Annotated in this window: 21 protein-coding genes; 12 read left to right on the top strand and 9 right to left on the bottom strand. The window is 72.3% G+C overall.

Features of this window, described 5'->3' with window-relative positions; all coding sequences use genetic code 11:
• Positions 1–9: 9 nt before the first annotated feature.
• The gene (locus ACH4FX_RS40360) at positions 10–3,732 is read left to right on the top strand and encodes a type I polyketide synthase (protein WP_398486562.1); all 3,723 of its coding nucleotides are present in this window, start codon (positions 10–12) and stop codon (positions 3,730–3,732) included.
• Between the two features lie 65 nt (positions 3,733–3,797).
• Here the strand turns inward: ACH4FX_RS40360 and ACH4FX_RS40355 are convergent, their stop codons facing one another.
• Entirely contained in the window at positions 3,798–4,988 is a 1,191-nt protein-coding gene (locus tag ACH4FX_RS40355) for a cytochrome P450 (protein ID WP_398486556.1), read from the bottom strand.
• Positions 4,989–5,250: 262 nt separating this feature from the next.
• Here ACH4FX_RS40355 and ACH4FX_RS40350 point away from each other — a divergent pair, with 262 nt between their 5' ends.
• On the top strand, positions 5,251–25,596 hold the full coding sequence (locus ACH4FX_RS40350) for a type I polyketide synthase (protein WP_398486554.1): 20,346 nt from the start codon (positions 5,251–5,253) through the stop codon (positions 25,594–25,596).
• Between the two features lie 213 nt (positions 25,597–25,809).
• Here the strand turns inward: ACH4FX_RS40350 and ACH4FX_RS40345 are convergent, their stop codons facing one another.
• Positions 25,810–26,931 carry a tyrosine-protein phosphatase gene (locus ACH4FX_RS40345; protein ID WP_398486552.1) on the bottom strand — a complete coding sequence of 374 codons (1,122 nt, stop codon included), beginning with the start codon at positions 26,929–26,931 and terminating at the stop codon, positions 25,810–25,812.
• Positions 26,932–27,238: 307 nt separating this feature from the next.
• Between ACH4FX_RS40345 and ACH4FX_RS40340 the strand changes: the two genes are divergently transcribed.
• The 7 genes from ACH4FX_RS40340 (at position 27,239) to ACH4FX_RS40310 (ending at position 39,706) form a co-directional block, all read left to right on the top strand.
• Positions 27,239–28,819 (top strand): GMC oxidoreductase, encoded by a 1,581-nt coding sequence (locus ACH4FX_RS40340; RefSeq protein WP_398486560.1) that lies wholly within the window; start codon positions 27,239–27,241, stop codon positions 28,817–28,819.
• Positions 28,820–29,087: 268 nt separating this feature from the next.
• Positions 29,088–30,488, top strand: coding sequence for a glycosyltransferase (locus tag ACH4FX_RS40335; RefSeq protein WP_398486550.1), 1,401 nt, complete (start codon positions 29,088–29,090; stop codon positions 30,486–30,488).
• Positions 30,489–30,532: 44 nt separating this feature from the next.
• Positions 30,533–31,591: a DegT/DnrJ/EryC1/StrS family aminotransferase gene (locus tag ACH4FX_RS40330; RefSeq protein WP_398486548.1), complete on the top strand. Its 1,059-nt coding sequence runs from the start codon at positions 30,533–30,535 to the stop codon at positions 31,589–31,591.
• A 30-nt stretch (positions 31,592–31,621) separates the two neighbouring features.
• On the top strand, positions 31,622–32,797 hold the full coding sequence (locus ACH4FX_RS40325; protein WP_398486546.1) for a cytochrome P450: 1,176 nt from the start codon (positions 31,622–31,624) through the stop codon (positions 32,795–32,797).
• 93 nt (positions 32,798–32,890) lie between these two features.
• Positions 32,891–33,082: a ferredoxin gene (locus tag ACH4FX_RS40320; protein ID WP_398486544.1), complete on the top strand. Its 192-nt coding sequence runs from the start codon at positions 32,891–32,893 to the stop codon at positions 33,080–33,082.
• Positions 33,083–33,148: 66 nt separating this feature from the next.
• Positions 33,149–38,326 (top strand): beta-ketoacyl synthase N-terminal-like domain-containing protein, encoded by a 5,178-nt coding sequence (locus ACH4FX_RS40315; protein ID WP_398486542.1) that lies wholly within the window; start codon positions 33,149–33,151, stop codon positions 38,324–38,326.
• Between the two features lie 246 nt (positions 38,327–38,572).
• Complete coding sequence (locus ACH4FX_RS40310; RefSeq protein WP_398486540.1) at positions 38,573–39,706, top strand: FAD-dependent oxidoreductase; 1,134 nt, start codon at positions 38,573–38,575, stop codon at positions 39,704–39,706.
• Between the two features lie 19 nt (positions 39,707–39,725).
• Here ACH4FX_RS40310 and ACH4FX_RS40305 read toward each other — a convergent pair whose 3' ends face one another.
• Entirely contained in the window at positions 39,726–40,124 is a 399-nt protein-coding gene (locus ACH4FX_RS40305) for a hypothetical protein (protein ID WP_398486538.1), read from the bottom strand.
• Positions 40,125–40,297: 173 nt separating this feature from the next.
• Positions 40,298–41,098, bottom strand: a complete 801-nt coding sequence (locus ACH4FX_RS40300) for an ANTAR domain-containing protein (RefSeq protein ID WP_398486536.1) — start codon at positions 41,096–41,098, stop codon at positions 40,298–40,300.
• A gap of 469 nt (positions 41,099–41,567) precedes the next feature.
• Here ACH4FX_RS40300 and ACH4FX_RS40295 point away from each other — a divergent pair, with 469 nt between their 5' ends.
• A complete protein-coding gene (locus ACH4FX_RS40295; protein ID WP_398486534.1) occupies positions 41,568–42,455 on the top strand; it encodes a hypothetical protein in 888 nt (295 codons plus the stop codon).
• Between the two features lie 60 nt (positions 42,456–42,515).
• Here ACH4FX_RS40295 and ACH4FX_RS40290 read toward each other — a convergent pair whose 3' ends face one another.
• The 3 genes from ACH4FX_RS40290 to ACH4FX_RS40280 form a co-directional block, all read right to left on the bottom strand.
• Entirely contained in the window at positions 42,516–43,316 is an 801-nt protein-coding gene (locus tag ACH4FX_RS40290; protein WP_398486532.1) for a GNAT family N-acetyltransferase, read from the bottom strand.
• A gap of 109 nt (positions 43,317–43,425) precedes the next feature.
• The gene (locus ACH4FX_RS40285; RefSeq protein WP_398486530.1) at positions 43,426–44,955 is read right to left on the bottom strand and encodes an amino acid permease; all 1,530 of its coding nucleotides are present in this window, start codon (positions 44,953–44,955) and stop codon (positions 43,426–43,428) included.
• Positions 44,956–45,067: 112 nt separating this feature from the next.
• Positions 45,068–46,090 carry a hypothetical protein gene (locus ACH4FX_RS40280; RefSeq protein WP_398486528.1) on the bottom strand — a complete coding sequence of 341 codons (1,023 nt, stop codon included), beginning with the start codon at positions 46,088–46,090 and terminating at the stop codon, positions 45,068–45,070.
• Positions 46,091–46,754: 664 nt separating this feature from the next.
• Here ACH4FX_RS40280 and ACH4FX_RS40275 point away from each other — a divergent pair.
• A complete protein-coding gene (locus ACH4FX_RS40275) occupies positions 46,755–47,030 on the top strand; it encodes a hypothetical protein (protein WP_398486526.1) in 276 nt (91 codons plus the stop codon).
• Between the two features lie 50 nt (positions 47,031–47,080).
• Positions 47,081–47,272 (top strand): hypothetical protein, encoded by a 192-nt coding sequence (locus tag ACH4FX_RS40270; RefSeq protein ID WP_398486558.1) that lies wholly within the window; start codon positions 47,081–47,083, stop codon positions 47,270–47,272.
• Between the two features lie 154 nt (positions 47,273–47,426).
• On the opposite strand, the gene ACH4FX_RS40265 is transcribed toward ACH4FX_RS40270, so the two are convergent.
• Both ACH4FX_RS40265 and ACH4FX_RS40260 read right to left on the bottom strand, forming a co-directional pair.
• Complete coding sequence (locus ACH4FX_RS40265) at positions 47,427–48,317, bottom strand: RNA polymerase sigma-70 factor (protein ID WP_398486524.1); 891 nt, start codon at positions 48,315–48,317, stop codon at positions 47,427–47,429.
• Positions 48,314–49,453: an NAD(P)/FAD-dependent oxidoreductase gene (locus ACH4FX_RS40260; protein ID WP_398486523.1), complete on the bottom strand. Its 1,140-nt coding sequence runs from the start codon at positions 49,451–49,453 to the stop codon at positions 48,314–48,316. The genes ACH4FX_RS40265 and ACH4FX_RS40260 overlap by 4 nt, the downstream gene beginning before the upstream one ends.
• Positions 49,454–49,662 lie beyond the last annotated feature (209 nt).

Raw genomic sequence — 49,662 nt, 5'->3', positions numbered from 1 at the left:
GAGTACTGGGTGCGGCATGTGCGGGAGACGGTGCGTTTCGCGGACGGTGTGCGCGCCCTGGCTGACGAAGGTGCCTCCGTGTTCCTGGAGTTGGGGCCGGACGGTGTGCTGACGGCGATGGCCCAGCACACCCTGGACGAGACGGCCGTGGCCGTCCCGGCGCTGCGCAAGGACCGGCCCGAAGAGACAGCTCTGCTGACCGCGCTGGCGCGGCTGCACGTCACCGGTGTGGCGGTGGACTGGTCCGGAGTCTTCGACGGTACCGGCGCCCGCCGCGTGGACCTGCCCACCTATCCTTTCCAGCACCGGCGGTACTGGCCCAGGCCCGCGGCGTCGGCCGGTGACGCGACCGGCATGGGCCTGCTTCCGGCGCAGCACCCTCTGCTGGGCGCGACGCTCACCCTCGCGGACTCCGGTGAGGTGCTGTTCACCGGCAGGCTCTCGTTGCAGACGTACCCCTGGCTGACCGACCACGCCATCGGCGACGACGTCCTCTTCCCGGGCGCCGGCTTCCTGGAACTGGCCGTGCGCGCCGGGGACCAGGTCGGCTGCGACCGGGTCGAGGAGTTCGTCCTGCTCGCCCCGCTGGTGCTCACACAGGAGAGCGCCGCGCAGGTCCAGGTGCTGGTCGGCGCCCCCGACGAGACGGGTGCCCGGACGGTGTCGGTGCACTCGCGCTCCGACGGCGCCCCCGGCCAGGAGTGGATTCAGCACGCCAACGGCACCCTGACCACCGGGGAGCGGATCGCCGACTTCGGTTCCCAGGAGTGGCCGCCGCGGGACGCGGAGGCCGTGGACCTGGAGGGCTTCTACGACGGGACCGGGTACGGCCCCGCCTTCCAGGGCCTGCGCGCGGTGTGGCGGCGCGCGGACGAGGCATTCGTCGAGGTCGCCCTGCCGGGCCAGGTCGCGGAGGAGGCGGAGTCCTTCGGCATCCACCCGGCGCTGCTGGACGCGGTGCTGCAGACCCACCGGATGGCCGGCGTCGGCGGTGACGAGGACCAGCTCATCCCGTTCGTCTGGCAGGGCGTGTCCCTGCACGCGGGCGGCGCCTCGGTCCTGCGGGCCCATGTCGTCAAGACCGGCGACGACTCGGTGTCCATCGCGGCCGTCGACGTCGAAGGCGCACCCGTACTGTCCGCCGAAGCGCTGGTGCTGCGCGGCCGGCTGGCCGGTGCGGCATCCCCGGCCACGCGGCGCGACGCGCTGCTGACACTGGACTGGGTGGCCGCCCCCGAGGTCCAGCCCGCCGGTGCCCACTGCGTGTCGCTGGGCGCGGACGAACTCGGCGTGGGCGCGTCGGTCGCCTCCCTGGCGGACCTCACCGGCGACGAGGAGCTCGTCGTGGTCCCCGTGTCCGGTACGGGCGACGACGTGCCCGCCGCGGCGCACCGGCTCACCACTCGGGTCCTGGGCCTGCTCCACGAGTGGGAGGAACGGCCGGCATCCGGCACCGCGCGCCTGGTGTTCGTCACCCGTGGCGCCGTCTCCGCCCGCGAGGGCGAGCCCGCGCAGGACCTGGCCGGGGCCGCGGTGTGGGGCCTGGTGCGCTCGGCGCAGTCGGAGAACCCGGGACGCCTCGCCCTCCTGGACCTGGAAACCGGGGACGGGGGACTCGCCGCGGTGCTCCCGGACCTGCCCGGCCTGCTGGCCAGCGGGGACGAGCAGTTCGTGGTGCGGGCGGGCACCGTCCGGGTGGGCCGGCTGGCTCTCCTGGGCGGTGACGAGGGACTGCCGCCGCGCGCCTGGGCGCCGGACGGCACCGTACTGATCACCGGCGGTACCGGCGGCCTGGGCCGCGAACTCGCCCGGCATCTGGTGACCGAGCGCGGCGTACGCCATCTGCTGCTGGTCAGCCGCAGCGGCCCGGACGCCCCCGGAGCAGCGGAACTGCGCGGCGAACTGGCCGGCCACGGCGCCGAGGCCACCCTCCTCGCCTGCGACGTGGCCGACCGCGAGGCGGTCGCCGCGGCCGTGGCGTCGGTGCCCGCCGCCCACCCGCTGACCGCCGTGGTCCACACGGCTGGCGTTCTCGACGACGGTGTGGTGACCTCGCTGACCCCCGAGCGGCTGTCCGCCGTGCTGCGCCCGAAGGCGGACGCCGCCTGGCACCTGCACGAGGCCACCAAGGATCTCGACCTGGCCGCGTTCGTGCTGTACTCCTCCATCGCGGGCGTGACCGGCGCCCCCGGCCAGGGCAACTACGCCGCGGGCAACGTCTTCCTCGACGCGCTCGCCCGGCACCGCGCGGCGCACGGCCTGCCCGCGCAGTCCATCGCGTGGGGCGCGTGGGCCCAGAGCGCCGGCATGACCGCCGGACTGTCCGAGGCGGACCTCCAGCGGAGCGCCGCGTACGGCGCCACGCCCCTGACCGTCCAGCAGGGCCTGGCGCTGTTCGACGCGGCCGTGGCGTGCGACGCGGCCCACCTCGTCGCGCTCGCCCGGACCTCGGGCCCGGCGCGTCTCGACGGCCCGGTGCCCCCCGTACTGCGCGGCCTGTTCACCTCCCGCCGCCGCGCCGCCGGGGCCACCACCGGCGCCGATACGGCCGGCGGGCTCGCCCGGCGGGTCGCGGGACTGGACGAGGACGAGCGGATCGCCGTCCTGGTGGACCTCGTACGGACCGAGGCCGCCGCCGTGCTCGGGCACGCCTCGGCCCAGGGCGTCGAGACCCACCGGGAATTCCTGGAGATGGGCTTCGACTCACTGACCTCCGTCGAGCTCCGCAACCGGCTCGGCGCGGCCACCGGGCTGCAACTGCCCGCGACCGTGGTCTTCGAGAACAAGTCCCCCGAAAAGCTCGCCACCTGGCTGAGCGGTGAACTCGTGGCACGTCCGGGCGCGGGCGCCACCGCGTCCGGGGCCCGGCTTACCGGCGCGGCCGACGGCGAGCAGGTCGACTGGCTGGAGCAGCGCTTCCTCACCGCCATCAGGGAGGACAAGATCCCGGAAGCCATGCGGCTGGTGTCGGCCATGGGCGGCGTCGGCGGCCCGTCCTTCGAGAACACCGCCGAGCTGGAGGACCTGCCGCTGCCGACCACACTCGCCGAGGGTCCCGGCTCGCCGCGGCTGATCTGCATCAGCACGCCCACCGCCAACGGGGGCGTCCAGGAGTACGCCAGGTTCGCCGCCCGCTTCCGGGGGAAGCGCAAGGTCAGCGCCCTGCCGCTGGTCGGCTTCGCCCCGGGCGATCCGCAGCCGGCCACGGCCGAGGTCGCCGCCAGGACCATCGCGGAAAGCGCGCTGCGGGCGAGCGACGGCGAGCCCTTCATCCTGGTCGGCCACTCCTCCGCCGGATCGTACTCCTACGCGGCGGCGGGCCTGCTGGAGAGCACCTGGGGGATCAAGCCCGCGGGCCTGGTGCTGCTGGACACCCTCAGCATCCGGCACGAGGCGCACGAGGAGATCGACTACGGCGGCCTGCTGCGGGCGAACTTCCTCGCCGCGGAGGCCTCCCAGGTGCGTATCACCAACGCCAAACTGTCCTCGATGGGGCGGTGGATGCGCCTGCTGAACAGCATCGACGTCCAGCAGATGACCGCCCCCGTGCTGAGCGTCCAGGCGACGCGGCTGTACCCCGGCATCGAGGCCGACGGCGAGGGACTGAGCGAGAAGATCCCGACGGCGGAGATCGTCAAGCTGGACGCGGACCACCTCTCCATCGTCCGGTCGGACGCCCCGGCGGCCGCGGAGATCGTGGACGACTGGCTCGGCCGGGTCTTCGGAGCGTGACCGCGGCACCCTGACCCACGCCCCGGCGGGCGGCTTCCGAAGCCGCCCGCCGGGGTGCTGCTGTGCTACCAGACCACCGGCAGCTCGGTGAGGCCGCCGGACAGCCGGCCGTCCACCTCCCGCAGTTCGTCCGCCGGGAGCGCCAGGCGCAGACCGGGCAGCCGGGTGTACAGCCGGGTGAAGACCGTCTTCAGCTCGATCCGCGCCAGGGGCGCGCCGATGCAGTGCCAGATGCCGTGGGCGAAGGTCAGGTGCGGGTTGGGCGCCCGGGTGATGTCGAACCGTTCCGGTTCGTCGAAGGCCCGCCCGTCGAAGTTGGGGAGGCTGAAGTCGAACAGGACCAGGTCCCCGGACCGTATCGACGCCCCGCCGAACTCGATGTCCTCGGAGGCGTACCGCGGCAGGACCGATCCGCCGGCCTTGGCCGCCCGTAGTACTTCCTCCACGGCGTGTGCCATCTGACCGGGGTCCGCCAGCGCCGCCGCGCGCTGCTCTGGGTGGGCGTCCAGGAGCACCACCCCCTGGTCCATGACGGTGACGACGCTGTCCAGCCCGGCGAACAGCAGACCCACCGACAGCGTCGCCACGCGCTCGTCGGACAGCCCGCCCTCGGACAGCCGGGTGATGATGTCGGCGCCGGGCTCGGCCCGCTTCTGCGCGATCAGCTCCGCGGCGAACGCGAAGAGACCGCTCTGCGCGCGCTGCACGCTCTCGCGGTCGTTCAGCTGGGCCATCCGGGACAGCAGCGTCGCCAGCTGCTCGCGGCTCTGCGGAGGCACACCGATGATGTCGCAGAGCACCGTCAGCGCAACCGGCATGGAGACGCCGTCGTGCAGGTCGGCGGGCGGCCCCTGGGCGATGAACCGGTCGAGTACGCCGTCCACGACCGCCGCCACCCGCGGTTCCATCTCGCGCACCCGCCGGGCGGAGAACATCGGGGTGAGCAGGCGGCGGGTCTCGGTGTGGGTCCGGCGTCCGACCTCGGCGTCGGTGTCGGTGATCATCAGGTCGAGGAACGGATTGCGTACGTACTGCGGCGCGTTCGCCGGGTCGGGGTGCGAGTGGCCGATCCTTTCGTCGTGGAGGAGCTGCTTGAGCTCGGCGTGGCGCGTCACCAGCCACCCTTCGTCCCCGGCGGGCGTACGTACCCGGCGGATCGGCCCTTCCTCCTGCAGTCGGCGCAGCAGCGGGCTCACCTTCAATAAGGCGGGCGGTTCGAGGTCGAGAGCGGGCAGGTCGCGGTGGGAAGCGGACATGAGGTCCTTTCACGTGTGTTTGCGTCGCGCTGCGCACCGTGCGCATGCGCGCAGGGCAAGTGGACGACGCTAGCGACGCCGGCACCCGGAATCCCTTAGTCCTTTTGCGCCGCGCCACCGGACGCGTACCTCCGCCGGGGAACCGAGTACTAGGGAAACCCGCAGTACACCCTGGATGAGGATGGCCCGTGGAAAGTGGGTCAGACGTGAGTGTCGACGCTCTGGGCCCCAGAACCGGCATTCCACGAGGGGTTGGCATCCGATGTCGAACGAGGCGAAGCTGCGCGAGTACCTCAAGCGCGCGATCGCGGACCTCCACGAGACTCGCCAGCAACTGGACGAGACGGAGCACAAGCAGCGCGAGCCCATCGCGATCGTGTCCATGGCCTGCCGCTTCCCCGGCGGCGTCCGCTCGCCGGAAGAGCTGTGGGAACTGCTGCGGGGAGGTGTCGACGCGATGTCCGCCTTCCCCGGCAACCGCGGCTGGGACCTCGACGGGCTCTACGACCCCGACCCGGCGCACCAGGGCACCACCTACGCCCGCGAGGGCGGCTTCCTGCACGACGCGGGCGAGTTCGACCCGGGCTTCTTCGGGATCTCCCCGCGCGAGGCCCTGGCCATGGACCCCCAGCAGCGGCTGCTGCTGGAGACCGCGTGGGAAGCCGTCGAACGGGCCGGCATCGACCCGGAGACCCTCGCGGGCAGCCGCACCGGCACGTTCGTCGGCACCGGCCACGGCGGGTACGACACGGACGGCGCACGGCGCACGGAGGAGACCGGCGGGCACCTGCTGACCGGCAACCTCATCAGCATCGCCTCCGGCCGGATCTCCTACGTCCTCGGCCTCGAAGGCCCCGCCCTGACCGTGGACACGGCGTGCTCGTCGTCCCTGGTCGCCCTGCACCTGGCGGCACAGGCGCTGCGGCGCGGCGAGTGCGAACTGGCCCTCGTGGGCGGCGCGACCGTGATGTCCACCCCGCAGATGTTCGTGGACTTCGCCCGCCAGCGCGGACTGGCCCCCGACAGCCGCTGCAAGCCGTTCGCGGCGGGCGCCGACGGCACCGCCTGGGGCGAAGGCGTCGGCCTGCTGCTGGTCGAACGGCTCTCCGACGCGGTGCGCAACGGCCACCCCGTACTCGCCGTACTGAAGGGCTCGGCCGTCAACCAGGACGGCGCGTCCAACGGACTGACCGCGCCCAACGGCCCGTCCCAGCAGCGCGTCATCCGCCAGGCGCTGGCCGACGCCGCCCTCGGCACCGCCGACGTCGACGCGGTGGAGGCGCACGGCACCGGCACCCGGCTCGGCGACCCCATCGAGGCCCAGGCCCTGCTCGCCACGTACGGACAGCAGCGCACCGCCGACCGGCCCGTGCTGATCGGCTCCATGAAGTCCAACATCGGGCACACCCAGTCCGCCGCCGGCATCGCCGGCGTCATCAAGATGGTCCTGGCGATGCGGCACGGCGAGCTGCCCCGGACCCTGCACCTGGACGAGCCCACCCCGCACGCCGACTGGAGCGAGGGCCACGCCAGGCTCCTCGCGGAGACCGAGCCGTGGCCCACGGCGGACCGCCCGCGCCGCGCGGCCGTCTCCTCCTTCGGCATCAGCGGCACCAACGCCCACGTCATCCTGGAACAGGCGCCCCCGTCCGAGGCGCCACCGGCGCCCGAACCGGCCGCCCGGCCCGGCGTGCTGCCCTGGATCCTGTCCGCGCGGACCGGCGAGGCACTGCGGGCCCAGGCCGCGTCGCTCGGCCGCCACGTCCGCGCCCGCGCGGACCTCGAACCGGCCGACGTCGCGCACTCCCTGGTGACCACCAGGGCCCTGATGGAGCACCGCGCCGCCGTCGTCGCGGGCGACCGGGACGCCTTCCTGCGCGGCCTGGACGCCCTCGCCGAGGGCCGGACCGCGGCCGGCCTGGTGACCGGCGTCGCCGCCAAGGCGCCCGCCGCGTTCCTCTTCACCGGACAGGGCCCCCAGCACCTGGGCATGGGGCGCGAACTGTACGCGGCCCACCCCGTTTTCGCCGAGGCCTTCGACGCGGCGTGCGCCGAGTGCGACCAGTACCTGGAAAGGCCGCTGCGCGACATCGTCTTCGCCGAGGAGGGCACGGACGAGGCCGCCCTGCTCGACCGGACCGACTACACCCAGACCGCGCTCTTCGCCTTCGCGACCGCGCTGTTTCGGCTCGTCGAGTCCTGGGGCGTCACCCCGCAGTACGTCACCGGCCACTCCGTCGGCGAGATCACCGCCGCCCATGTCTCCGGCGTCCTCTCCCTGGAGGACGCCGCCCGCCTGGTCTCGGCCCGTGGCACCCTCATGCAGGCACTGCCCGAAGGCGGCGCCATGGCGGCGATCGAGGCAACCGAGGACGAGATCCGCGCCTCCCTCGCCGGCCACGAGGACCGCGCCACCCTCGCCGCGGTCAACGGGCCGCGGGCCCAGGTCGTTTCCGGCGACGAGGAGATCGTCTCCCAGGTCACCGCCCACTGGGAGGCCCAGGGCCGCCGCGTCAAGCGGATCCGGGTGAGCATCGCCTCCCACTGCCCGCGCATGGACGGCATGCTGGAGGACTTCCGGCGCGTCGCCGAGACCCTGGAGTACCACGCCCCGCGCATCCCGGTGGTGTCCACGCTCACCGGGGAACTCGCCGCCGGCGACGACCTGCGCACACCCGACTACTGGGTACGGGAGATCCGCGAGGGCGTCCGCTTCTGCACCGCCGTGCGCACCCTCGAAGCCGAGGGCGTCACCGCGTTCGTGGAACTCGCCCCCAGCAGCGTGCTCACCCCGATCATCCAGGACTCCCTGACCACCCTCGAAGACCCCCTCCTGCTGTCCCTCCTGCGCACCGGCCACTCCGAGACCCAGGCCCTCGCCGAAGGCCTCGCCACCGCGTCCGCCCACGGCGTCCACGTCGACTGGAACGCCTTCCTCGGCAGGTCCGGCACCACCCGCGTCGAGCTGCCGACCTACGCCTTCCAGCGCCGGCGGTACTGGCTGGAGGCGACCGGGACGGACGACGGCGGACCGGGCGCCGAAGAGGCCGGCGAAGCCGGATTCTGGGAAGCCGTCGAACGCGAGGACCTGGAAGGGCTGTCGGCCGTCCTGGCCATCGACGGCACCGAGGCCGACTCGCTCGGCAGCCTCCTGCCCACGCTCTCGGCATGGCGCAGGCAGCGCAGGGCCCAGGCAGCGGCGGACCGCTGGAGCTACCGGGCGCGCTGGTCCCCCCTCACCGCCCCCACCGGCATCGCCGCGACCGGGAACTGGCTCGTCGCGCTGCCCGAGAGCACCGTCGGGGACCCGTGGACCACCCGGCTCCTCGACGGGCTGCGTGACCAGGGCCTGCGTACCGAACTGCTCGTGCTGCCCGACGGCGGCGACCCGGCCGGGACCGTCACCTGGCCCGACGGCCCCGTCGACGGCGTGCTCTCGCTGCTGGCCCTGGACGAACGGCCGCACCCGCAGCTGACCTCCCTGCCGCGCGGCCTGGCCGCCACCACCGCCCTGCTGCGCGCCCTGGAGGCATCCGGCAACCAGATACCGCTGTGGTGCGTGACCCGCGGCGCCGTCGCCGTCGACGACCGGGACGCGCTGACCAATCCCGTACAGGCACAGGTGTGGGGGTGCGGACGCGTCGCCGCGCTGGAGTACCCGCGGCTCTGGGGCGGACTCGTCGACCTCCCCGAGGCCCCGGACACCCGGGCCGTCTCCGCGCTCCTCGGCGTGCTCGCCGGGCGCGAGGACCAGGTCGCGATCCGCCCCGCCGGAACCTTCGCCCGCCGCCTGGCACGGATCACCCCCGGCGGCGACACCGGCGAGGGGTGGACCGCGCACGGCACGGTCCTGATCACCGGCGGCACCGGCGCGCTCGGCGCGCAGCTGGCGTACTGGCTCGCCGACGCCGGGGCGGAGCACCTGGTGCTCACCAGCCGCCGGGGCCTCGACGCCCCGGGCGCGCCGGAACTCGCGGCGGCACTCACCGAACGCGGCACCCGGGTCACCGTCGCCGCCTGCGACGCCGCCGACCGGGACGCCCTGGCGGCCGTCCTCGCGGACATCCCGGCGGAGACGCCGCTGACCGGCGTCGTGCACGCCGCGGGCGTCATGGACGCCGGCATGCTGGACACGCTCACCCCCGAACGCTTCGAGGCCGTACTGCGCCCCAAGGTCACCGCCGCCCGGAACCTGCACGACCTCACCCGGGACCTCGACCTGGAGATGTTCGTGCTGTTCTCCTCGGTCGCCGGGTCCCTGGGCAACGCCGGCCAGGCCAACTACGCCGCCGCCAACGTGTTCCTCGACGCCTTCGCCGAACACCGCCGCGCGCAGGGGTTGCCGGCCACTTCGGCCGCCTGGGGCCCCTGGGCCGGCCTCGGCATGGCCACGGACGGCGGCGTGGCGGACCGGGTGAGCCGCGACGGCCTGCTCCCCATGGCCCCGGCCCCCGCACTCGCCGCGCTCCGCCAGGCCCTCGCCCAGGGCCTGACGACCGTGACCGTGGCCGACGTGGACTGGACGGCGTACGCCCCCGCCCTGACCGCCGTCCGCCCCAGCCCCTTCCTCGCCGACCTGCCCGAGGCACGCCAGGTCCTCGCCGCGACCGACGACGCTCCGCGGGAGGAACGCTCCCCGCTGGGCAGCCGGATCAGCGCACTGCCCCCCGCCGAGCAGGAGCACCTGCTGCTCCGGACGGTCCAGGAGGAGGCCGCGAAGACCCTCGGCCTCGACGCACCGGACGCCGTCGAGGCCCAGCGCGCCTTCCGCGACGTGGGCTTCGACTCGCTGATGGCGGTCGAACTGCGCAACCGCCTGTCCACCGCGACGGGCCTGCGCCTGCCCGCCACCCTGCTGTTCGACCACCCCACGCCCGCCGCGGTCGCCGGACTCCTGCGTTCCGAGTTCACGGGGACGACCGGGCCGGCGGCCGTCGTGGAACGCACCGCCGCCGTCCTCGACGAGCCGGTGGCGATCGTGGGCATGGCCTGCCGCCTCCCCGGCGGGGTGAACTCGCCGGAAGCCCTCTGGGCCCTGCTGGCCGAGGGCGGGGACGCGATCTCCCCCCTGCCCGACGACCGGGGCTGGGACCTCGGCCGCCTCTACCACCCCGACCCCGACCACCTGGGCACGAGCTACGCGCGCGGGGGCGGCTTCCTCGACGAGGCGGCAGGCTTCGACGCGGACTTCTTCGGCATCTCGCCGCGCGAGGCCCTCGCCATGGACCCGCAGCAGCGGCTGCTGCTGGAGACCTCCTGGGAGGTCCTCGAACGGGCCGGCATCGACCCGGAATCCCTGCGCGGCAGCAGCACCGGTGTCTTCGCCGGCGCCAACACCCACGACTACCGCACGGTCCTCGAAGCGGCCCGGGACGACGTCGCCGGCCACTCGCTCACCGGCAACTCGATGAGCGTGGTCTCCGGCCGGCTGTCGTACACCTACGGCTTCGAGGGACCGGCCGTCACGGTGGACACGGCGTGTTCGTCGTCGCTGGTGGCCCTGCACATGGCGGTGCAGTCGCTGCGCCAGGGCGAGTGCTCGCTGGCGCTCGCCGGCGGTGTGACGGTGATGTCGACCCCCGCGACGTTCGTGGAGTTCTCGCGGCAGCGGGGACTGTCGGCGGACGGCCGCTGCAAGCCGTTCGCGGCGGCCGCCGACGGCACCGGCTGGAGCGAAGGCGTCGGACTGCTGCTCGTCGAGCGGCTCTCGGACGCCCGGCGCAACGGGCACCGGGTGCTCGCCGTCATCCGCGGTTCGGCGGTCAACCAGGACGGCGCGTCCAACGGCATCAGCGCGCCCAACGGCCCCTCGCAGCAGCGCGTCATCCGCCAGGCCCTCGCCAACGCCGGGGTGGCCGCGTCCGACGTCGACGCCGTCGAGGCGCACGGTACGGGCACGACGCTGGGCGACCCCATCGAGGCCCAGGCGCTGCTGGCCACGTACGGCCAGGACCGCCCGGAGGACCGGCCGCTGCGGCTGGGCACGCTGAAGTCCAACATCGGGCACACCCAGGCCGCCGCCGGTGTGGCCGGTGTGATGAAGATGGTCCTGGCCATGCGGCACGGCACGCTGCCGCGCACCCTGCACGTGGACGAGCCCACCCCGCACGTCGACTGGACCGCCGGTGCGGTCGAACTGCTCACCGAGCCGGCCGACTGGCCCGGGACGGACCGCCCGCGGCGTGCCGCCGTCTCCGCGTTCGGGGTCAGCGGCACCAACGCGCACCTCATCCTGGAGGAGGCCGAGCCCACCGAACCCGAGGCGCCGGCCGTCGCCCCCGTGCCGGCGGTACCCCTGCTGCTGTCCGGCAAGAGCGACGCCGCCCTGAGGGACCAGGCGGCCCGGCTGCTGTCCCGTCTCGACCACGGGAGCGGACCGCGGCTCGCGGACGTCGCGTACACGCTGGCGACACGTACGGCCTTCACCCACCGCGCGGCCGTCGCGGCCGACAGCCACGACACCGCGGTCCGTGCCCTGGCCGCCCTCGCCACGGGCGACGCCGACGCCGCCCTGACCACGGGCACCGCACACGACGGCGGGGACGCCGTCCTCTTCTCCGGCCAGGGCTCGCAGCGACTCGGCATGGGCCGGGAACTACACACCCAGTACCCCGTGTTCGCGGACGCGTTCGACGCGGTGTGCGCGGGGCTGGACCAGCACCTGGACCGTCCGCTGCGCGGCGTCGTCTGGGGCCAGGACGCGGCGCTGCTGAACCAGACCGCGTACGCCCAGGCCGCGCTGTTCGCGGTCGAAGTCGCCCTGTACCGGCTGGTCGAGTCGTGGGGCGTGCGGCCGGAGTACGTGGCCGGGCACTCGGTCGGGGAGATCGCCGCAGCGCATGTGGCCGGCGTGTTCTCGCTGGACGACGCCTGCGCGTTGGTGGCGGCACGCGGCCGGCTCATGCAGGCCCTGCCGTCCGGTGGGGCGATGGTGGCGGTCCGGGCGTCGGAGGACGAGGTGCTTCCCCACTTGGTGGAGGGTGTCTCGATCGCGGCTGTGAACGGGCCGTCGGCGGTGGTGATCTCCGGGGTCGAGGATGCGGTACTCGGGATCGCGCAGCACTTCGAGGGCGAGGGGCGCAGGACCAGCCGGCTGCGGGTCTCGCACGCCTTCCACTCACCGCTCATGGAACCGATGCTCGCCGACTTCCGCACCGTCGCCGAGGGCCTGACGTACGGCGAGCCGGAACTGACCGTCGTCTCGAACGTGACCGGCGGCCCGGCCGCACCGGACCAGCTGTGCACGCCCGAGTACTGGGCCACCCACGTCCGCGAAGCCGTACGGTTCGCCGACGGGATACGCGCCCTGCACACCGAAGGCGTGACACGCTTCCTGGAGCTGGGCCCCGACGGCACCCTCTCGGCCATGGCCCGTGAGTCGCTGCCGGACGAGACCGTACTCGTCCCCGCTCTGCGCAAGGACCGCCCGGAGGAGACGACGCTCCTCGCCGCCCTGGCCCAGTTGCACGCGCACGGCACCGCGATCGACTGGACCGCGTTCTTCACCGGCACCGACGCCCGCCTCGTCGACCTGCCGACGTACGCCTTCCAACACCGGCGGTACTGGCCCACCCCCGGCCCCGCCGGTACCGGGGACCTCGGCGCGGCCGGCCTCGAAGCGGCCGGACACCCGCTGCTGAGCGCCGCCGTGGAACTGTCCGACGGCGACGGCCTGCTCCTCACCTCCCGTCTGTCGTTGCAGACGCACCCCTGGCTGGCCGACCACCGGGTCCTGGGCTCGGTGCTGCTGCCGGGCACCGCGTTCGTCGAACTCGCCGTCCGCGCGGCCGACGAAGCGGGCTGCGACCGGATCGACGAACTGGCCCTGGCCGCCCCGCTCGTCCTGCCCGAACACGGCGGTGTGCAGCTGCAACTGCACGTCGGCCCGGCCGACGAGGCCGGCAGCCGGCCCCTCGGCATCCGTTCCCGCCCGGAGGGCGACGGCGACCGGCCGTGGGTCCAGCACGCCACCGGCGTGCTCGTCACGGACGAACGGACCGCCGAGCCGGGCCACGACTTCCACGCGGAGTCCTGGCCGCCCGCCGGCGCCGAGCCTGCCGACCTGACCGGCCTCTACCCGGACCTGGCCGCGCGCGGATTCGACTACGGACCGCACTTCCAGGGCCTGCGGGCGGTGTGGCGCCGGGGCGACGAGGTGTTCGCCGAGGTCGCCCTGCCCGATGTCGCCGAAGACGACGCGCCCGCGTACGGCCTGCACCCGGCCCTGCTCGACGCGGTCCTGCACGCCGCCGCCTTCGACGGCCTGGACCAGGGCGTCCTGCCCTTCTCCTGGGAGAACGTCGCGCTGTACGCCTCCGGCGCCTCGGCCGTACGGGCCCGGATCGTCCAGCACAGCGGCGACACCCTGACCGTCGACGTCGCCGACACCACGGGCGAGCCGGTGGCCTCCGTCGGGACCCTGGTCCTGCGGGCGGTCTCCGCCGACCAGGTGGCGGGCGGCGCGAGCCCGGCCGGGCGCGACGCGCTGTTCCGCGTGCAGTGGAACCCCGTACGCCTGCCCGCGGCCGGGGCCGCGGAGTCCGTGGCGACGCTCGGCTCCCTCACCGGCACGCCGTTCGACACCTACCCCGACCTGGCGGCCCTGGCCGGGGCCGACCGCCTGCCGGACGCGGTACTCGTACCGGTGGAAGCCGGTACCGGCGACGTGGTGGAGTCGGCGCACGCCACCGCCGCCCGGGCGCTGGAGCTGTCCCAGGCCTGGCTGGCGGACGAGCGGTTCGCGGACGCGCGCCTGGTGTTCGTCACGCGCGGCGCGGTGGACGGTACGGACCTCACCGGTGCCACCGTGTGGGGCCTGGTGCGGTCGGCGCAGTCCGAGAACCCGGGCCGCTTCGGCCTGGTGGACCTGGACGGCGACGCCGAGATGACCGTGCTGCCCCGGGCCCTGGCCTCCGACGAGCCGCAGTTGCTGCTGCGCGGCGGCGAGGTGCTGGCGGCACGGCTGGACCGGGCCCAGGCACCGGCACGGAGCACCACTGCCTGGGACGGAACCGGCACGGTCCTGATCACCGGTGGTACAGGCGGTCTGGGGCGTGTCCTGGCCCGGCACCTGGTGACGGAACACGGGGTGCGGAGTCTGCTGCTGGTCAGCCGCAGTGGTCCGGCCGCCGAGGGTGCCGATGAGCTGGTGGCCGAGCTCTCGGAGCACGGTGCACAGGCCGTGGTCGAGGCGTGCGACGTGACCGACGCCTCCGCTGTGACGGAGTTGGTCTCCCGGCACCGGATCGGCGCCGTCGTGCATACGGCGGGTGTTCTCGATGACGGTGTGGTGGAGTCGTTGACGGCGGAGCGGCTGTCGGCGGTGCTGCGTCCGAAGGTCGACGCGGCCTGGAACCTGCACCAGGCCACCCAAGATCTGGACCTCGGCGCGTTCGTCGTCTTCTCCTCGGCCTCGGGCATCCTGGGCAGCGCCGGGCAGGGCAACTACGCGGCCGGCAACACCTTCCTGGACGCGCTGGCGCACCACCGCCGCGCCCAGGGGCTTCCGGCCACGTCGCTGGCGTGGGGCCCCTGGTCCCAGGACGGCGGCATGACCGGCACCCTGTCGGACACCGACCTCCGACGGATCGCCCGCGCGGGCATGCCCGAACTCACCCCGGCCGAGGGAGTAGCCCTCTTCGACGCCGCGCTGGCCGCCGACGCGGCACTGGTCCTTCCCGTCCGCCTCGACCTGGCCGCACTGCGCGAACAGGACGACGTACCCGCGCTGCTGCGCGGACTGATCAGGACCCGCGCCCGGCGCTCGGTGGTGGCCGGCTCGGCCGCGGTCGCCGGCCTGGCGAACCGCCTGTCCGGGCTGGGGACGGCGGAGCGGCGCGAGGCGCTGCTCGATGTCGTACGCGGCCAGATCTCGCTGGTCCTGGGCCACGCGAGCCCGGAGACGGTCGACCCGGACCGGGCCTTCCAGGACCTCGGATTCGACTCCCTGACCGCGGTCGAACTGCGCAACCGGCTCAACAAGGCGACGGGCATGCGTCTCCCGGCCACCGCCGTGTTCGACTACCCCACGGCAGGCTCCCTCGTCGACTTCCTCCTGGACGAGCTGTTCAGCGCGGGGGCGGTGGCGGAAGAGGCGGCGCCGGCCCGGCTGCCGTCGGCCGCGGCCGACGATCCGGTGGTGATCGTCGGAATGAGCTGCCGCTATCCGGGTGGCGTCGCCTCGCCCGAGGAGCTGTGGCACGTGGTGTCCGAAGGGGTGGACGCGGTCTCGGACTTCCCCGCCGACCGCGGCTGGGACGTGGAGTCGCTCTACAACCCCGACCCCGAAGCGCTCGGCACCTCGTACACCCGCTCCGGTGGATTCCTGCACGAAGCGGGGGACTTCGACCCGGAGTTCTTCGGGATGAGCCCCCGGGAGGCCCTGGCGACGGACTCGCAGCAGCGGCTGCTGCTGGAGACGACGTGGGAGGCGCTGGAGCGCGCGGGGATGGACCCGGCCGCTCTGCGGGGCAGCCGTACGGGCGTCTTCGCGGGCGTGATGTACTCCGACTACAGCGAGATCATGGTCGGCGACCAGTACGAGGGCTACCGGAGCAACGGCAGCGCGGCCAGCATCGCTTCCGGCCGGGTGTCGTACACCTTCGGTTTCGAGGGCCCCGCGGTCACGGTGGACACGGCGTGCTCGTCGTCGCTGGTCTCCCTGCACCTGGCGGCGCAGGCCCTGCGGTCCGGTGAGTGCTCGCTGGCGCTCGCGGGCGGTGTGACGGTGATGTCGACACCCACGACGTTCGTGGACTTCTCGCGGCAGCGGGGCTTGTCTGCGGACGGGCGCTGCAAGGCGTTCGCCGACGCGGCCGACGGTGTCGGCTGGGGCGAGGGCGTCGGCATGCTGGTGCTGGAGCGCCTGTCGGACGCGCGCCGCAACGGGCATCGCGTGCTCGCCGTGGTGCGTGGTTCCGCGGTGAACCAGGACGGTGCCTCCAACGGTCTGACGGCGCCGAACGGTCCGTCGCAGCAGCGGGTGATCCGGCAGGCGCTGGCGAGTGCGGGCCTGTCCGCGGCCGATGTGGACGCGGTGGAGGGGCACGGTACGGGCACGACGCTGGGTGACCCGATCGAGGCGCAGGCGCTGCTGGCCACGTACGGCCAGGACCGCCCGGAGGACCGGCCGCTGTGGCTGGGTTCGGTGAAGTCCAACATCGGTCATGCGCAGGCGGCTGCGGGCGTTGCGGGCGTCATCAAGATGGTGCTGGCGATGCGGCACGGTGTGCTGCCGCGGACGCTGCACGTCGATGCGCCCTCGACCCACGTGGACTGGGGCACAGGCGCCGTCGAACTGCTGACCTCCGAGGTCGCATGGCCGCAGGGGGACGGGCCGCGCCGGGCGGGCGTCTCCTCCTTCGGCGTCAGCGGGACGAACGCGCACGTGATCCTGGAGGAGCCCGAGCCGGTCGCGGCCGACGCCGCACCGGACACCCCGGAGACCGAGCCCGGCGCACTGGCCTGGGTGCTGTCCGGCCGGAACCAGGCCGCACTGCGCGGCCAGGCGGCACGCCTGCTCCCGCTGGTCGCCGGCCAGGACGCGCTGTCCGCCCGGGATGTCGGCCACTCGCTGGCAACAGGACGCTCCACGTTCGCCCACCGCGCGGTGGTGTGGGGCGAGGACCGCGCCGCACTGGTGCGGGCCCTGTCCGCCCTCGCGGTCGGCGAGACCGACCCCGGCCTGACGGAGGGCTCGGCCGGCACGGGGAAGACGTCGTTCCTGTTCTCGGGCCAGGGCTCGCAGCGCTTGGGCATGGGTCTGGAGCTGTACGGCCGGTACCCGGTCTTCGCGGAGGCGTTCGACGCGGTGTGCGCCGCCTTGGACGAGCATCTGGAACACCCGCTGCGGGGCGTCGTCTGGGGCGAGGAGGCGGAGCTGCTGAACCAGACCGCGTACGCCCAGGCCGGACTGTTCGCGGTCGAGGTGGCCCTGTTCCGGCTGGTCGAGTCGTGGGGCGTGCGCGCCGACTTCGTGGCGGGACACTCGATCGGAGAGGTCGCCGCGGCACATGTGGCGGGTGTCTTCTCCCTCCCGGACGCCTGTGCGTTGGTGGCGGCCCGGGGCCGGCTGATGCAGCAGCTGCCGTCCGGTGGGGCGATGGTCGCGGTCCGGGCGACGGAGGACGAAATCCTTCCGCACCTGGTGGAGGGTGTCTCGATCGCGGCCGTGAACGGTCCGTCGTCGGTGGTGATTTCCGGCGTCGAGGAGGCGGTGCTCGGGATTGCGCAGCACTTCGAGGCGGAGGGGCGCAAGACCAGCCGGTTGCGGGTCTCGCACGCCTTCCACTCACCGCTCATGGAACCGATGCTGGACGCATTCCGTGCGGTGGTGGCACGGCTGGCGTTCGGGACGCCGGCGATCCCCGTCGTGTCCAATCTGACGGGCCGGCTCGCCGAGCCCGAACAGCTCGCCGACGCCGACTACTGGGTGCGGCACGTCCGCGAGGCGGTCCGTTTCGCGGACGGGACGCGGGCCCTGCGGGCGGAAGGCGCGACACGGTTCCTGGAACTCGGTCCGGACGGTGTGCTGTCGGCGATGGCCCGCGAGTCGGTGCCGGACGACACCGTACTCGTTCCCGTACTGCGCAAGGACCGGCCGGAGGGGACAACGCTGCTCGCCGCCCTGGCACAGCTGTACGTCCGGGGCACGGGCGTGGACTGGGCGGCACAGTTCACCGGTTCGGGAGCGCGGTGGGTGGATCTGCCGACGTACGCGTTCCAGCACGAGCGGTTCTGGCCGTCGGGCGGTGCGGTGCGCGCGGGCGATGTGCGGTTCGCGGGTCTGGGCTCTGCGGGGCACCCGTTGCTGGGTGCGGCGGTGGAGCTGGCGGGCTCGGGTGGCCTGCTGTTCACCGGCCGGCTGTCGGCGTCCTCCCACCCGTGGCTGGTCGATCACATCGTCCAGGGGGCCGTACTGGTACCCGGTACGGCGCTCGTGGAACTGGTGCTGCGGGCGGCCGACGAGGTCGGCTGCGACCTGGTGGAGGAGCTGACGCTCGCCGCGCCCCTGGTGCTGCCCGCCTCGGGCGGTGCGGTCCAGGTGCAGGTATGGGTGGGTGAGCCCGAGGACGGGGCCCGCCGGCCGGTGTCGGTGCACGCGCGGGAGGGAGAAGACCCGTGGACACTGCACGCCGAAGGCGCGGTGACCACCGGGGCCGCGGCGGCTCCGTTCGATGCCGCCGTGTGGCCACCGAAGGGCGCGACGCCCGTGGACGTGACGGGCTGCTACGACGATCTCGCCGACGCCGGGCTCACCTACGGCCCGGCTTTCCGGGGCCTGCGGGCGGCCTGGCAGGCGGGCGGGGACATCTTCGCCGAGGTGGCGCTTCCCGAGGGCACCGACGGCGACGCCTTCGGCCTGCACCCGGCCCTCTTCGACGCCGCCCTGCACGCGGCGGCACTGGGCGGCGCTGGAGCCGGTGGTGACCGAGCGGGCGGCGTCCCGTTCTCCTGGGCCGGAGTGTCCCTGCACGCCTCCGGCGCCTCGCACCTGCGCGTCCGCATCCGCGACACGGGCAGCGCACTGTCGGTCGCGATCGCGGACACGTCCGGTGCGCCGGTCGCCTCCGTGGACGCGCTGGTGGTACGGCCGCTCTCGGCCGGACAGGTGCAGACCGCCGGCCGTGACGCCCTCTACCAGGTCGACTGGGCCCCCGTCCCGCTCACGGACGCGCGCGTCGAACTCGGTACGGGCCCGGAGGGCGAGCCGCTGCGGACGTACGCGGATCTGGACTCTCTGACGGGCGCGGCGGCCGTGCCCGGAACCGTCCTGGTCACGCCGCCCACCGGCACTTCCACGGCGGTGGAATCCGTACACGTCGCCGCAGCCTGGGCACTGGACGTGATCCAGTCGTGGTTGGCGGATGAGCGGTTCGCGGATGCGCGTCTGGTGTTCGTGACGCGTGGCGCGGTGTCCGGTGCGGATCTTGCGGGTGCGGCGGTGTGGGGTCTGGTGCGGTCGGCGCAGTCGGAGCATCCGGGCCGGTTCGGGCTGGTGGACCTGGAGGGTGATGCCGATGTGACGGTGTTGCCGCAGGGGCTGGCGTCCGATGAGCCGCAGCTGCTGGTACGCGGTGATGAGGTGCTGGCGGCGCGGCTGGCCCGGTCGCAGCCGCGGGCCACGATGACCTGGCACGGAACCGGCACGGTCCTGATCACCGGCGGTACGGGCGGCTTGGGCCGCATGGTGGCCCGGCACCTGGTGACCGAGCACGGGGTGCGGAGTCTGCTGCTGGTCAGCCGCAGCGGTCCGGAGGCCGCGGGCGTACAGGAGCTGGTGGCCGAGCTCGCGGAGTACGGTGCACAGGCCGTGGTCGAGGCGTGCGACGTGACCGATGCCTCCGCTGTGACGGAGCTGGTCTCCCGGCACCGGATCGGCGCCGTCGTGCATACGGCGGGTGTTCTCGATGACGGTGTGGTGGAGTCGTTGACGGCGGATCGGCTGTCGGCGGTGCTGCGTCCGAAGGTCGATGCGGCCTGGCACCTGCACGAGGCGACCAAGGGCCTGGACCTCGCCGCGTTCGTGGTGTTCTCGTCGGTGGCGGGCACGGTCGGCAGTGCCGGGCAGGCCAATTACGCGGCGGGCAACGCCTTCCTGGACGCCCTGGCATCCCACCGCCGGGCGCAGGGTCTCCCGGCGACATCGCTGGCATGGGGCCCGTGGTCGCAGGGCAGCGGGATGACCGGCACCTTGACCGATGCCGATCTGGAGCGGATGACGCGTTCGGGTATGCCACCGCTGAGCGCTGAGGAGGGCCTGGCCCTGTTCGACGCGGCGCTGGGCGGCGCCGAGCCCGTGACGCTCCCGGTCCGCCTGGACCTGGCGGCGCTACGCCGACAGGGCGAACCACAGCCTCTCCTGCGCGGCCTGATCCGCACGAGGACCCGCCGGGCCGGCACCACCGCGGCATCCGGCCTGGTGGAGCGCCTGTCCGGGTTGTCCACGGCGGAGCGGCGCGAGGCGCTGCTCGAAGTCGTACGCGGCCAGATCGCCGCGGTCCTGAACCACGCGAGCCCGGAGACGATCGACCCGGACCGCGCCTTCCAGGATCTCGGCTTCGACTCCCTGACCGCGATCGAACTCCGCAACGTCCTGGGCAGGGCCACCGGACTGCGGCTCCCGGCGACCGCCGTGTTCGACTACCCGACGGCCGGCGCCCTGGCGGGCCACTTCCTCGACGAGCTGTTCGGCACGGAGACCGGGACACCGCTCCCGGTGTCCGCCCTCCCGTCCCCGACGGACGACCCGGTCGTGATCGTCGGGATGAGCTGCCGCTTCCCCGGCGGCGTCGCCTCGCCCGAGGACCTGTGGCACCTGGTGTCCGAAGGGGTGGACGCGGTCTCGGACTTCCCCGCCGACCGCGGCTGGGAGATCGACGACACCTACGACCCCGACCGCGAGGGCGCCATCGCCACCCGCTCCGGTGGCTTCCTCTACGACGCGGCGCAGTTCGACCCCGAGTTCTTCGGCATGAGCCCCCGCGAGGCCCTGACCACCGACGCCCAGCAGCGGCTGCTGCTGGAGACGACGTGGGAGGCGCTGGAGCGCGCGGGGATGGACCCGGCCGCTCTGCGGGGCAGCCGTACGGGCGTCTTCGCTGGCGTGATGTACCACGACTACTCGACGCTGCTCTCCGGGCGCGAGTTCGAGGGCTACCAGGGCAGCGGGAGCGCGGGCAGTGTCGCCTCGGGCCGGGTGTCGTACACCTTCGGTTTCGAGGGCCCCGCGGTCACGGTGGACACGGCGTGCTCGTCGTCGCTGGTCTCCCTGCACCTGGCGGCGCAGGCCCTGCGGTCCGGTGAGTGCTCCCTGGCGCTCGCGGGCGGTGTGACGGTGATGTCCACACCGTTGACGCTCGTGGAGTTCTCCCGCCAGGGCGGGCTCGCCCCGGACGGGCGCTGCAAGGCGTTCGCCGATACGGCCGACGGTGTCGGCTGGGCCGAAGGCGCCGGAATCCTGGTGCTGGAACGCCTGTCGGACGCGCGCCGCAACGGGCATCAGGTGCTGGCGGTGGTGCGTGGTTCCGCGGTGAACCAGGACGGTGCCTCCAACGGTCTGACGGCGCCGAACGGTCCGTCGCAGCAGCGGGTGATCCGGCAGGCGCTGGCGAGTGCGGGCCTGTCGGCGGCCGATGTGGACGCGGTGGAGGCACACGGTACGGGCACGACGCTGGGTGACCCGATCGAGGCGCAGGCGCTGCTGGCCACGTACGGCCGGGAGCGCGCACAGGACCGTCCGTTGCTGCTGGGTTCGGTGAAGTCCAACATCGGCCATGCGCAGGCGGCTGCGGGCGTTGCGGGCGTCATCAAGATGGTGCTGGCGATGCGGCACGGTGTGCTGCCGCGGACGCTGCACGTCGATGCGCCCTCGACCCACGTGGACTGGGGTACAGGCGCCGTCGAACTGCTGACCTCCGAGGTCGCATGGCCGCAAGGGGAGGGACCGCGCCGCGCAGGCGTCTCCTCCTTCGGAATCAGCGGAACGAACGCGCACGTGATCCTGGAACAGCCCGAGCCGGTCATGGCCGATGCCGAACCGGACGCGCCCGAACACGAGGCGACCGGACCCGAAACGCCGTTGCCGGTCCTGCTGTCGGGCCGGAGCGAGGTCGCACTGCGGTCCCAGGCCGCACGGCTGCTGTCCCACCTCGACGGCGAACCGGGGACGCGGGTACCGGATGTCGCCCACTCGCTGGCCACGGGCCGCTCGACCTTCCAGCACCGTGCCGTGATCTTGGCCGCCGACCGGGAAGACCTGCTGCACTCGTTGTCCGCCCTGGCCGAGGGCCGCGACGAGACGGCCCTCGTAGCGCAGGGCCGGGCCCGCACGGGCAAGCTGGCGTTCCTGTTCTCGGGCCAGGGCTCGCAGCGTCTGGGCATGGGTCTGGAGCTGTACGGCCGGTACCCGGTCTTCGCGGAGGCGTTCGACGCGGTGTGCGCCGCCTTGGACGAGCACCTGGACCGGCCCCTCCGCACCGTCATGTGGGGCGAGGACGCGGAACTGCTGAACCAGACCGCGTACACACAAGCGTCCCTGTTCGCGATCGAGGTGGCACTCTTCCGCCTGCTGGAGTCCTGGGACGTGTGCCCGGACCAGTTGCTGGGGCACTCCGTCGGGGAGATCGCCGCCGCGCATGTGGCCGGCGTGTTCTCGCTGGACGACGCCTGTGCGCTGGTGGCGGCACGCGGCCGGCTCATGCAGGCCCTGCCCGCCGGCGGTGCGATGGTGGCGGTCCGGGCGACGGAGGACGAGGTCCTTCCGCACCTGGTGGAGGGTGTCTCGATCGCGGCCGTGAACGGTCCATCGTCGGTGGTGATTTCCGGCATCGAAGACGCCGTGACCGGGATCGCTGAGCACTTCGAGCGAGAGGGGCGCAAGACCAGCCGGCTGCGGGTCTCGCACGCCTTCCACTCACCGCTCATGGAACCGATGCTCGCCGACTTCCGCACCGTCGCCGACGGCATGACCTACGGCGCGGCGCGCATCCCCGTGGTCTCCAACGTCACGGGCGAGTCGGCCACCGCGGAACAGCTGTGCTCCGCTGAGTACTGGGTCAGCCATGTCCGCGAGGCCGTACGGTTCGCCGACGGGGTCGGCGCGCTGCACGCACAGGGCGTCGTGGCGCTCCTGGAACTCGGCCCCGACGGTGCCCTCTCCGCGCTCGCCGCGGAGTCCGCCGCGGACGAGTCGGTGGTGGCGCCCGTACTGCGCAAGGACCGGCCCGAGGCCCCGGCACTGCTGACGGCCCTGGCACGACTGCACGCCCACGGCGTGCCGGTCAACTGGCCCGCGGTCCTGGCCGGTTCGGGTGGGCGGTGGGTGGATCTGCCGACGTACGCGTTCCAGCACGAGCGGTTCTGGCCGTCGGGCGGTGCGGTGCGCGCGGGCGATGTGCGGTTTGCGGGTCTGGGCTCTGCGGGGCACCCGTTGCTGGGTGCGGCGGTGGAGCTGGCGGGCTCGGGTGGCCTGCTGTTCACCGGCCGGCTCTCGACGACCTCGCACCCGTGGCTGGCGGACCATGTCGTCCTGGGATCCGTCCTGGTGCCCGGTACGGCGCTCATGGAACTGGTGCTGCGGGCCGCCGACGAGGTCGGCTGCGACCTGGTGGAGGAACTGACGCTCGCCGCGCCCCTGGTGCTGCCCGCCTCGGGCGGCGCCGTCCAGGTGCAGGTGACGGTGGGCGAGCCCGAAGACGAGGGCCGCCGGCCGGTGTCGGTGCACGCCCGTGAAGGAGAGGGCCCGTGGACGCTGCACGCCGGCGGTGCTCTGAGCCCGGCCGCCGCCGAAGCGGTGCCGTTCGATGCCACGGTGTGGCCCCCGCAGGGCGCCGAGCCGCTTGAGGTGGCGGACTGCTACGCGCGGTTCGCGGATGCCGGGTTCGAGTACGGTCCGGTGTTCCAGGGCCTGCGGGCGGCCTGGCAGGCGGGCGAGGACGTCTACGCCGAGGTGGCACTTCCCGAGGGCACCGACGGCGACGCCTACGGCCTGCACCCCGCCCTCTTCGACGCCGCGCTGCACGCGGTGCTGGTGAGCGACGGGGGAGCGGACGAGGGATCCGTCCCCTTCTCCTGGAGCGGCGTGACCCTCCACGCCACCGGCGCCTCCCAGGTGAGGGTACGTATCCGTCCCACCGGGAACGGCACGTCGATCGCCATCGCGGACCCGGCCGGAGCGCCGGTGGCCTCGGTGGCGTCCCTGACCGCGCGTCCGATCACCGCCGGGCAGCTGCGGACGGGCGACCGCGATTCCCTCTTCACGGTCGACTGGACCGGCATCCGGCTCACCGGCGGACCCGCGGGCTCCCTCGCCCTGCTCGGCAAGGACACCGAGGGCCTCCTCGACGGACTCTCACTCCGGCCCCACACGGATCTCGACGACCTCGCGGAGGCCGGCGGCCACGACATCGTGCTCGTCCCGCCGACGATCGAGGCCGCCGGAACGGTGCCGTCCGTCCACACCGCGACGGCGGCGGCACTGGACGTGATCCAGTCGTGGCTGGCGGATGAGCGGTTCGCGGATGCGCGTCTGGTGTTCGTGACGCGTGGCGCGGTGTCCGGTGCGGATCTTGCGGGTGCGGCGGTGTGGGGTCTGGTGCGGTCGGCGCAGTCGGAGCATCCGGGCCGGTTCGGGCTGGTGGACCTGGAGGGTGATGCCGATGTGACGGTGTTGCCGCAGGGGCTGGCGTCCGATGAGCCGCAGCTGCTGGTACGCGGTGATGAGGTGCTGGCGGCGCGGCTGGCCCGCGCGCAGTCGCAGCAGGCCGTCACCTGGGACACCTCCGGCACGGTCCTGATCACCGGCGGTACCGGTGGCTTGGGCCGCATGGTGGCCCGGCACCTGGTGACCGAGCACGGGGTGCGGAGTCTGCTGCTGGTCAGCCGCAGCGGTCCGGATGCCGCGGGCGTACAGGATCTGGTGGCCGAACTCCGGGCCGAGGGCGCCGAAGCAGTGGTCGAGGCGTGCGATGTGACCGACGCGGCGGCCGTGTCCGACTTGATCGGCCGTCACGTGCCGAGGTCCGTGGTGCATACGGCGGGTGTTCTCGATGACGGTGTGGTGGAGTCGTTGACGGCGGATCGGCTGTCGGCGGTGCTGCGTCCGAAGGTGGACGCGGCGTGGCATCTGCACGAGGCGACCAAGGGCCTGGACCTCGCCGCGTTCGTGGTGTTCTCGTCGGTGGCGGGCACGGTCGGCAGTGCCGGGCAGGCCAATTACGCGGCGGGCAACGCCTTCCTGGACGCCCTGGCAACCCACCGCCGGGCGCAGGGTCTCCCGGCGACATCGCTGGCATGGGGCCCGTGGTCGCAGGACAGCGGGATGACCGGCAGCCTGACCGAAGCCGACCTCCAGCGCATGGCCCGTTCGGGCATGCCGCCGCTGAGTGCCGAAGAGGGCCTGGCCCTGTTCGACGCGGCACTGGGCGGCGCCGAGCCCGTGACGCTCCCGGTCCGCCTGGACCTGGTGGCGCTACGCCGACAGGGCGACCCCCAGCCCCTGCTGCGCGGCCTGATCCGCACCCCGGGCCGGCGTACGGCGGCTGCCGCGTCGGACGCCGACGCCTCGGCCGCCTTCGCCCAGCGCCTGGCCGGCCTGTCGGCGGCGGAGGGACGCGAGGTCGTACTCGACGCCGTACGCGGCCAGGTCGCGGCCGTCCTCGGACACACCGCAGGCACGGAGATCGACCAGGACAGTGCTTTCCTGGACCTCGGTTTCGACTCCCTGACCGCGGTCGAACTCCGCAACCGCCTGAGCGCCCTGACCGGCGTCCGCCTGCCGGCCACCCTGCTCTTCGACTACCCGACGCCCGCGGAACTCATCGACCATCTCCACGCCCGGCTCGCTCCCGCGCCGTCCACCGGACCGGCGGCACTCCTGGACGAACTCGAAAAGCTGGAGAAGAGCTTCGGCGGCCTCGACATCACGGAGGAGGTCCACGAACAGATAGCCGGCCGGCTGGAAGTCCTTCAGGCGAAGTGGCACGCCCTGCGGGACGAAGCATCGGCAACCGGGTACGACAGGTCCCGGACCGAGAAGGACTTCGACTTCGAGTCCGCCTCCGACGAAGAGGTCTTCGACCTCCTCGACAACGAACTCGGACTGTCCTGACCCGACGAAACGGCCGGTACCGGTGACGCCGGTACGCTCGCGGCCGATACGAGTACCACCACGGTGCGCCGCCGAACCATTCGGCGGCGCACCGCGCTGTGCGGCACGAGACGGCCCCGGGACACCACAGCCGCACCACACGCCCCGGAACGCGACGACGGCCTGTACGCCCCAACGGGGTCGTACAGGCCGTCGCGTCGGCCGGCGGACCGGTCAGTCGGTGAGCAGCGCTTCCCGCAGCCGCGCCAGGTCCCGCGCGCTCAGGCCCAGTCCGTCCCGCAGATAGCCGTCGAAGCTGCCGAAGCGGGCCTTGACCTCGTCGAAGGCCGCGTTCAGATACTCGGCCCTGGTGTCCAGGATCGGCTTGAGGCGGGCGGCGACCTCGGGCGGCTGCTCGGCGAGCTTGGCCGCGTTGTCCGCGGCGAGGTAGTCGTTGCTGGCCAGGTAGTCGCGCATGACCGTGTCGCGGTCCACGCCGAGGGCCGTGAGCAGGGCGGCGCTGGCCCAGCCCGTACGGTCCTTGCCGGACTCGCAGTGGTAGGCCAGCCCGTAGGAGCCGGGGTCGGCCGCGTAGCCGAACAGCGCGTGGTACGCCGAGATCGCGGAGGGCCTGGAGACGACCCAGCGGTAGCCTTCGAGCTGCTTCTGTACGGAGGCTTCGGGGGTGGGGGGAAGTTCACCGGGGTCGTTCTGGCCGATCACGTCGGCAACGACATAGCGCGCGCCCGCGGGCACGCGGTCCGGGTTCTTGGCGCGCTCACCCGGCGTGCGCAGGTCGAAATCCGTACGGATGCCGAGGCGCTGGAGCTTGCCCAGATCGGCGTCGGTGAGCGCGTGCAGGCTGTTGGTGCGGTACAGCACGCCCATCTTCACCCACCGGCCGTCGGTGGTGCGGTAGCCACCCGCGTCACGGAAGTTGGCGGCGCCCTCCAGGTGCAGCGAGCGGTCGGCGAGGGTGAGGGGGTCGCCCCGGTCGGGTACGAGGCGGAACCACTGGCGGTCGGCGGCGGGCAGGCCGCGCACGGTGACGGTGGCCTTCGACCCGCCGTGCGCCACGGGCCTGCCGTCGGCGTAGACGGTCACCGAGCCGACGCCGGGCGCCTTCCAGGACACGGTGAAGGAGCCGTCCTTCTGCTGGGTCACCGTGGCGTCGGTGAAGAGGATCTCGTGCGCGACGGACGGTGTCCGCGGCGCGTGCTGGCCCGCTCCGTTGGGCACGACCAGGGGATCGGCGGCGGCGAGGGGCGCGGTGACGCCCACTGCCGACACGGTGGCCACGAACGACACGGCGATGCGGCGGGCGGTCAGCACCGCCGCCGTGGAATGGGAGTTCATAGCGGGACCGTACGGCTCGGCATGTCCCGAAAACCCTAGGGTTGGGCGCCGTACCCCGCCGGCCGGGGCGGCCCGCCCACCTCTGGCAGTTCCCCCAGTCTTTCGTGATCAAGCTGGTGGTGCGCGGCGGCCGGGGCCGATCGGCAAGGCCCGCCCGCGATTCCCCTCGCGACGGCCCGCGCGCCAGCCCTGCGGGGACCATTCCTGTCGGCGAAGGTCGGGTATCACCAGCGTGTCCAAACAAGAGCATCTGTCACGGCGCCGTCTGCTGGGGCTGGCCGCCCTCGGCGGCGCCGCCGTCACCGGAATGACCACGATCTCCGCCGCCCCGCGCGCCGCGGCCGCCGGCAAGGCGAGCCCACGGGCCGACAGCGGCGCGTTCGTACCGGCCGTGGTGATCGGCACCGGTTACGGCGCCGCCGTCTCCGCGCTGCGCCTCGGCGAGGCGGGAATTCCGACGCTCATGCTGGAAATGGGCCGGTTGTGGAACAAGCCGGGCGACGACGGCAAGGTTTTCTGCGGCATGCTCGAACCCGACCGCCGGTCCAGCTGGTTCGCGTCGCGCACCGAAGCTCCGCTCGGGTCCTTCCTGTGGCTGGACGTGATCAACCGGGACATCGACCCGTACGCGGGCGTGCTGGACCGGGTGCACTTCGACGAGATGTCGGTGTACGTGGGGCGGGGCGTCGGCGGCGGTTCGCTGGTCAACGGCGGCATGGCCGTCGTACCGAAGCGCTCGTACTTCGAGGAGGTCCTCCCGCGGGTGGACGCCGCCGAGATGTACGGCCGGTACTTCCCGCGCGCCAACTCCATGCTCAAGGTGAACCACATCGACCAGGGCTGGTTCGAGGAGACGGAGTGGTACAAGTTCGCCCGGGTCTCCCGCGAACAGGCCGGCAAGGCGGGCCTCCGCACCACCTTCGTGCCCAATGTCTACGACTTCGGCCACATGCGGCGGGAAGCGGCCGGTGAGGCGCCCAGGTCCGCGCTGGCGGGCGAGGTCATCTACGGCAACAACCACGGCAAGCAGAGCCTGGACAAGACCTACCTGGCCGCCGCGCTCGGCACCGGCAAGGTCACCATCGAGACGCTGCACCGGGTCACGGCGGTCCGGCAGCAGCCGGACGGCAGCTACGTACTGTCCGTGGACCGGACCGGCGCCGACGGCAGGACCCTGGAGCGCAAGGAGATCGCCTGCCGTCACCTGTTCCTCGGCGCCGGCAGCCTCGGCTCCACGGAACTGCTGGTACGGGCCCGCGACACCGGCGCGCTGCCCGACCTCAACGACGCGGTCGGCGCCGGCTGGGGCCCCAACGGCAACGTCATGACCGGCCGGGCCAACCACATCTGGAACCCCACCGGCGCCCACCAGTCCGCCATCCCCGCCCTGGGCATCGACGACTGGGACAACCCCGCCGCCCCGGTCTTCGCGGAGATCGCCCCGATGCCGGCCGGCCTGGAGACCTGGGTCAGCCTCTACCTGGCGATCACCAAGAACCCCGAGCGCGGCACCTTCGTGTACGACAAGGCCACCGACCGGGCCGCGCTGCGCTGGACCAGGGACCAGAACACCCCCGCCGTCGAGGCCGCGACGTCGCTCTTCGACCGCATCAACAAGGCCAACGCGACGATGTACCGCTACGACCTGTTCGGCCCGCGGGTGAAGAACTTCTCCGACGACTTCAGCTACCACCCGCTCGGCGGCTGCGTCCTGGGCAAGGCCACCGACCTCTACGGGCGCGTGGCCGGCTACCGGAACCTCTACGTCACCGACGGCGCGCTGATCCCGGGCTCCATCGGCGTCAACCCCTTCGTCACCATCACGGCCCTGGCCGAGCGCAACGCCGAACGCGTCATCGCCGAAGACGTCCGGCAGCACAGGCTCTAGGAGCCTGTGACTGAACCCCGGCCGGGCGCCCGCCGCCTGGCACGCACGCTCGCTGCGTTGCCGGAACGCCCTAGTAGCTCCGCTACGAGGCCATTCCGGCGCCTTGCGATCGCACGCACCAGACGACGTGCGCTGATCCGACCGGGGTTCAGACACAGGCTCTAAGGATTTTCCGGTGAGCGGCATGAGATCAAAGTGGGGTGCGGCCAGTCGATCCGCACAGGGGTGCGTTCGCCGGACCCCGCCTGTCACCGCTGAAAGGGAATCCATGGACTCCGCCCGACGGCCGATCCTCTTCGTCAGCCTCCCGGAGAGCGGGCTGGCCAACCCGCTGCTCGTCCTCGCCGAGGAACTCTCCCGCCGGAATGTGCCGGATCTCTGGTTCGCCACCGACGAGCCGCGGCGTGCGGACGTGAAGAAGATCTCGGTCGGATCCCCGGTGGAGTTCGGCTCGCTGGGCGAGGTCGTCTCCGAACTGTCGGCCGTGACCTGGAACGACGAGGTCTACCGGGAGATCACCCAGTCGTCGCGGTTCAAGGCGCACCGCGCGGTGATCCGGCAGTCGTTCGTGCCCGCCGCGCAGAAGGCGAAGTTCGAGAAGCTCGCGGCCGTCGTCGACGAGGTCCGGCCGGCGCTGATGGTCATCGACTGCATCAGCGGATTCGCGATCGAACTGGCCATCTCGCGGAAGATCCCGTTCGTGCTGAGCGTGCCGTTCGCGCCGAGCAATGTACTGACCGCGTTCACACCGTTCGGGAAGCGGTACACCCCGTGGGGCTTCCCCGTACCGCACACCGGACTGCCGCTGCGGATGTCACCGGTGCAGCAGATCCAGAATCAGCTGTTCAAGTGGCGGACGCTGGCGCTCTTCATGTCGCCGAGGATGAGCAAGGTGGTGGCGGAGGACACCCGGCGGCGAAAGGAGCTCGGGCTGGGGCCGATCAGCCAGATGGCGCGTATCGAGAACGCCGAGCTGGTGCTGTGCAATTCGATCGCCGAGCTGGACTATCCGCACCGGACCCCGCAGAACATGCGGCTGGTCGGGGCGATGGTGCCACCGCTGCCGGAGGCGCCGGACGACGACGAGCTGTCGTCCTGGCTGGACGCCCAGTCGTCGGTGGTGTACGCGGGATTCGGGACGATCACCCGGCTGACGCGGGAACAGGTCGCCTCGATGGTGGAGGTGGCCCGGCGCCTTGAGGGGCGCCATCAGGTGCTGTGGAAGCTGCCCTCGGAACAGCAGCACCTGCTGCCGCCGGTGGAGTCGCTGCCGGGCAACCTGCGGATCGAGAGCTGGGTTCCCTCACAGCTGGACGTGCTTGCGCACCCGAACGTGAAGGTGTTCTTCACGCACGCCGGCGGCAACGGCTACAACGAGGGCGTCTATTTCGGCAAGCCGCTGGTCGTGCGGCCGCTGTGGGTGGACTGCTACGACCAGGCCGTACGCGGCCGGGACTTCGGCATCAGCCTGACCCTCGACCGGCCGCGGTCCCTCGACGTCGACGACGTGGTCGACAAGCTGACCCGGGTGCTGGAGACCCCCTCCTTCACCGAGAACGCCAAGCGCCTCGGCGCGCTCCAGCGGGCGGCGGGCGGGCGGGCCTCCGCCGCCGACCTGATTCTCGGGCTGCCGGCCCTGGAGAAGGCGCCGGGACGCCAGAGCGCGTGAACACCGACGAGGCCTGTGCACGTACGAGGAGGATGAGGTAACGGATGTCGTTCAAGTATCCCGTGTCCCGGCCCGCGCTGGGCGGCAGAGAGCTGGAATACCTGACCGCCACGGTCGAGGACGGCTGGATATCCTCACAGGGGCCGATGGTCCAGCGGTTCGAGCGGTCCTTCGCGGAGTACAACGCGGTCGCGCACGGCGTGGCCTGTTCGTCCGGGACGGCCGCGCTGACGCTGGCGCTGCGGGCCCTGGGGGTCGGGCCGGGCGACGAGGTGATCGTTCCCGAGTTCACGATGGTGGCTTCCGCGTGGGCGGTCACCTACACCGGCGCGACACCCGTGTTCGTCGACTGCGGTGACGACCTCAATATCGACGTCTCCCGTATCGAAGAGAAGATCACGCCGCGGACGAAGGTCATCATGCCCGTCCACATCTACGGGCGGCGCTGCGACATGGACGCGATCATGGATATCGCGTTCCAGTACAACGTGAAGGTCGTGGAGGACAGCGCCGAGGCCCACGGCGTCCGGCCGGTGGGGGACATCGCCTGCTATTCGCTGTTCGCCAACAAAATCATCACGGCGGGCGAGGGGGGCATCTGCCTCACCGACGACCCGAAGCTGGCAGGACAGCTGGCGCATCTGCGGGCCATGGCCTTCACCAAGGACCACAGTTTCCTGCACAAGAAGGTGGCCTACAACTACCGGATGACGGCCATGCAGGCCGCCGTCGCGCTGGCGCAGGCCGAACGGCTCGACGAGATTCTCGAAGTACGCCGTGGAATAGAGAAGCGCTACGACGAGGGGCTGGCCGATGTCCCCGGCATCACGCTGATGCCGCCGCGGGACGTGCTGTGGATGTACGACCTCAGGGCCGAGCGCCGGGCGGAACTGCAGACGTTCCTGGCCGGGCACTCCATCGAAACCCGGCTCTTCTTCAAGCCGATGAGCCGGCAGCCCATGTATTTCCACCCCGACTGGCCCGCGCTCAAGGCCAGTGCATTCGCCGAGGACGGGCTGTACCTGCCCACGCACACCGATCTGACCCCTGCCGACCAGGACTTCATCATCGGCAGGATCCGCGCGTTCTACGGCGTCGGCTGACCGGCCCCGCCCCAGAGAGGAATTCCGTCGATGACGCAATCGGACCCGATGGTGGTCGACTTCCCCGTACGCAAACCCGGCGTGCCCTTCCCGCCGCCCGACTACGCCGACTACCGGGACCGGGAGGGGCTGGTCCTCTCCCGCCTGCCCAACGGCGCCCGGGCCTGGCTGATCACCCGGCACGAGGACGTGCGCACCGCACTGACCGACCCCAGGATCAGCTCCAACCCCGCGCACAAGGGGTTCCCCAACGTCGGCACGGTGGGCGTGCCCACCCAGGAGCAGATCCCGGGCTGGTTCGTGGGACTGGACTCGCCCGAGCACGACCGGTTCCGCAAGGCCCTCATCCCCGAGTTCACCGTCCGGCGCATCCGCGGGCTGCGCCCGGCGATCGAGCGCACGGTGGAGGAGCGCCTGGACGCCATGCTGGCCGCGGGCGACTCCGCCGACCTCGTCGCCGACTACGCGCTGCCCGTCCCCTCCCTGGTGATCTCGTCGCTGCTCGGCGTGCCGCCCTCGGACCGGGACTTCTTCGAGTCCAGGACCCGCACCCTGGTATCGCTCCGCGCCTCGACCGACGAGCAGCGCGAGACCGCGGTCAAGGAGCTGCTGCGCTACATCAAGCGGCTGGTGGACATCAAGGGCAAGTGGCCGGGCGACGACCTCATCAGCCGGCTGCTGGCCGCCGGCACGATCGCCCCGCACGAGCTGTCGGGCGTACTGATGCTGCTGCTCATCGCCGGCCACGAGACCACGGCCAACAACATCTCGCTCGGCGTGGTCACCCTGCTGATGAACCCCCAGTGGATCGGTGACGACCGGGCCGTGGAGGAGACGCTGCGCTACCACTCGGTCGCCGACATCGTGTCCCTGCGGGTGGCCGTCGAGGACGTGGAGATCGCCGGGCAGCTCATCAAGGCGGGCGAGGGCATCGTGCCCCTGGTCGCCGCGGCCAACCACGATACGAGTGCCTTCGAGTGCCCCCACATGTTCGACCCCTCCAGGAGCGCCCGCCACCACGTGGCGTTCGGCTACGGCATCCATCAGTGCCTGGGACAGAACCTGGTGCGCGCCGAGATGGAGATCGCCTACCGGAAGCTCTTCGAGCGCATCCCCGGCCTCCGGCTCGCCGTGCCCGTCGAGGGCCTGAGCATCAAGTACGACGGCGTGCTCTACGGCCTGGAAGAGCTCCCCGTCCGCTGGTAGGCGCCGTCCCGTCGAAGAAAAGCCTCTGACCCGTCCGCCCGGCGTGCCTCCGGCCGTCCGGCGGCCCCGATCCATCGCAGGAGAGACAACGGCATGCGTATCACCATCGACTCGGAGCGCTGCGTGGGCGCCGGCCAGTGCGTGCTGTCCGCGCCGGCGGTCTTCGACCAGGACGAGGACGGCATCGTCACCCTCCTCGCCGAGCCCGGCGCCGACGAGGAGTCCAGGGCCCGGATCGCGGGCGCCCTGTGCCCGTCCAGGGCGATCACCGTACACGAGGGCTGACGCCCGCCCCGGGCGATCCACTGCCGGATCCCCGTGACCGAAGCAAGCGATCGACATCCGGGAGTGATGGTGCCCGTCCACGCAGACGACTATGTGATCGGTGCGCCCGCCGACGCGACCGCCGTACCGGGAGGCCACACGCTCCCCGAAGTGTTCGCGTCCGCCGTGGCGGCCGCCCCCGACACGGTGGCCCTAGTCGACGGGGACCGCTCGTGGACATGGGCGCGCTGGCGGGCGGACGTCGACGCGCTGGCACGTGGCCTACAGGAGTCGGGGGTCGCGCCCGGCGACGTGGTCGCCGCCCGGCTGCCGAACTGCTGGGAGTTCGCCACCCTGCACCTGGCCGTCGCGGCCGTCGGAGCGGTGCTGCTCCCCGTCCACCAGGACACCACGGCCCTGGAACTCCAGGCGCTGCTGACCCGGACGGAACCCGTGCTGCTCGTCCTGACAGCCTCCGGGGACGAGGGTGCCGCGACGGCCCGTTCGCTCCTGAAGAGCGTGCCCTCGCTCCGCGGCGTGCTGCTGGCCGGGACGCCGGAGGGAGAACGCGGGGCCCCGGAGATCGGATCGCTGGACGGGCTGCTGACGGCCTGGACGGGCAGCGAGCCCCAGCCGGTCGACGTCACTCCCGATATGCCGCTCGCCCTGATCCCCTCCTCCGGGACGACCTCGGCGCGGCCCAAGCTGTGTGTGCACAGCCACGACGGCCTGCTGTCGAACACCGCGGCCGTCACCGCCGAGGCCGCCGACGCCTTCGCCGGTACGGTCCTCACGGCCTGCCCGATGACCCACCTGTTCGGCCTCCAGGCCCTGCACGCGGCGCTGTTCGCCGCCTGCGGGCAGGTCCTGCTCACCGGCTGGGACACGGACCGCTTCCTGGAACTGGCCCGTCAGCACGACCCCCGCGTCGTCTTCGCCGTCCCCGCCCAACTGCGGGACGCCATCGGACGGCTGGCCAGAACACACGAACCTGCGGGCTTCACACCACACCAGGTGCGTACCGCGGGGGCCGCCATCGCGCCCGCGCTCGCCGCACAGGTGCGCGCCGCCCTCGACTGCGACCTGGTCGCGGTGTGGGGGATGTCCGAGATCGGCACCGGCACCCGCACCCGGACCGGCGACCCCGACGGCAGTGTGGGGACGCCGGTCGAGGGCGTGGACGTACGGGTCGTCGACGAGGACGGTGAGCTGTGCGCGGCGGGGGAGCGGGGCGAACTCCAGTACCGGGGCCCGGGGCTGTTCCGCGGCTACTTCCGCGAGCCGGAGCTGACCCGGTCGGCCCTCACCGAGGACGGCTGGCTGCGCACCGGCGACGTCGCGGCCCTCGGCGCGGACGGCGTGGTGGTGCTGCACGGCCGGGCGGCCGAGCAGATCACCACCGGCGGCCGGACGTTCTCCGGCACCGAGGTCGAGGCGCTGCTCGCGGGCCTCGCGGGCCTGGGCCCGCTGGCCGTGGCCGGCGCACCCGACGACCGGCTCGGTGAATACCCGTGCCTGGTCGTCACCGGCCACGCGGACCGTACGATCGGCCTGAGCGAGGTCACCGCCTTCCTGCGCCGGCTGGGACTCGCCGACCACAAGATCCCCCTCGAACTGGTCACCGTACGCGAACTGCCCCTCACCGCCGCCGGAAAGCTCGACCGCCGGGCGCTCAAATGGCTGCTCACCGGCCTCGCGCCGGTGTCCGTTCCGGCCCGTCCCGGCGCGGTCCCGCCGGACACGGCCGAGGAGGCGCTGGAACTCGTCCGCGACTGCGTCGGCCACGTGCTCGGGGACGGCGCTCCGGCCACCCCCTTCTCCCCGGACACGGACTTCCGCCGGCTCGGCCTCGACTCCGTCCTCGCGGTGCGCCTGCGGAACCTGCTGCGGGAAGAGACCGGGCTGCCGCTCCCGGTCACGCTGGCCTTCGACTTCCCCACTCCGCGGGCCGTCGCGCACGTACTGTCCGGACAGGAGGAGCCGTCCGTGAAGGAGCCGTGGCGGGCTCCGGCGGACGACGCCGACCCGGTGGCCATCGTCGGCATGGCCTGCCGGCTGCCGGGCGGCGCCGATTCCCCCGACGCCCTGTGGGACCTGCTCACCGACGGGACCGACGCGATGTCCGGCTTCCCGGACGACCGCGGCTGGGACCTGGACCGGCTCTTCGACGAGGACCCCGACCGACCGGGCACCTCCTACGCGCGCGAAGGCGGTTTCCTGCACGACGCGGGCGACTTCGACGCGGGATTCTTCGGCCTGTCCGACCAGGAGGCGACGGCGACCGACCCGCAGCAGCGACTGCTCCTGGAGGCGGCCTGGGAGACCTTCGAACGGGCGGGCATCGACCCGGCGTCCCTGAAGGGAACCCGTACCGGCGTGTTCACGGGCGCGATGGACCGCGGCTACGCCGCCGCGTCCGCCGCGCCCAGCGCGTGGGAGAGCATGCTCATCACCGGAACCGCCGGCAGCGCGGTCTCGGGGCGCATCGCGTACACCTACGGGCTCGAAGGCCCCGCCCTGACGGTCGACACCGCCTCCTCGTCCTCCCTCGTCGCCCTGCACCTGGCCTGCCGGTCCCTGCGGTCGGGCGAGACCGACCTGGCGCTGGCCGGCGGCGTCACCGTCATGGCGACCCCGGCGCCCTTCGCGCACTTCTCCCGGCTGCGCGCGCTGTCCCCCGAGGCCCGGGCCATGGCGTACGCGGACGCCGCGAACGGCTCCGCGTGGTCGGAGGGCGCGGGCCTGCTGCTGCTGGAGCGGCTGAGCGACGCCCGGCGCAACGGACACCCTGTACTGGCGCTCGTACGGGGCTCCGCCGTGAACCAGGACGGCGCCTCCAACGGACTCACCGCACCGAGCGGACCCGCACAGCAGCGCGTCATCCGCCAGGCACTGGCCGACGCCGGGCTGACACCGCGGGACGTGGACGCCGTGGAAGGCCACGGCACCGGCACGCCGCTCGGCGACCCCATCGAGGCCCAGGCCCTGCTGGCCACCTACGGCCAGGAGCGGCCCCGAGAGCGGCCCTTGTGGCTGGGGTCGGTGAAGTCGAACATCGGACACACACAGGCCGCCGCCGGGGTCGCCGGCGTCATCAAGACGGTGCTCGCGCTGCGCCACGGCGTCCTGCCCGGCACACTGCACGTGGACGCCCCCTCGGCCAAGGTGAACTGGTCCGCCGGAGCGGTACGGCTGCTGACCGAGCCCCGGCCCTGGCCACGCGAGAGCGGACGCGCGCGACGGGCAGGGGTGTCCTCCTTCGGCCTCACCGGGACCAACGCCCACGTCATCCTGGAGGAGGCGCCCGGCGGAGAGACGGAAGGGGCGGCGGGTGCGTCCGGGACGGCCGACGCCTCGGGACCGGCCGACGACACCGCCGTGCCCTGGGTGCTGTCCGCCCGCAGCCGGACGGCGCTGCGCGCGCAGGCGCAGCGCCTGGCCGAGCACGTGGCCACCGTCCCCGGCCTGCGCGCTCAGGATGTCGCCCACGCCCTGGCCACCACCCGTACCCTGCACCGGCACCGGGCCGTCATCAGCGGTCCTGGCCGTGCGCAACTGCTCGCCGCCACAGCGCAGTTCGGAAACGGCGAGCGGGCCGCCGGTGCCACCCTGCACGACGCCGCGCCGGGCGGGCTGGCCTTCGTCTTCTCCGGCCAGGGCAGCCAGCGCAACGGCATGGGCCGGGCGGCGGCCGAGGCGTTTCCCGTCTTCGGACAGGCGCTGCGGGACGTGTGCGCCGCCCTGGATCCCCTGCTCCCGCGGCCCCTGACCTCGGTGATGTGGGCGGCTCCCGGCTCCGAGGAGGCGGCCCTGCTCGACGAGACCACCTACACGCAGCCCGCGCTGTTCGCCGTGCAGGTCGCCCTGTACCGGCTGTTCGAGTCCTGGGGCGTGGTCCCGGACCACCTGGTGGGCCACTCGGTCGGCGAGATCTCCGCCGCGCATGTGACGGGCGTGCTCTCTCTCCAGGACGCGGGCACCCTGGTGGCGGCCCGGAGCAGGCTGATGGGCGCGCTGCCGCCCGGCGGTGCGATGGTGGCGGTACGCATCACGGAGGACGAGGTGGCCCCGTGGCTGACGGAACTGACCGACACGGTGTCGATCGCGGCCGTCAACGGGCCGCACTCCCTCGTCCTCTCGGGCGCCGAGGCCCCGCTCGCCGCGCTCACGGACCGGCTCTCCGCCGCCGGGCACAAGTCCCGCAGGCTCCTGGTGAGCACCGCGCCCCACTCGCCGCTGATGGACCCCATGCTGGAGGAGTTCCGCGCGGTCGTCCGCACCCTGGCCTACGCCGCGCCCGCCGTCCCCCTCGTCTCCACCGTCACCGGCCGCCCGCTGACCGGCGAGGAGGTGCGCGACCCGGAGCACTGGGTACGGCACGTACGGCAGTCCGTACGCTTCAAGGACGCGATCGACCGGGTGCTGGACGAGCGCGGCACCGGCTTCCTGGAGCTGGGGGCCGAGCCGGTGCTCACCCCGATGATCGACGAGTGCCTGGAGTCGGCGGACCCGGGGTCCGGGGCCGCCGTGGTGCCGAGCCTGCGGACCGGGGTCCCGGAGCGGGACGCCCTGCTCACCGCGGTCGCCCGGGTGCACGCCCATGGCACCGCCGTCGACTGGGACGCGGTGCTTCCCGGAGCCCGCCCCGTGGCCCTGCCGACGTACGCGTTCCAGCGGCGGCGGTTCTGGCTGGCACCGGCTCCGGCGGGCGCGGCCGTCACGGCCGCCGCGCCGGACGCCGCGGCCGGGCAGCCCGCCGCCGAGGAACCCGGGAGCCTGGGCGCCCGCCTCGCCACGCTCGAAGACGCCGAACAGAACGCCTGCGTCCTGGCCCTGGTCCTCGCCGAGACCTCGGCCGTGCTCGGCGGCCGGGAGCTGCGCGACGCGGAGGCCGGCCACACGTTCAAGGAACTGGGCGTCACCTCGGTGAGCGCCGTCGAACTGCGCAACCGCCTCATCGAGGCCACGGACCTGCGCCTCCCCGCCACCCTCGTGTACGACCACCCCACGCCGCACGCCGTCGTCCGCCTCGTGCGCGAACGGCTCGCGCGCCCGGCCGCCCCCGCCCGCGATGTGGCCTCGGTCGTCGCCGAGCTGGAGTCCCTGCTCGCAGCCGGTGCGGAGGTCTCCGAGGAGACGGCGGCACGGCTGAAGGCGGTGACCGCGGGAAGCGGCGGCGATTCGGACGCCGACTCCGGTGCGGCTCTGGATCTCACGTCGGCCAGCGACGAGGAACTGTTCCGGCTGATGGACGGAGGGCGTTGACACCGGGGCGCGAAGCGGGACTCGTCCTGTGGCCGGGACGGGCCCGCCCGCCGGCCCGGCTGTGATCAGGACGAGTTCCTCGCGGCCGAGGACGGCGTCGGTCATGTCGGCCACGTACCGGGGACCTGTCAGCCGCGTGTCAGGGACTGCCGACCCGGTATCAGCAGGATGTCGGCGGGGTCCGGCACTGTTCCAGAGAGCCTGCCGGGGCCCACCCGGCAGGCACGGGACACGCGAGGAACCACCATGACCACTGACGTCACGATCATCGGCGCCGGGCTCGGCGGGCTGACCCTGGCCCGCGTCCTGCACCTCCACGGCATCCCGGCCACGGTCTACGAGGCGGAGCCCTCCCCGGCCGCGCGCTCACAGGGCGGAATGCTCGACATCCACGACTACAACGGCCAGCCGGCCCTTGAGGCAGCCGGCCTGACCGACGCGTTCCGGCACCTCATCCTGGAGGGCCGCCAGGCGATACGGGTCCTCGACCGGGACGGAAGCGTCCTGTTCGACAGGGCCGACGACGGGACCGGCGGACGTCCCGAGGTGCAGCGCGGCGAGCTGCGGCAGATCCTGCTCGACTCGCTCCCGTCCGGCACCGTCCGCTGGGGCCACAAGGCCGGCGGCGTCCGCGCCCTCGGCGGGGGCCGCCACGAGGTGACCTTCGCCGACGGCACCACCGTCGCCACGAGCCTGCTGGTCGGCGCGGACGGCGCGTGGTCACGGGTCCGGCCGCTGCTCTCCGACGCCACACCCGAGTACATCGGCCGGTCGTTCGTCGAGACCTACCTGTTCGACGGCGACACCCGGCACCCGGCCACCGCGAAGGCGGTCGGCGGCGGGTCGCTGTTCGCACTCGCGCCGGGCAAGGGCATCCAGGCGCACCGGGAAAGGGGCGACACCCTGCACACCTATGTGGCGCTCACCGAGCCGCAGGACTGGTTCGCCGCCATCGATTTCACCGATGCCGCCGCGGCCGCCGCACGGATCGCGCGGGAGTTCGAAGGCTGGGCCCCCGAGCTCACCGCCCTGATCACCGACAGTGACACCGCGCCGGTCCTGCGTCCCCTCTACGCCCTGCCGGCCGGGCACCGGTGGGACCGCGTACCGGGCGTGACCCTGCTCGGCGACGCCGCCCACCTCTCGGCACCGAACGGCGAAGGCGCCAACCTGGCCATGCTCGACGGCGCCGAACTCGGCAAGGCCCTCGCCGCCCACCCCGGCGACGTCGAAGCCGCCCTCGCCGAGTACGAGCAGGCCATGTTCCCCCGCGGCGCCGAAGCCGCCGCCGAAGGAACCCGGCTCCATGAGTTCCTCTTCGGCGACAACGCGCCCCACGCCCTCGTCACCGCATTCCTCGAAGACCCGCAGGAGCCGTGAGCCACTGCGCCGCGTGATCTCAGACGGGCTCCGGAAGCGAGCCGAGGAGCTCGGTCACGCGCTCGCGCAGGAGTATGTACTCCTCCCAGCGGCGCGGCAGCGGGCCGCGCGGGCGCGTGACGACACGGGCAGCCGTGACGGCCTGGCCATGCTTGAACTGCTCGCGTGTCAGGTCCAGTTCCACTCCACTGGGCAGCCGGTTCCACCAGTGGAAGCCGTGCTGGGACCCGTCCAGATGCACCTCGCCGACCATCAGGTCACCGCCGAAGACATCGTTGACGACCAGGGACGTGATGTCGCAGTGCCCCCAGGCCGGGTTGCCCGGCCGCCAGTCGGCCTGGTCGTCGGGCGAGCAGGTGTCGGCAGCCCAACTGGCCCGCAGGGCCCGGTCGAGATCGAGCAGATTCCAAGGGATCATGCCGCCAGCATGGCAGCCACCACTGACATTCCCGACGGCCCGGGCACCACGGTCACCCGGACCCGCTCGACCCGCCCGGCGGGGTGTGCACAGTCACCCTGACAGCGAGATGCGGCCGGGCTATGGGCCATCCGGGCCTGCGCGACGACGGCGCCGGCTGCGTTGCCCGGCCGTTATTCGCCGGGCGGTGCGGTGCGCTGCCTGGGCACGGTGCCGCACCGGGAGGGCGTTCGCGCCTTGGTCGACGCAGCGGCACCGCCGCCGGCGATGGCGGTCAGCAGTTGCTGCTGGAGCGCTTCGGACAGTTTGTTCTCGTGGGGGTTCTCGACCAGGTTCTGGGCGAGGCGGCGCAGTTTGGTGTTGGTGTTCTGAGAGGTGGCCACCAGGACATTCCAGGCCGCCTCGGGGCTCAGGGCGAAGGTGGCCATCAGGATGCCGCGGGCCAGATCGATGACCGGGCGGGTCTCCATGGCCTGGCGCAGTTGAGCCACCTCCGTACGCAGCTGCTGATCACTGTCCTGCTGCGGGACCCGGCTGTCGGGCGGAGCGGGTGCGGCATCCCCGTCGGCCGGGTTCGCGGCGGTGAACAGGTGGCGGGTGCCGGTGAGGTGCAGGATCCGGTCGACGGCGTGGCTGCTGGTGCGGAGGGCGACGGTCTTGTCCTGGTCCAGGGCCCGGGTGCGCAGGTGCAGCAGCGTGCCCAGCCCGGCGCAGTCGCAGAAGTGCACGCCGTCGAGACGGAAGTCGAGGCCGTGGACGGAATGGTCGAGGGCCGCATGCAGGCCCGGTTCGATGTGCCGGTCGGCGTCCAGGTCGAGCTCTCCCCGGATCGCGACGTCGGTGCGATCGCCGTGCGGGGTGACCTCGATGGACAGCCGGTACGACCCGGACGCTGTCGGCGCCCTGGTGCGGCTGATGACGCGTTCGGCGTCCAGCTCGGTGAAAGGGGGTGCCCAGCGCGCAGGCTCCAGCATGGCCTTCCTCTTCCTGTTCGGCTCATCTGCCCCGTATTCAGCCAGGCTGCCCCATCGACTGACACACGTCAACCAATACATGAAGAACGATACGTGCTTTCGAGTGCGTGAACTATCGCTCGGTGAAATCGGTGCGCGTGTGACGTGCAGAACGCGCCGGGGCGCACGCCGGATGACCATTCGTGACCCGTCACGCCGGGGTGACGGCCACCGCGGCGGCCGGCGGGGCGCACCCACCGCCATGGCGGAGGCCGTCTACATCCTCACGGGCCGAGTGGCTGGGCATGGCGGAGCCGCCCCCATGAGCCCCGTAAAAGTCGCAGGCAACCCGATCATGAACTAGAACTGTTCCTTGCTCGGGTGCACATTCAAGAAATGAGCAATCACGTGACCGGTCTTCTCGCGATCAGAGGGGAAGCCAATGAGGCCAGACGCGGAAGAAGTACCACCTGTAGGCTATGCGGACCCGGTGAGTGAATTGGTGCATACGGCTGTCACTTGTCAGCCCTTGCACACAGTCGCGCGCCTTATCGATTTGCTGGAGCAGTCCCCGCACGGAAAGGGCGCTGCCGACGAGGCGCTGCGGACGGCTGCGACCGAGCTGCCGGTGTACGAGGTGGCCCAATTGGTACATCTGCTGACGCAGCCGCCCCGGCCGTACGACGGCGCCGACCGGCTCTTGTGCACAGCAGCGGAGCAGCGGCCCATCGCCGAAGTCAGCCACCTCATGACGCTGCTGCACAAGCCGCCGCATGCCACGCGCTCCGGCTCGGAGACAACACGTACGGCGGCGGGACGTCGCACGGTGGAGGAACTCGTTCAGCTCATCAACACGCTGATGGCAGAGCGGACGGAGTCCTCTGCCGCCGAGACGTGCGAGCAGACCGCGACACTGATGGACAGCAGTGACGGCCACGCGGAGCAGCGGGACGCAAAAACCCGTCATTTCGCCGCGGAAGCATGGCTCCCACGGATCGCCGGGGCAGGATTGCTCGTGTGCGGAGCGGCACATATTCCGTTGGGGCTCCGCGGCAGTTCTCCACTCGTGACAATGATCGTGGCCATCGGTCTGCCCGCTCTGTGCGTCCTGCTGGCGGCTGGGCTGTTCATCAAGGCCACCGTTATCCCCTTGGCCGCGGGTGCCGCAGTAGCTGCGGCGGCGGTTGCACTGCATCTGCTGAGCAGCGGCCTCATTTCCGCACTGCCTTTCCCCGACGTACTGCGCGGCACGCTCCTGCCACCCCTCCCGGCTTCTGCCGCAGCCGGACTTGCCGCGCTCCTGACCCTCGCCGCGCTGGCGCACAAGGCGGCCGTCTCGCGGTCCCCGGAAGCTGCTGCCGCCCAGTCGGTGGCATGACCGCCGCGGCCCGTACGACGGCATGGCAGGCGCCGTGCCCTCACTCCGTGACGCAGAGGCTCAGCCCTGCAAGCCGTAGAAGTGGATCGGTGTGTTCGGTTTGAAGCCGATACGCGGATATACGGGCGCCCCGGCGACGGTCGCGTGCAACGTGGCGCGGGTCAGCCCGGTGGCCCGGGCGCCCTCGTACAGTGCCTTGCGTGTGACCGCCTCGCCGTAGCCCCTGCGCTGCCACTGCGGGTCGGTGGCGACGAGAATGACGAAGAGGCGGCCCCGTACTCCGACCGTAGCGGCGCACGCCACCGGTACGTCACCTCGCAACGCCAGGTAGGCGTACACCTCGTTCTTCCAGAGTGCCGATCCGGCGAGACCGTCGCGGCCGTCCTCCAGAGGGAATCCGTAGGCGCATGAGTTGAGGTCCGCGTAGGCGAGCAACTGCTCATCAGTGGTCACCCGCGCGAACGTCAGGTCGGGGTGGGACGGGTCGGGGATCGGGAGCAGGTCTCCGGCCATGCCCGTACCGGGGAAGGCGTACTGGAGGCCCGCCTGCTCGGCCGCCGTCCTGAACGTGGCGCGGGCCCCGTCGTCGAGGAGGTCCTCGAAGAGCCACAGGAAGCCGGGGTGCTCCTTCGAGCGCATGATGGCCGCTGCCTGGTGCAGACGCTGCCCGACGAGTTCCGCTCCCGCGTCCACGTCGGTCAGGGTGAGGCAGTTCCAGAACGCGAATCGGCAGTCGGCCCAGCGGACGGCGATGCCCGGGAGGTCCCGTACATCCGCGTCCGCATCGCGGTCGAGCGCCATGACACGCCAGCTCTCGGCGAGCTGCTCCATTGATTCGACGGATTCCGTGGGACGAGTCACCGTACCTCCATGAGGTGTTGAGAGCGGCGGGACTGCTGAGCAGGTGGGGACGACCGGGGCGCCTTTGGGACAGGGGGAACTCTACGTGCGCCCCACGGTTCTGCTGCCATCAGATGATGCCTTCGGCCTCTTCGATCTGGTCGTGGGCGTTCGTCGTACCGGAGCGTGGCACACCATAGGAACGGCGCCCGATGCGCCACCACAGCGCGGCCAGGACGAGGGCCACCACCACGGCGACGGGCGTGTAGTTGAAGCTCGTGGCGGTGACCGGACTGGACTGCGGCAGCAGGAACAGCAACGTCACCCCGGCCGCCCACAGCACCGCCACCCAGCCGATCGGCCGGCTCCAGCGGCCCAGGTGCCAAGGCCCCGGGGTGAACCGTTCGCGGTGGCGCAGCCGCAGCAGCACGGGGATGGCGTAGGCCGGGGTGAAGCCCACGACGGAGATCGCGGTCACCGCCGAGAACGCCGTGGCGGAATACAGGGACGGCAGGGCGAGCAGGAAGGCGACACCGACCGCGAGCCAGACGGCGTTGGCCGGTACGGCGGTACGGCGGCTGACCTTCTGCCAGCGCGACGAACCGGGCAGGGCGCCGTCCCGGGCGAACGCGTAGATCATCCGGCTGGCGGAGGCGGTCACGGTGTAGCCGCACAGGAACTGGGCCACGATGATCACCAGCAGCAAGGTCTTCGCCGTCGCCACCCCGAGCGCGTCCAGGAAGATCTGCGCCACGGGCACCCCCGTGCGGCTGCCCAGCGTCGCGGCGTAGTCCTGCACGGCGAACAGCAACGCGGCCAGCAGAATGCCGCCGGCTATCCAGGACACCGCCACCGAGCGGACGATGCCGCGCGCCGCGGCGACGGAAGCCCGGCTGGTCTCCTCACTCAGATGGGCCGAAGTGTCGTAACCGGCCAAGGCGAAGACCGGCAGCAGCATGCCCAACAGGACCACGTACGTGGGGCTGGACCAGCCGGTGTTGTTGGTGAACTCGGAGAACACGAAGCCGGCGGGCTGGTGGTGGGAGGGCAGGAGCGTCAGGGCGCCGATGATGACGACGGCCCCTGCCAGATGCCACCACGCGCTCAGGGATGTCAGGACGTTCATCAGCCGGGTACCGGCGAGATTGAGCACGGCGTGCAGTGCGAGGATCACCGCGTACACGGCCAGCAGCGAGCCCGGGGTCGGCACGTAGCCGAACTGCAGATTCGCCCAGGCCGCGGTGAAGGTGGCGATGCCGTAGTCCTGGGCCGCTATCCCGCCGAGCAAGCCGAGGAGATTGAGCCAGCCGGTGTACCAGCTCCACCGCTCACCGCCGAGCTGGCGTGCCATGTAGTACAGGCCGCCGCTGGTGGGATAGCGGGAGGTGATCTCGGCCAGCGCCGCCGCCAGGCACAGCACCAGCGGCCCGACGGCGAGCCACCCCCACATCACCACGGCGGGCCCGCCGCTGTTCAGGCCGTAGCCGAAAAGCAGCAGGGTCCCGGACATGATGGAGATGACCGACAGGGAAGCGGAAAAGTTACCGAAAGCGCCCATGCGCCGGTGCAGTTGCTGGGTGTAACCGAGTGCCTTGAGCAGGCGCTCGTCGTCGTCCAGCGGCTCGGACCGCTGGTGTCGTCCATGTGTCGAAATACGCATCGGGAAGCTCCGCACGGGAAGGGCCAAAAGGGAAGGGGACGGGGCGGGAAGGGAACAGGTGGGATGCCGGCGGGCGAGCCCGGTGGCCCCCGGCCGCGGAGTCGGCAGATATTCACGGGCGTCTTCCCGGGCTCGGCGGCCGGACCCGTCTCAGACAGACGCTGCGAGTCCTCTCGAATTCCTCTCGCCACTGGCCCGGATGACGCGTGACGTACTGCCACGGGGCCGGAGTGGCGAAGTCGCCGATGGCCTGGAATACGGTTGCGGCCTCGTCCCGAAAACGGCCCGCCGCCAGCGCGTGCGCCAGGTAGTTCAGGTCGGTCGGAGAGCTGGTGGCCGGGTCGCAGCGGCCGAACCAGTCCTCGAAAGCCTTCTTGACTGCCGGCATGACGGATTCATTGGTCCACCACAGGTTGGGCCTGACCACGCCGCTGCTCCGCCGCGCACGGTAGTCCTCCATATGGGCGTACAGAGGCAGAAGAAGCAACGGCGAGCCGAGCGGCGCCTTGGAAACCGACCAGCGGGCGAAATCCATCGCGACCGCCCGGCGGCTGAGATGTGCCGATCCCGGGCCGGCCTGGAGCACCCGGAGCATGCGGTGCCACGCCTCGCGGCTGAACGGATCGCGCCGGTGGGCCGCTGACAGCAGCCCCCACGGTCCCGCAGGCAGCAGATAATCCGGCGGTGGCGGGGCCAGGCGATGCTCGGGAAAGCGCCCGGTCGTGTCTGTTTCGGCCAGCCCCAGAAAACAGATAGGGGCCACCGGGTCGTCGGGATTCAGCTCGTCCGCCCTGCCGCATGCCTGCCGGGCCCTGTCCGCCAGCTCATTCAAGTGCCGTACCCGCCGGGAGTCCTTCACGGACTGTCTGCTGCGATGAGCGTCCAGTGTCCGTTCGGTGGTCACCCTGGCGTACATCACCTGCGCGGCGATGCTCTGCGGTTCTTCCCGCAGCCACAGCTCGACCACGTTGCGCCGGGCGGCGAACACGCCCAGCACCTGCGTACGAGCGGTCCACTCCCGCCAAGTCCCCGTCTGGGCGAGCACCCGCCGCATCCGCATCCAATGGCCCGCCTTGACGTCCTGCACCGCCGCGTAAAGGGCGATGTCGCGGCCGGCCGGATGGAACTGCACCATCAGCGGTCCGTCCTGTCAGCTGGAGAACGGCCGCCGACACGGGCCTGATGGCCCATTGCGAGGCAGCGCGACACCGGCCCGGCGAAGACTCCGGGCATCCGGAGCACCCGGGACTCACGCAGACCGCCGGGGGAAGGCATCAACGCTCCAATGCGAGGCAGGGCGGGACATGGGGTGGGGAAAGACAGCGGCATTGCCGTCCGAAAAGGATTACTGATTTCCGGCGCTTTCGTACGCTCAACAGCCGTCGTTAACACGCCACTTCTCCCGGACTCCGGGCAGTCGCCGACCGGCCGCTGCCCGGAGCAAACCGGCATGAAGAAGGGCTTTTCGCTGCCGTCCGTACGCGCCCGATCGCGACAGCGACGCGCCTCCGTCACTTCGCCGGAATGGCTTGACGGGTCTGATCCGCGCATTCGCGGGGGAGTGGTGCGGGGTTTGGCCGGATATGGCCCGAGGGCTCGGACTGTTTTCGGCGCGTGGCGCAAACCGGTGATCCCGCTTCCGGAGCCGGCCGGCGAGGTGAGAGGTAAGCGATCTCGGGAGAGGCACTCGGCGGGGCACGATGGCAAGGGCGCGACGGGTTCCGCCGGCCTCGTTCGGCGATGGCGGCCCTGTCACCGGCGTGGCGGCGTACCGTACACGGCAGGAAGGAGGCCCTCCTGTGGACGCCACCCTCAAGACCGTCATCGGCGGTGAGATCGTGGAACTGCCCGGCACCATCGCGGCCGTCCGCGCCCGCCTGGACGATGTCCGGGCCGCAGAGTTCGACCGCCACATCGAGCACGTCCCGGCCGGCGAACTCCCCACCGCGCTGGTGCGCTGGGCGCTGGTCGGCACCGACGCCGACCAAGAGGACGAAGAACTCTTCGAGCGCTTGGCCCGCGGCGAGGACATCGGCGCCACCGACGCCGGCACACCCGGTTCGGAGGTGGCGTGAGCCGCTACCGACTCCAGTACGCCCCGCCTGCCGACCAGGCCCGCCGCGCCATGCCCCGCGCGTTACGGGTCGCCTTCGACAACGGGATGCAACGCCTGGCCGCCGATCCGTACGGACACGGTTCCACCGCGGTCAAGGACGACGGGGACCGACGCGAAGCCGTCGCCAGCGGAGTGGTGGTGCGCTACTACGTCAGCGCCGCGGTCCTGACGGTCACTGTGGTCCGCCTCGTCTACATCTGATGGGCGGGGCTGTGCGCGGGGCCATGGCCGGCTCCTACGAGGGCGACGTCCTCGTCCAGGACGCCACCCTCGTAAAACAGACCCACCGCGATGGCACTCCGGCGCGCTCGTCGGGAGTGCCTCAAGCGCCTCCAGGACCTCGAAGGCGCGCCGATCACACGGTGACCGCCCGGAGCTTCTCCGGATTGCGTACGCAGTAGACGGCCGTCACGACACCGTCGCGGATCTCGACCGAGGTGACCTGGTCGAGTACGCCGTCGATGAGCACCGCGACCGCGGGCATCCCGTTGTAAGCACCGGTGCGGATGTCGAGTTCGCCCATGCGGGCGCCCTTGTCCAGGAGCCCGAGAAGCAGCCTGGCCACCTTGTCCGGCCCGGCCACCGGGCGGCGTACCGCGCTCACGACGCCGCCGCCGTCCGACAGGAACACCACATCGGGCGCGAGCAGGTCCATCAGGCCCTGGACGTCACCGGTCGCCGCCGCCGTCAGGAACCGTTCGGCGACCGGCCGCGCCTCAGCAGGGGAGGCGACCGCGGTGTGCCGCCTTGCACGCACACTGGTGCGGGCGCGCTGGTTCAGCTGCCGTACCGCAGCCTCGGACTTGCCCACCGCGGCGGCGATCTCCGCGTAGTCGAAGCCGAAAACCTCACGCAACACGAACACCGCACGCTGGGTAGGAGGCAGCGCCTCCAGAACCAGCAGCATCGCGGTGGTCACGGCCTCGCCGGTGAGTACGTGGTCGATGCCGTCGGGCGCGTCACCGACAGCTTCGGTCACCAGCGGCTCGGGCAGCCACGGCCCCACGTACTGCTCCCGGCGGCGCACGGCCGACCGCAGCACACCGAGCGCCTGCCGGGTGACGATCCGCGCCAGATAGGCCCGCGTGTTCTCCACCGAGGTTTGATCCACCGACCGCCACCGCAGATAGCTGTCCTGGAGGACGTCTTCGGCGTCGGCCACCGATCCGAGAATTTCGTAGGCGATCGAGAACAGCAGGGCCCGGTGCCTGGTGAACTCGTCCGCGGAATCCGGCCGCTCGGTCACTTCGAACCCCGCAGCCAGGCGTAGGCGGCGGTTCGGGTGCTGAACTTCGCATAGCGGCAGACGCGCTCCTTGGCCACCGCCGCGGCGCGCCCGGCGAAGTAGAGCCGCCGTACGGTGTCGTTCCGGCGGCTGGACTGCAACAACCCGTCGCTCCGGCCCAGGCTCAACGCCTGTCCGACGTACCCCATGGAGTACGGCTCGGGCTCACGGCCTCGGATCATCCGCGCCAGCGTATCCGCCGCGTGTGCGCCCTGAGGCATGGCCGTCGCGCAGGCCGCACGGGAACCGGGAACCGCCGCGCAGTCACCGACGGCGAAGATCCGCGGGTCGGTCACGCTGCGCAGATAGGCATCGACCACCGTACGTCCGTCGGCATCCACCTCGAGCCCGCTGCGGGCAGCCAGGTCGGGCACGCTCCCGATGACGGCCCACAGCGTGAGGTCCGAGGTGAACGGCGAGCGTGCACGGAGATGCACCACATCGGCTCCTCCCGCGCCGACGCCCGGGTCGATCCGCGCGACGGCATCCTCCACGACCTCCACGCCCAAGCGGTCCAGGCCGCTGCGCACGCGCTTGCGCGCACCTGCCGACAGACTCGCGGCGATCGTCCGCCCGACGATGCGTACGCGGAGGTCGGGCCGGCCGAAAGCGATCTCGGACGCCGTCTCGATGCCCGTCAGGCCGCTACCGATGACGGTGACCGTCTGCCCGCCGGACAGCTCGGCCAGCGCGGCCCGCGCCTCCTCCGCACCCTCCCAGGTCCCCACCGGAACGGTGGCCGGCAAAGGGGCGACCGTGCTGCCCACCGCGAGGAACAGGTAGTCGAAGCCGAGACTCGCACCGTCGTCGAGGGTGACCTGGCCGTCGCCGATCTTGTCGACGGTTCCCCTGCGCGTTGTGACACCTTCCCGCAGCATCGACGCCAGCGGGGTGGCCGCGGCTCCGGTGCCGGCGACCTGCTCGTGCAGCCGCACCCGCTCCACGAAGTCCGGACGCGGGTTGATCACCGTGATCTCCGCCGCCTGCACCCTCTTGACCCGTTTGGCCAGCCGGTTCGCCGCGATCGTCCCCGCGTAGCCGGCTCCCACCACCAGGACCTGCATGTGTGCCTCCCATAGTGCGATCAGTCCACACACGGGATGGAGCCCGCCTTGCGTTTGTGACGGTCGAGCCGAGTGACCTGCGTCACTCAGAGATCTGTGCTGTCCCGGCTCCAACGGTGTCGGGGCCGGGGGGCGGGCCCCCCCCCCCCCCCCCCGGCCCCCCCCGCCCCCCCCCCCCCCCCCCCCCCCCCCCCCCCCCCCCCCCCGGTGGCCCGGGTGCCCCGGCGGCGGGCCGGCGAAGG

Source organism: Streptomyces sp. NPDC018019 (genome assembly GCF_044327805.1).
Taxonomy (GTDB): domain Bacteria; phylum Actinomycetota; class Actinomycetes; order Streptomycetales; family Streptomycetaceae; genus Streptomyces.
This window is presented reverse-complemented; position numbering and strand designations above follow the sequence as displayed.

Bases quoted from the DNA above. Each gene is read 5' to 3' on its own strand.
- ACH4FX_RS40285 (WP_398486530.1), bottom strand. From the start codon at position 44,955: ATGCGTATTTCGACACATGGACGACACCAGCGGTCCGAGCCGCTGGAC.
- ACH4FX_RS40310 (WP_398486540.1), top strand. From the start codon at position 38,573: ATGACCACTGACGTCACGATCATCGGCGCCGGGCTCGGCGGGCTGACC.
- ACH4FX_RS40350 (WP_398486554.1), top strand. From the start codon at position 5,251: ATGTCGAACGAGGCGAAGCTGCGCGAGTACCTCAAGCGCGCGATCGCG.
- ACH4FX_RS40305 (WP_398486538.1), bottom strand. From the start codon at position 40,124: ATGATCCCTTGGAATCTGCTCGATCTCGACCGGGCCCTGCGGGCCAGT.
- ACH4FX_RS40335 (WP_398486550.1), top strand. From the start codon at position 29,088: ATGGACTCCGCCCGACGGCCGATCCTCTTCGTCAGCCTCCCGGAGAGC.
- ACH4FX_RS40315 (WP_398486542.1), top strand. From the start codon at position 33,149: ATGGTGCCCGTCCACGCAGACGACTATGTGATCGGTGCGCCCGCCGAC.
- ACH4FX_RS40345 (WP_398486552.1), bottom strand. From the start codon at position 26,931: ATGAACTCCCATTCCACGGCGGCGGTGCTGACCGCCCGCCGCATCGCC.
- ACH4FX_RS40340 (WP_398486560.1), top strand. From the start codon at position 27,239: ATGACCACGATCTCCGCCGCCCCGCGCGCCGCGGCCGCCGGCAAGGCG.
- ACH4FX_RS40330 (WP_398486548.1), top strand. From the start codon at position 30,533: ATGTCGTTCAAGTATCCCGTGTCCCGGCCCGCGCTGGGCGGCAGAGAG.
- ACH4FX_RS40270 (WP_398486558.1), top strand. From the start codon at position 47,081: ATGCCCCGCGCGTTACGGGTCGCCTTCGACAACGGGATGCAACGCCTG.
- ACH4FX_RS40300 (WP_398486536.1), bottom strand. From the start codon at position 41,098: ATGCTGGAGCCTGCGCGCTGGGCACCCCCTTTCACCGAGCTGGACGCC.
- ACH4FX_RS40325 (WP_398486546.1), top strand. From the start codon at position 31,622: ATGACGCAATCGGACCCGATGGTGGTCGACTTCCCCGTACGCAAACCC.
- ACH4FX_RS40355 (WP_398486556.1), bottom strand. From the start codon at position 4,988: ATGTCCGCTTCCCACCGCGACCTGCCCGCTCTCGACCTCGAACCGCCC.
- ACH4FX_RS40280 (WP_398486528.1), bottom strand. From the start codon at position 46,090: ATGGTGCAGTTCCATCCGGCCGGCCGCGACATCGCCCTTTACGCGGCG.
- ACH4FX_RS40320 (WP_398486544.1), top strand. From the start codon at position 32,891: ATGCGTATCACCATCGACTCGGAGCGCTGCGTGGGCGCCGGCCAGTGC.